General features: G+C 65.3%; 55 protein-coding genes, 1 tRNA gene and 1 pseudogene (2 of these 57 only partly in view). 28 read left to right on the top strand and 29 right to left on the bottom strand.

The features are described from left to right. Nucleotides 1–619: the 3' portion of a response regulator gene (locus tag PRtIB026_RS10730; RefSeq protein WP_203647568.1), read on the top strand. 1,736 nt of this gene lie to the left of the window's left edge; 619 of the gene's 2,355 nt are visible here — the last part of the coding sequence; its start codon lies off the left edge, out of view; the stop codon is at nucleotides 617–619. Here PRtIB026_RS10730 and PRtIB026_RS10725 read toward each other — a convergent pair. Beyond that, on the bottom strand, nucleotides 609–1,097 hold the full coding sequence (locus tag PRtIB026_RS10725; RefSeq protein WP_203647569.1) for a glutathione peroxidase: 489 nt from the start codon (nucleotides 1,095–1,097) through the stop codon (nucleotides 609–611). The two genes, PRtIB026_RS10730 and PRtIB026_RS10725, sit on opposite strands and share 11 nt — an antisense overlap. Before the next feature lie 12 nt (nucleotides 1,098–1,109). Continuing rightward, on the bottom strand, nucleotides 1,110–1,505 hold the full coding sequence (msrB, locus tag PRtIB026_RS10720; RefSeq protein ID WP_203647570.1) for a peptide-methionine (R)-S-oxide reductase MsrB: 396 nt from the start codon (nucleotides 1,503–1,505) through the stop codon (nucleotides 1,110–1,112). Nucleotides 1,506–1,672: 167 nt separating this feature from the next. Between msrB and PRtIB026_RS10715 the strand changes: the two genes are divergently transcribed. From PRtIB026_RS10715 to PRtIB026_RS10700, 4 genes are all read left to right on the top strand, one after another. Next, the gene (locus PRtIB026_RS10715) at nucleotides 1,673–2,884 is read left to right on the top strand and encodes a pyridoxal phosphate-dependent aminotransferase (protein WP_050704677.1); all 1,212 of its coding nucleotides are present in this window, start codon (nucleotides 1,673–1,675) and stop codon (nucleotides 2,882–2,884) included. 254 nt (nucleotides 2,885–3,138) lie between these two features. Continuing rightward, nucleotides 3,139–4,026, top strand: coding sequence for a protease HtpX (gene htpX / locus PRtIB026_RS10710; protein WP_038705666.1), 888 nt, complete (start codon nucleotides 3,139–3,141; stop codon nucleotides 4,024–4,026). Between the two features lie 89 nt (nucleotides 4,027–4,115). Then, on the top strand, nucleotides 4,116–4,475 hold the full coding sequence (locus tag PRtIB026_RS10705; RefSeq protein ID WP_075043813.1) for a transposase: 360 nt from the start codon (nucleotides 4,116–4,118) through the stop codon (nucleotides 4,473–4,475). Beyond that, nucleotides 4,472–5,317 (top strand): IS3 family transposase, encoded by an 846-nt coding sequence (locus PRtIB026_RS10700; RefSeq protein WP_324256565.1) that lies wholly within the window; start codon nucleotides 4,472–4,474, stop codon nucleotides 5,315–5,317. Before PRtIB026_RS10705 ends, PRtIB026_RS10700 begins: the two co-directional genes overlap by 4 nt. Before the next feature lie 154 nt (nucleotides 5,318–5,471). On the opposite strand, the gene PRtIB026_RS10695 is transcribed toward PRtIB026_RS10700, so the two are convergent. After that, nucleotides 5,472–6,122, bottom strand: coding sequence for a thiopurine S-methyltransferase (locus PRtIB026_RS10695; RefSeq protein WP_203647571.1), 651 nt, complete (start codon nucleotides 6,120–6,122; stop codon nucleotides 5,472–5,474). Between the two features lie 101 nt (nucleotides 6,123–6,223). On the opposite strand from PRtIB026_RS10695, the gene PRtIB026_RS10690 reads away from it, so the two are divergent. Next, nucleotides 6,224–6,976 carry a DODA-type extradiol aromatic ring-opening family dioxygenase gene (locus PRtIB026_RS10690; protein WP_203647572.1) on the top strand — a complete coding sequence of 251 codons (753 nt, stop codon included), beginning with the start codon at nucleotides 6,224–6,226 and terminating at the stop codon, nucleotides 6,974–6,976. A 138-nt stretch (nucleotides 6,977–7,114) separates the two neighbouring features. Here the strand turns inward: PRtIB026_RS10690 and PRtIB026_RS10685 are convergent. Together PRtIB026_RS10685 and PRtIB026_RS10680 are read right to left on the bottom strand one after the other, a co-directional pair. Beyond that, nucleotides 7,115–8,825, bottom strand: a pseudogene (locus PRtIB026_RS10685) (DEAD/DEAH box helicase). Nucleotides 8,826–9,222: 397 nt separating this feature from the next. Next, nucleotides 9,223–9,978 (bottom strand): spermidine synthase, encoded by a 756-nt coding sequence (locus tag PRtIB026_RS10680; RefSeq protein ID WP_203647574.1) that lies wholly within the window; start codon nucleotides 9,976–9,978, stop codon nucleotides 9,223–9,225. A 116-nt stretch (nucleotides 9,979–10,094) separates the two neighbouring features. Between PRtIB026_RS10680 and PRtIB026_RS10675 the strand changes: the two genes are divergently transcribed. After that, nucleotides 10,095–11,441 carry a class II 3-deoxy-7-phosphoheptulonate synthase gene (locus PRtIB026_RS10675; RefSeq protein ID WP_028691729.1) on the top strand — a complete coding sequence of 449 codons (1,347 nt, stop codon included), beginning with the start codon at nucleotides 10,095–10,097 and terminating at the stop codon, nucleotides 11,439–11,441. Here PRtIB026_RS10675 and PRtIB026_RS10670 read toward each other — a convergent pair. Both PRtIB026_RS10670 and PRtIB026_RS10665 read right to left on the bottom strand, forming a co-directional pair. Then, nucleotides 11,422–12,690 (bottom strand): winged helix-turn-helix domain-containing protein, encoded by a 1,269-nt coding sequence (locus PRtIB026_RS10670; protein WP_203647575.1) that lies wholly within the window; start codon nucleotides 12,688–12,690, stop codon nucleotides 11,422–11,424. The genes PRtIB026_RS10675 and PRtIB026_RS10670 overlap by 20 nt on opposite strands. Nucleotides 12,691–12,798: 108 nt before the next feature. Next, the gene (locus PRtIB026_RS10665) at nucleotides 12,799–13,017 is read right to left on the bottom strand and encodes a DUF1127 domain-containing protein (protein ID WP_028691731.1); all 219 of its coding nucleotides are present in this window, start codon (nucleotides 13,015–13,017) and stop codon (nucleotides 12,799–12,801) included. A 96-nt stretch (nucleotides 13,018–13,113) separates the two neighbouring features. Between PRtIB026_RS10665 and PRtIB026_RS10660 the strand changes: the two genes are divergently transcribed. After that, complete coding sequence (locus PRtIB026_RS10660) at nucleotides 13,114–13,965, top strand: LysR substrate-binding domain-containing protein (protein WP_203647576.1); 852 nt, start codon at nucleotides 13,114–13,116, stop codon at nucleotides 13,963–13,965. A gap of 66 nt (nucleotides 13,966–14,031) precedes the next feature. Here PRtIB026_RS10660 and PRtIB026_RS10655 read toward each other — a convergent pair whose 3' ends face one another. Then, nucleotides 14,032–14,781, bottom strand: a complete 750-nt coding sequence (locus PRtIB026_RS10655; protein ID WP_203647577.1) for a sulfite exporter TauE/SafE family protein — start codon at nucleotides 14,779–14,781, stop codon at nucleotides 14,032–14,034. A 117-nt stretch (nucleotides 14,782–14,898) separates the two neighbouring features. Here PRtIB026_RS10655 and PRtIB026_RS10650 point away from each other — a divergent pair, with 117 nt between their 5' ends. From PRtIB026_RS10650 to PRtIB026_RS10640, 3 genes are all read left to right on the top strand, one after another. Further along, nucleotides 14,899–15,855 carry a LysR family transcriptional regulator gene (locus tag PRtIB026_RS10650; RefSeq protein ID WP_203647578.1) on the top strand — a complete coding sequence of 319 codons (957 nt, stop codon included), beginning with the start codon at nucleotides 14,899–14,901 and terminating at the stop codon, nucleotides 15,853–15,855. Between the two features lie 55 nt (nucleotides 15,856–15,910). Further along, a complete protein-coding gene (locus PRtIB026_RS10645) occupies nucleotides 15,911–16,366 on the top strand; it encodes a MarR family winged helix-turn-helix transcriptional regulator (RefSeq protein ID WP_203647579.1) in 456 nt (151 codons plus the stop codon). Between the two features lie 130 nt (nucleotides 16,367–16,496). Beyond that, on the top strand, nucleotides 16,497–16,925 hold the full coding sequence (locus PRtIB026_RS10640) for an organic hydroperoxide resistance protein (RefSeq protein WP_023632623.1): 429 nt from the start codon (nucleotides 16,497–16,499) through the stop codon (nucleotides 16,923–16,925). A gap of 213 nt (nucleotides 16,926–17,138) precedes the next feature. On the opposite strand, the gene efp is transcribed toward PRtIB026_RS10640, so the two are convergent. Then, nucleotides 17,139–17,708 carry an elongation factor P gene (gene efp, locus PRtIB026_RS10635; RefSeq protein WP_060483780.1) on the bottom strand — a complete coding sequence of 190 codons (570 nt, stop codon included), beginning with the start codon at nucleotides 17,706–17,708 and terminating at the stop codon, nucleotides 17,139–17,141. Between the two features lie 48 nt (nucleotides 17,709–17,756). After that, a complete protein-coding gene (earP, locus tag PRtIB026_RS10630) occupies nucleotides 17,757–18,890 on the bottom strand; it encodes an elongation factor P maturation arginine rhamnosyltransferase EarP (protein WP_203647580.1) in 1,134 nt (377 codons plus the stop codon). Between the two features lie 133 nt (nucleotides 18,891–19,023). On the opposite strand from earP, the gene PRtIB026_RS10625 reads away from it, so the two are divergent. Beyond that, entirely contained in the window at nucleotides 19,024–19,422 is a 399-nt protein-coding gene (locus PRtIB026_RS10625) for a hypothetical protein (RefSeq protein WP_110736656.1), read from the top strand. A 2-nt stretch (nucleotides 19,423–19,424) separates the two neighbouring features. Continuing rightward, nucleotides 19,425–19,907, top strand: a complete 483-nt coding sequence (locus PRtIB026_RS10620) for a GreA/GreB family elongation factor (RefSeq protein ID WP_203647581.1) — start codon at nucleotides 19,425–19,427, stop codon at nucleotides 19,905–19,907. Between the two features lie 194 nt (nucleotides 19,908–20,101). Here the strand turns inward: PRtIB026_RS10620 and PRtIB026_RS10615 are convergent, their stop codons facing one another. After that, nucleotides 20,102–21,034: a LysR family transcriptional regulator gene (locus PRtIB026_RS10615; protein ID WP_203652691.1), complete on the bottom strand. Its 933-nt coding sequence runs from the start codon at nucleotides 21,032–21,034 to the stop codon at nucleotides 20,102–20,104. 125 nt (nucleotides 21,035–21,159) lie between these two features. Here PRtIB026_RS10615 and PRtIB026_RS10610 point away from each other — a divergent pair, with 125 nt between their 5' ends. Then, nucleotides 21,160–21,909, top strand: coding sequence for a 3-oxoacyl-ACP reductase family protein (locus PRtIB026_RS10610; RefSeq protein ID WP_110736651.1), 750 nt, complete (start codon nucleotides 21,160–21,162; stop codon nucleotides 21,907–21,909). Nucleotides 21,910–22,047: 138 nt separating this feature from the next. Here PRtIB026_RS10610 and PRtIB026_RS10605 read toward each other — a convergent pair whose 3' ends face one another. After that, nucleotides 22,048–22,926, bottom strand: coding sequence for a LysR family transcriptional regulator (locus PRtIB026_RS10605; RefSeq protein ID WP_203647582.1), 879 nt, complete (start codon nucleotides 22,924–22,926; stop codon nucleotides 22,048–22,050). Between the two features lie 108 nt (nucleotides 22,927–23,034). On the opposite strand from PRtIB026_RS10605, the gene PRtIB026_RS10600 reads away from it, so the two are divergent. Beyond that, nucleotides 23,035–24,234 carry an MFS transporter gene (locus tag PRtIB026_RS10600; RefSeq protein WP_267813800.1) on the top strand — a complete coding sequence of 400 codons (1,200 nt, stop codon included), beginning with the start codon at nucleotides 23,035–23,037 and terminating at the stop codon, nucleotides 24,232–24,234. A gap of 131 nt (nucleotides 24,235–24,365) precedes the next feature. On the opposite strand, the gene PRtIB026_RS10595 is transcribed toward PRtIB026_RS10600, so the two are convergent. The 5 genes from PRtIB026_RS10595 to PRtIB026_RS10575 are packed head-to-tail and all read right to left on the bottom strand — an operon-like array spanning nucleotide 24,366 to nucleotide 30,672. Then, entirely contained in the window at nucleotides 24,366–25,718 is a 1,353-nt protein-coding gene (locus PRtIB026_RS10595; protein ID WP_203647583.1) for a TolC family outer membrane protein, read from the bottom strand. A gap of 10 nt (nucleotides 25,719–25,728) precedes the next feature. Then, entirely contained in the window at nucleotides 25,729–27,021 is a 1,293-nt protein-coding gene (locus PRtIB026_RS10590) for an HlyD family type I secretion periplasmic adaptor subunit (RefSeq protein WP_203647584.1), read from the bottom strand. Beyond that, entirely contained in the window at nucleotides 27,018–28,739 is a 1,722-nt protein-coding gene (locus PRtIB026_RS10585; protein WP_203647585.1) for a type I secretion system permease/ATPase, read from the bottom strand. The genes PRtIB026_RS10590 and PRtIB026_RS10585 overlap by 4 nt, the downstream gene beginning before the upstream one ends. A 44-nt stretch (nucleotides 28,740–28,783) precedes the next feature. Beyond that, on the bottom strand, nucleotides 28,784–29,161 hold the full coding sequence (locus PRtIB026_RS10580) for an AprI/Inh family metalloprotease inhibitor (RefSeq protein ID WP_203647586.1): 378 nt from the start codon (nucleotides 29,159–29,161) through the stop codon (nucleotides 28,784–28,786). Between the two features lie 53 nt (nucleotides 29,162–29,214). Next, nucleotides 29,215–30,672, bottom strand: coding sequence for a serralysin family metalloprotease (locus tag PRtIB026_RS10575; protein WP_203647587.1), 1,458 nt, complete (start codon nucleotides 30,670–30,672; stop codon nucleotides 29,215–29,217). A 441-nt stretch (nucleotides 30,673–31,113) separates the two neighbouring features. Here PRtIB026_RS10575 and PRtIB026_RS10570 point away from each other — a divergent pair, with 441 nt between their 5' ends. Continuing rightward, nucleotides 31,114–31,491, top strand: coding sequence for a hypothetical protein (locus tag PRtIB026_RS10570; protein ID WP_186712839.1), 378 nt, complete (start codon nucleotides 31,114–31,116; stop codon nucleotides 31,489–31,491). A gap of 407 nt (nucleotides 31,492–31,898) precedes the next feature. Then, entirely contained in the window at nucleotides 31,899–34,031 is a 2,133-nt protein-coding gene (locus PRtIB026_RS10565; RefSeq protein WP_203647588.1) for a TonB-dependent siderophore receptor, read from the top strand. A gap of 373 nt (nucleotides 34,032–34,404) precedes the next feature. Here the strand turns inward: PRtIB026_RS10565 and PRtIB026_RS10560 are convergent. Continuing rightward, nucleotides 34,405–34,494 (bottom strand) — tRNA-Ser (locus PRtIB026_RS10560). A 290-nt stretch (nucleotides 34,495–34,784) separates the two neighbouring features. Between PRtIB026_RS10560 and PRtIB026_RS10555 the strand changes: the two genes are divergently transcribed. The 3 genes from PRtIB026_RS10555 to PRtIB026_RS10545 all read left to right on the top strand — a co-directional run bounded on the left by PRtIB026_RS10555 (nucleotide 34,785) and on the right by PRtIB026_RS10545 (nucleotide 37,433). Next, nucleotides 34,785–35,474 carry a crotonase/enoyl-CoA hydratase family protein gene (locus tag PRtIB026_RS10555; protein ID WP_203647589.1) on the top strand — a complete coding sequence of 230 codons (690 nt, stop codon included), beginning with the start codon at nucleotides 34,785–34,787 and terminating at the stop codon, nucleotides 35,472–35,474. A gap of 192 nt (nucleotides 35,475–35,666) precedes the next feature. Continuing rightward, nucleotides 35,667–36,386 (top strand): lysophospholipid acyltransferase family protein, encoded by a 720-nt coding sequence (locus tag PRtIB026_RS10550; protein WP_203647590.1) that lies wholly within the window; start codon nucleotides 35,667–35,669, stop codon nucleotides 36,384–36,386. 75 nt (nucleotides 36,387–36,461) lie between these two features. Continuing rightward, nucleotides 36,462–37,433: a magnesium and cobalt transport protein CorA gene (locus PRtIB026_RS10545; protein WP_050704649.1), complete on the top strand. Its 972-nt coding sequence runs from the start codon at nucleotides 36,462–36,464 to the stop codon at nucleotides 37,431–37,433. Nucleotides 37,434–37,650: 217 nt separating this feature from the next. Here PRtIB026_RS10545 and PRtIB026_RS10540 read toward each other — a convergent pair whose 3' ends face one another. After that, nucleotides 37,651–38,376, bottom strand: coding sequence for an amidotransferase (locus tag PRtIB026_RS10540; protein WP_186733708.1), 726 nt, complete (start codon nucleotides 38,374–38,376; stop codon nucleotides 37,651–37,653). A 528-nt stretch (nucleotides 38,377–38,904) separates the two neighbouring features. Here PRtIB026_RS10540 and PRtIB026_RS10535 point away from each other — a divergent pair. Continuing rightward, the gene (locus tag PRtIB026_RS10535) at nucleotides 38,905–39,708 is read left to right on the top strand and encodes a c-type cytochrome (RefSeq protein ID WP_203647591.1); all 804 of its coding nucleotides are present in this window, start codon (nucleotides 38,905–38,907) and stop codon (nucleotides 39,706–39,708) included. Nucleotides 39,709–39,721: 13 nt separating this feature from the next. Here PRtIB026_RS10535 and PRtIB026_RS10530 read toward each other — a convergent pair whose 3' ends face one another. The 4 genes from PRtIB026_RS10530 to PRtIB026_RS10515 all read right to left on the bottom strand — a co-directional run bounded on the left by PRtIB026_RS10530 (nucleotide 39,722) and on the right by PRtIB026_RS10515 (nucleotide 43,186). Then, on the bottom strand, nucleotides 39,722–40,054 hold the full coding sequence (locus PRtIB026_RS10530; protein ID WP_186712832.1) for a ribonuclease E inhibitor RraB: 333 nt from the start codon (nucleotides 40,052–40,054) through the stop codon (nucleotides 39,722–39,724). A 185-nt stretch (nucleotides 40,055–40,239) separates the two neighbouring features. Continuing rightward, nucleotides 40,240–40,476, bottom strand: a complete 237-nt coding sequence (locus PRtIB026_RS10525; RefSeq protein ID WP_110736624.1) for a hypothetical protein — start codon at nucleotides 40,474–40,476, stop codon at nucleotides 40,240–40,242. A gap of 144 nt (nucleotides 40,477–40,620) precedes the next feature. Further along, nucleotides 40,621–42,696: an LTA synthase family protein gene (locus PRtIB026_RS10520; RefSeq protein WP_203647592.1), complete on the bottom strand. Its 2,076-nt coding sequence runs from the start codon at nucleotides 42,694–42,696 to the stop codon at nucleotides 40,621–40,623. Nucleotides 42,697–42,994: 298 nt separating this feature from the next. After that, nucleotides 42,995–43,186: a PLDc N-terminal domain-containing protein gene (locus PRtIB026_RS10515; RefSeq protein WP_203647593.1), complete on the bottom strand. Its 192-nt coding sequence runs from the start codon at nucleotides 43,184–43,186 to the stop codon at nucleotides 42,995–42,997. A gap of 126 nt (nucleotides 43,187–43,312) precedes the next feature. Between PRtIB026_RS10515 and PRtIB026_RS10510 the strand changes: the two genes are divergently transcribed. Beyond that, complete coding sequence (locus PRtIB026_RS10510; RefSeq protein WP_203647594.1) at nucleotides 43,313–44,251, top strand: ZIP family metal transporter; 939 nt, start codon at nucleotides 43,313–43,315, stop codon at nucleotides 44,249–44,251. 149 nt (nucleotides 44,252–44,400) lie between these two features. Here the strand turns inward: PRtIB026_RS10510 and PRtIB026_RS10505 are convergent, their stop codons facing one another. Together PRtIB026_RS10505 and PRtIB026_RS10500 are read right to left on the bottom strand one after the other, a co-directional pair. Continuing rightward, nucleotides 44,401–44,931 carry a hypothetical protein gene (locus tag PRtIB026_RS10505; protein ID WP_203647595.1) on the bottom strand — a complete coding sequence of 177 codons (531 nt, stop codon included), beginning with the start codon at nucleotides 44,929–44,931 and terminating at the stop codon, nucleotides 44,401–44,403. A 60-nt stretch (nucleotides 44,932–44,991) separates the two neighbouring features. After that, the gene (locus PRtIB026_RS10500; protein WP_203647596.1) at nucleotides 44,992–45,513 is read right to left on the bottom strand and encodes an ankyrin repeat domain-containing protein; all 522 of its coding nucleotides are present in this window, start codon (nucleotides 45,511–45,513) and stop codon (nucleotides 44,992–44,994) included. A 268-nt stretch (nucleotides 45,514–45,781) separates the two neighbouring features. Here PRtIB026_RS10500 and PRtIB026_RS10495 point away from each other — a divergent pair, with 268 nt between their 5' ends. Then, nucleotides 45,782–46,054, top strand: a complete 273-nt coding sequence (locus tag PRtIB026_RS10495; RefSeq protein ID WP_203647597.1) for a DUF3509 domain-containing protein — start codon at nucleotides 45,782–45,784, stop codon at nucleotides 46,052–46,054. Between the two features lie 18 nt (nucleotides 46,055–46,072). On the opposite strand, the gene PRtIB026_RS10490 is transcribed toward PRtIB026_RS10495, so the two are convergent. From PRtIB026_RS10490 to aroC, 3 genes are all read right to left on the bottom strand, one after another. Further along, a complete protein-coding gene (locus PRtIB026_RS10490; protein ID WP_203647598.1) occupies nucleotides 46,073–46,609 on the bottom strand; it encodes an oxidase in 537 nt (178 codons plus the stop codon). Beyond that, nucleotides 46,609–47,763: an MFS transporter gene (locus tag PRtIB026_RS10485; protein ID WP_203647599.1), complete on the bottom strand. Its 1,155-nt coding sequence runs from the start codon at nucleotides 47,761–47,763 to the stop codon at nucleotides 46,609–46,611. Before PRtIB026_RS10485 ends, PRtIB026_RS10490 begins: the two co-directional genes overlap by 1 nt. Nucleotides 47,764–47,888: 125 nt before the next feature. Beyond that, the gene (gene aroC, locus PRtIB026_RS10480; RefSeq protein WP_203647600.1) at nucleotides 47,889–48,980 is read right to left on the bottom strand and encodes a chorismate synthase; all 1,092 of its coding nucleotides are present in this window, start codon (nucleotides 48,978–48,980) and stop codon (nucleotides 47,889–47,891) included. Nucleotides 48,981–49,256: 276 nt separating this feature from the next. Between aroC and PRtIB026_RS10475 the strand changes: the two genes are divergently transcribed. Beyond that, entirely contained in the window at nucleotides 49,257–50,216 is a 960-nt protein-coding gene (locus tag PRtIB026_RS10475; RefSeq protein WP_203647601.1) for an alpha/beta hydrolase, read from the top strand. A gap of 151 nt (nucleotides 50,217–50,367) precedes the next feature. Continuing rightward, nucleotides 50,368–51,150 (top strand): hypothetical protein, encoded by a 783-nt coding sequence (locus PRtIB026_RS10470; RefSeq protein WP_203647602.1) that lies wholly within the window; start codon nucleotides 50,368–50,370, stop codon nucleotides 51,148–51,150. 170 nt (nucleotides 51,151–51,320) lie between these two features. Here the strand turns inward: PRtIB026_RS10470 and prmB are convergent, their stop codons facing one another. Further along, entirely contained in the window at nucleotides 51,321–52,229 is a 909-nt protein-coding gene (prmB, locus tag PRtIB026_RS10465) for a 50S ribosomal protein L3 N(5)-glutamine methyltransferase (protein WP_198742723.1), read from the bottom strand. Nucleotides 52,230–52,408: 179 nt separating this feature from the next. Between prmB and PRtIB026_RS10460 the strand changes: the two genes are divergently transcribed. The 3 genes from PRtIB026_RS10460 to PRtIB026_RS10450 form a co-directional block, all read left to right on the top strand. Then, nucleotides 52,409–52,999, top strand: a complete 591-nt coding sequence (locus PRtIB026_RS10460) for a cysteine hydrolase family protein (protein ID WP_050704637.1) — start codon at nucleotides 52,409–52,411, stop codon at nucleotides 52,997–52,999. 88 nt (nucleotides 53,000–53,087) lie between these two features. Then, nucleotides 53,088–53,408, top strand: a complete 321-nt coding sequence (locus PRtIB026_RS10455; protein ID WP_203647603.1) for a hypothetical protein — start codon at nucleotides 53,088–53,090, stop codon at nucleotides 53,406–53,408. 222 nt (nucleotides 53,409–53,630) lie between these two features. After that, on the top strand, nucleotides 53,631–53,685 hold the beginning of the coding sequence (locus tag PRtIB026_RS10450; protein ID WP_203647604.1) for a Smr/MutS family protein. 506 nt of this gene lie beyond the right edge of the window; the window shows 55 of its 561 coding nt (coding positions 1–55); it begins with the start codon at nucleotides 53,631–53,633; the stop codon falls past the right edge of the window.

Here is a 53,685-nt window from a genome sequence, read left to right as displayed (position 1 = left end):
TGTCGACCTGCTGATTACCGACGACCTGGACCACGTGCTCGACCTGCGCCCGGCCATCGAGGCACCGATCTTGCTGGTGACCGCCTACGGTAACTTCCTGCCCACCGAGCAGGCCGAGCAACTGGCGCCCTTGCAGCAACTGGCCCGCCCCCTGGCACGCAATGCCTTGTACCAGACCCTGCGCCGCACCTTGCAGGGCGAGCCCAACGCGCCACTGCCCCACGAGGTACCGGCCTCCAGGGAGCTGAGGGCGCGCATCCTGCTGGTGGAGGACAACCCGGTGAACCAGCTGGTGGCCAAGGGCATGCTGGGCAAGCTCGGCTGCCAGGTGCAGGTGGCTGCCCACGGCCAGGAGGCCCTGGACTGCCTGGAGCGGGACAGCTTCGACCTGGTGCTGATGGACTGCAACATGCCGGTGATGGATGGCTACGAGGCCAGCCGACGGATCCGCCAGAGCAGCCGCTGGCCGGAGCTGCCGATCGTCGCGCTGACCGCCAACGCCATGCCCGAGGAGCGCGAGCGCTGCCGCGCCGCAGGCATGAACGACTACCTGGCCAAGCCGTTCCGCCGCGAGGAACTGCTGGCGCTGATCGAGCACTGGGTGCCGGTCAGCGGTTGAGCAGCGGCTCGATCGCCGACTTCAGCGCCTCGGGCTTGGTGGTCGGGGCAAAGCGGCTGACCTTGCCGGTGCGCGGGTCGACCAGGAACTTGGTGAAGTTCCACTTGATCTTCTGCGTGCCCAGCACGCCCGGCGCCCGGCGCTTGAGCTCGGCGAACAGCGGGTGGGCACCGGGGCCGTTGACCTCGACCTTGCGAAACAGCGGGAAACTCACGCCGAAGTTAAGCTCGCAGAACTGCGCGATCTCCCGGGCGTCGCCCGGCTCCTGCTTGCCGAACTGGTTGCAGGGGAAGCCCAGCACCACCAGGCCCTGGTCGCGGTACTCCTGCCACAGGCGTTCGAGGCCCTTGTATTGCGGGGTGAAACCGCACTGGCTGGCGGTGTTGACCACCAGCAGCGCCTTGCCGGCGAAGTCGCCCAGCACTTTCTGTTCGCCACCGAGGGTGACGCAGGGGATGTCCAGCAGCGCATCGGCCATGTTCGCTCTCCGTCAATCGCGTGGCTTGAGGTCCAGGCACACCGAGTTGATGCAGTAGCGTAGCCCGGTCGGCGGCGGGCCGTCGGGAAATACATGGCCCAGGTGGGCATCACACTGCGCGCAGGTGACTTCGGTGCGGATCATGCCGTGGGAGGTGTCGCGGATCTCGATCATCGCGGCTTCTTCGATCGGCTCGTAGAAGCTCGGCCAGCCGCAGCCGGAATCGAACTTGGCCTTGGCGTCGAACAGCGGCAGGTCACAGCAGATGCAGTGGTAGACGCCGTCGCGGCGCTCGCTGTTGTACTTGCCGCTGAACGGCCGCTCGGTGCCCTTGAGCCGGCACACCTGGTACTGGGCCGGATCGAGCATGGCGCGCCATTCGTCCAGGGTTTTGTCGATCTTTTGCATGATGGGACCTCGGCAGGCTGAATTTCACCTCGCACCGGCTTTTCCCTGGCGCGGGTGGCACGTATATTAGTTGGCTTCGTGTGCAAGGCAGCCAGTCTGGCACCCGCTTCCCGCCCTTTCAAACCTTTCGAGCAAGGGCGGCGCGTATTCTCACTCGGGATCTCATCATGCAGTTCAGCAAATCGAACAAGCTCGCCAATGTCTGCTACGACATTCGCGGCCCAGTGCTCAAGCACGCCAAACGCCTGGAAGAGGAAGGCCACCGCATCCTCAAGCTGAACATCGGCAACCCGGCGCCGTTTGGTTTCGAGGCGCCGGACGAGATCCTCCAGGACGTGATCCGCAACCTGCCCACCGCCCAGGGCTACAGCGACTCCAAGGGTCTGTTCAGCGCGCGCAAGGCGGTGATGCAGTACTGCCAGCAGAAGGAAATCGAAGGCGTCACCATCGAGGACATCTACCTGGGCAACGGTGTGTCCGAGCTGATCGTGATGTCGATGCAGGCGCTGCTCAACAACGGCGACGAGGTGCTGATCCCGGCTCCCGACTACCCGCTGTGGACCGCCGCGGTGAGCCTGGCCGGCGGCAAGCCGGTGCACTACCTGTGCGACGAGCAGGCCGACTGGTTCCCCGACCTGGACGACATCAAGGCCAAGATCACACCGAACACCAAGGCCCTGGTGATCATCAACCCGAACAACCCGACCGGCGCTGTGTATTCCAAGGAATTGCTGCTGGGCATGCTGGAGCTGGCGCGCCAGCACAACCTGGTGGTGTTCTCCGACGAGATCTACGACAAGATCCTCTACGACGAGGCCGTGCACATCAGCACCGCGTCGCTGGCCCCGGACCTGCTGTGCCTGACCTTCAACGGCCTGTCCAAGTCGTACCGGGTGGCGGGCTTCCGCTCCGGCTGGCTGATCATCTCCGGGCCCAAGCACCACGCCCAGAGCTACATCGAAGGCATCGACATGCTGGCCAACATGCGCCTGTGCGCCAACGTGCCGGCCCAGCACGCGATCCAGACCGCGCTGGGCGGCTACCAGAGCATCAACGACCTGGTGCTGCCGCCGGGCCGCCTGCTGGAGCAGCGCAACCGCACCTACGAGCTGCTCAATGCCATCCCCGGGGTGAGCTGCGTCAAGCCGATGGGCGCGCTGTACGCGTTTCCGAAGATCGACCCGAAGGTCTGCCCGATCTTCAACGACGAGAAGTTCGTGCTCGACCTGCTGCTGTCGGAGAAGCTGCTGATCGTCCAGGGCACGGCGTTCAACTGGCCATGGCCGGACCACTTCCGCGTGGTGACGCTGCCGCGGGTGGATGACCTGGAACAGGCCATTGGCCGGATCGGTAATTTCCTGCGCACTTATTCGCAATGATTGATGGCCTTTTCGCGGGTAAACCCGCTCCCACAGGTTCGGCGCCGAACCTGTGGGAGCGGGTTTACCCGCGAAGGGGTTGACCCGATCCCTCTTACATCCTGCAACGCTCTATCCCACGGTACGCCCGGCATCCTCTGCCATACTCCTCGCGTACACAGTTTGAAATAGTCGCCCGGTTGAATAGCCGCGCCCTCCCCCTTATATACCCCGCAGTACGCAACGAACTTATCCGTCAGGAGAACGTAACAACCATGATGCGCATTCTGTTGTTTGTAGCCACCAACCTCGCGGTGGTGCTGGTTGCAAGCATTACCCTGAGCCTGTTCGGCTTCAACGGGTTCATGGCGGCCAACGGGGTTGACCTCAACCTCGGCCAGCTGCTGGTCTTCTGCGCCGTGTTCGGTTTCGCTGGCTCGCTCGTCTCGCTGTTCATCTCCAAGTGGATGGCGAAGATGACCACCGGCACCCAGATCATCACCCAGCCCCGCACCCGTCACGAACAGTGGCTGTTGCAGACCGTCGAGGAACTGTCCCGCGAGGCCGGCATCAAGATGCCCGAGGTGGGTATCTTCCCGGCCTACGAGGCCAACGCCTTCGCCACCGGCTGGAACCGCAACGACGCGCTGGTCGCCGTCTCCCAGGGCCTGCTGGAGCGCTTCTCGCCCGATGAGGTGCGTGCGGTGCTGGCCCACGAGATCGGCCACGTGGCCAATGGCGACATGGTCACCATGGCGCTGGTGCAGGGCGTGGTGAACACCTTCGTGATGTTCTTCGCCCGCATCATCGGCAACTTCGTCGACCGGGTGATCTTCAAGAACGAAGAAGGCCACGGCATTGCCTACTTCATCGCGACCATCGTCGCCGAGCTGGTCCTGGGCATCCTCGCCAGCATCATCGTCATGTGGTACTCGCGTCGCCGCGAATTCCGCGCCGACGAAGCCGGCGCCCACCTGGCCGGTACCGGCGCGATGATCGGCGCACTGCAGCGCCTGCGCTCCGAACAAGGCCTGCCGGTGCACATGCCCGACACCATGAAGGCCTTCGGCATCAATGGCGGCCTCAAGCATGGCCTGGCCGGCCTGCTGATGAGCCACCCGCCGCTGGAAGACCGCATCGACGCGCTGCGCCGTCGCGGTTGATCCAGGCAGCAACAAGAAAGGGCGACTTCGGTCGCCCTTTTTCATTGCCATGTCGCCCTCCCCTGTAGGAGCGGCCTTGAACTGGCCTAATGATTTTGGACACCTTCATCGGGCGCTATGATGGCGCCCAATTGGAGGCAAAATCAGTGCGTAAATCTTATTCAAGAGAATACAAAGTCCAAGCTGCCGAAATGGTGCTGGACGGTGGGCAGTCAGTTCCTGAGGTCTGTGCCGCCCTTGGGCTGGGCCCTACCGCGCTTCGCCGCTGGGTTGATCAGGTGCGTGAAGAGAGAGCCGGTAAGGTTCCGGCTGGAGCCAAAGCGATCACACCCGAGCAGCAACGAATTGAAGAACTCGAAGCGCTGGTTCGGCAAAAGGATCGGGATATCGAAATCCTAAAAAAGGCCAGTGCTCTCCTGCTTCGGGACTCCAAAGATCGTTCTCGCTGATCAACGAGCTGAGTGAGCAATACCCTGTTGTCGACTGCTGCCGCGTGCTTGGGGTTAAGCGCAGCAGTTTCTATGCGTGGCGTAAACGGCAAGGACGTGAAAACCCGGCAAGAGATGCGCTACGCCTGCTGGTAATCAAGCACTTCAACGCATCGCGAAGTGCTTCTGGCTCGCGAACCCTGGCGCAGGAATTGCGGCACGAAGGCCATGAAATAGGACGATACAAGGTGCGTGCGCTAATGCGTGAAGCTGGCCTGAAGTGCAAACAGCGCAGGCCGCACCGCTATCGGTCATCAGGGGCAGAAGCGTTGATCGCCGAGAATCAGCTGAAGCGCAATTTCAAGGTTTCGGCGATCAATGAGGTTTGGTGTGGCGATGTGACCTATATCCAGGTTGGCAGGCGCTGGCTGTACCTAGCCGCCGTGATTGACCTCTATGCCCGTCGCGTAGTGGGTTGGGCATTCTCGATGATTGCAGATGCCAACTTAGCTTGTAACGCCCTGCGCATGGCCGCTGAATCGCGGGGTAGGCCGGCGGGCGTAATGTTTCATTCAGACCAGGGCTGTCAGTACACCAGCCATAAATTCAGAGCCGCGCTCGATGAGTACAACTTGAACCAGAGCATGAGCCATCGAGGCCAATGCTGGGATAACGCTGCCATGGAGCGATTCTTCGGAGCATTGAAATCAGAATGGGTGCCGGCAGAGGGTTACGAGACCGAAGCGCAGGCACGAGTGGATATCCAGGCTTATCTGATGCGCTACAACCTCAAGCGCCTCCACAGCTACAACGGCTATGAAACGCCAGTAGCCATGGAGGAAAAGCTCAAGGCAGCGGCATGAACCTTAACCGGTGTCCAAAATTACTTGACCAGTTCACCTTGCGCCGCGAAAGGGCTGCGCAGCAGCCCCAGGATCTTGGCATCATGCAAAATCGCCGGGGCTGCTGCGCAGCCCTTTCGCGGCACAAGGCCGCTCCTACAGGGTTGAAGCCAGCTTAGCGCCGAACGCTGTAGACTCGCTCAAGCAGGCTTTCAACACCGGCCTTCAGAAACTTCGGGCTCTCGTCCAAAATCTCCCGCGCCTCGACCTCATCGACCCACCACCCGGCAAACCCTGCCCGCACTTCGGCGTCCGGCACCGAAAACGGCGGCCCGTCGATCAATCCCTGGTCGTAATCCAGGGTCACCAACAGCCCGCGACAGGCCGCCGGCAACTGCTCACCCAACAACGCCATGTAGCGCTCGCGCATTGCCACCGGCAAGGCGATCAGCGCCGCCCGGTCATATACCCCCGCGCAGTCCGCCAGATCCTCGGCGCACAGGGCAAACACATCCCCGCACCACAGCTCCACCTCGTCGCTGCGCCACACCTCGAAGGCACCGTGCCGGGCAATCTGCGCCACCAGGCCATGTTCGGTGAAGAAGTCCGCCACCGCCCTGCGCGACAGCTCCACCCCCAGCACCCGATAACCCTGGGCGGCCAGCCAGAGCAGGTCCAGGCTCTTGCCACACAGCGGCACCAACACCCGCGCGCCCGGGGCCAGCCCCAAGGTCGGCCAGTGCGCCTGCAGGTACGGGTTCACCTGGGATTGGTGAAAGCCGATCTGGTTGTCCGCCCACCGCTTGTGCCAGAACGCTGGCTCCATGATTCCTCCCGGTTTTTCGATAAAAGCCTGTGAAAACTTATATTGGATCTCGATCGAAGGCTGATCGAAGATGGCAGCATCTTACCTGCCAGGACCCCGCCATGCTGCCCAACCTGTTCATCTCCCACGGATCGCCCATGCTCGCCCTGCAACCCGGTGCCAGTGGCCCGGCCCTGGCCGCGCTGGCCCGTGCCCTGCCCCGGCCGAAGGCGATCGTGGTGGTGTCGGCGCACTGGGAAAGCCGCGAGCTGCTGGTGATGGGCAACGCTCAGCCGCAGACCTGGCATGACTTCCATGGTTTTCCGCCGGCGCTGTATGCCGTGCAATACCCCGCGCCCGGCGCGCCGGAACTGGCCCAGCGGATCGCCGAGCGCCTGGGCGCGCAGCTGGACTCGCAGCGGCCCTTCGACCATGGTGCCTGGGTGCCGCTTTCACTGATGTATCCCGAGGCGGATATTCCGGTGGTTCAGGTGTCGCTGCCCAGCCAGGCCGGCCCTGATCTGCAACTGAAGGTTGGCCGGGCGCTGTCGACACTGCGCGAGGAAGGCATCCTGCTGATCGGCTCGGGCAGCATCACCCACAACCTGGGCGAGCTGGACTGGCATGCCGGGCCGGATGCGGTCGAGCCCTGGGCGCTGGCGTTTCGTGACTGGGTGGTGGAGCGGTTGAACGCTGGGGATGAGGCGGCGCTGGTGGATTATCGGCGGCAGGCGCCGTTTGCGCTGCGTAACCATCCCAGTGATGAGCATCTGTTGCCGTTGTTCTTTGCCATGGGGGCTGGTGGGCGGTTTGGCATTGTGCACCAGGGGTTTACGCTGGGGGCGCTGGGGATGGATATCTATCGGTTCGACTGACGGGCCTCTTCGCGGGTAAACCCGCTCCCACAGGTACAGCGCGATACCTGGGGGAGCGGGTTTACCCGCGAAGAGGCCGGGACAGGCAAAAAAAATCCCCGACCAAAAAGCCGGGGATTTTTTATTGCAGCGCCAGGATCAGTCTTCGCGGTAACGGCGCAGCTTCAGCTGCTTGCCGGCCACGCGGGTGTCCTTGAGCTTGGTCAGCAGGCGCTCGAGACCGTCTTCCGGCAGCTCGACCAGGCTGAAGCTGTCACGCACCTGGATACGACCGATGGCGTCACGCGCCAGGCCACCCTCGTTGAGGATCGCGCCCAGCAGGTTCTTGGCGGCGATGCCGTCACGGGCACCCAGGGCGGTACGGCAACGCACGCGGCCTTCGGCCAGCGGCATCGGCGCGCGGCGCTCGCGGTCACCACGGTCCGGACGCTCGCCACGCTCGGTACGCTCAGTGCGCTCACGCGGGCTGTAGGTCGGTACCAGCGGCTGCTCGCGCTCCACCGAAGCCAGGTCCAGCGCCTGACCGTTGGTGGCCTTGCGCAGCAGGGCCGAGGCCAGGGCACGGGCACTGCAACCCAGGTCGGCGGTCAGGCGGTCGAACAGCTCGCCGTGGCTGGCCTCGGATTCGGCCACCAGCGGCGCCAGGCTCTTGGTCAGCTTCTTGATGCGCGCATCCAGCACGGCTTGCGGGTTAGGCAGGCGGGCTTCGGCGACTTTCTGACCGGTGACACGCTCGATCACCTGCAGCATGCGACGCTCACGCGGGGTGACCAGCAGCAGCGCGCGGCCATCGCGACCGGCACGGCCGGTACGGCCGATACGGTGCACGTAGGACTCCGGATCGTACGGCATGTCGACGTTGAACACGTGGGTGATGCGCGGTACGTCCAGACCACGGGCAGCGACGTCGGTGGCGACGACGATGTCCAGGCGGCCGTCCTTGAGCGAGTCGATCACGCGCTCACGCTGGTTCTGGGCAATGTCGCCGTTCAGCGCGGCAGCCTTGTAGCCTTTGGCTTCCAGGGCGGCGGCCAGGTCCAGGGTGGCTTGCTTGGTGCGCACGAAGGCGATCAGCGCGTCGAACTCTTCCACTTCCAGCAGGCGCAGCACGGCCGGGATCTTCTGGTCGGCGTGGACCATCAGGTGGGCCTGCTCGATCGCGGTCACGGTCTGGGTCTTGCTCTGGATCTTGACGTGCTTCGGCTCGCGCAGGTGGCGCTCGGCGATGGCACGGATCGAGGCCGGCAGGGTGGCGGAGAACAGCACGGTCTGGCGGGTGGCAGGGATGGCGTCGAAGATCACTTCGAGGTCATCCATGAAGCCCAGCTTGAGCATCTCGTCGGCTTCGTCGAGTACCAGGTACTGGACGGTGGACAGGACTTTCTCGTCGCGGCGCAGGTGGTCGCACAGGCGGCCCGGGGTGGCGACGACGATCTGTGCGCCATTGCGAATGGCACGCAGCTGTGGGCCCATCGGGGCACCACCGTACACGGCCACCACGTTAACGCCCGGCATCTGCTTGGCGTAGGTTTCGAAAGCGGTGGCTACTTGCAGCGCCAACTCACGGGTTGGCGCCAGGATCAGGGCTTGCGGTTCGCGCTTGCTCACGTCGATCTTGTTGAGGATCGGCAGGGCGAAGGCAGCGGTCTTGCCGGTGCCAGTCTGCGCCTGGCCGATCATGTCGTGACCGGCGAGGATGATCGGGATCGACTGTTGCTGGATGGCCGACGGCTCTTCATAGCCGGTGGCCAGGACGGCAGCAACGATGTTCGGATTGAGTTCGAGAGCGGCGAATCCGCCGGTTTCCTGGGTCATGGGTCTGCCTCTAGGTGCATCCGCAAAGACCCATGCTCCAAAGCTGCACATGCCTTGAAAGACCAGTCGGTCACCCAGGCAGCTTTGGCGGCGGGGATTTGCGAAAACGATTGAAATAGGAACGTCTTGGGAAGGTCCGCCTAGCGGACGCGCAGCCGAAGCTGGATTCGGAGGATTTGCACCACCTGATTTTGAGGTCCGCTAAAAGACCGGCGCGTACTATACCCGAAATAGCCGTGAATTGTGAGAAATATTTCGAAGATCAAGGGCCATATTGGATCCAGGCTGAATCGTTTCCCTGTAGGAGCGGCCTTGTGCCGCGAATGGGCCGCAATGCGGCCCCAGGATGTGTGCCTACCTCAAGATCGCCGGGGCCGCTGTGCGGCCCTTTCGCGGCACAAGGCCGCTCCTACAGGGGGCGCACACTCGGATCAGGTCGCCGGGCGGATTTCCTTGATCAGGTACTCCAGCGAATAGCCCAGCTGCGGCGCCAAGGCTTCGGCCCGCGCCCGCACGGCATCGATATCCAGCGTCTGCTCCAGGTCCGCCGGCACCAGCACGATCACGTTGCCCTCCTTCACCGGCAGCTCCCAGTAATGGCGGTGGTACAAACCACGCAACAAGGCTGCGCCCAGCGGCTTGCCGTCGTCCCCGGCCCACTGGTTGATCACCAGCCAGCCATCGGGGTTCAGCTGCTTCTGGCAGTTCTCCAGGAAGCCCCAGGCCAGGTGGCCGACACCGGGACCATAGTCGGTATAAAGGTCGACGAACAGCAGGTCGGCCTTCTCCGCGCTGGGCAAAAGCTCGAGGGCGTCGCCCACCCGTACATACAGCCGCGGGTCGTCGTCCAGGCCCATGTACTCCATGGCCAGGCGCGGCACGTCGGGGCGCAGCTCGATGGCCTCGACATCCTCCAGCGGCAGGAACTTCAGGCACGCCTGGGTCAGGGTGCCGGCGCCAAGGCCGAGGAACAGCGCGCTCTCCGGCTGCCCGTGGCACAGCGCGCCGACCAGCATGGCGCGGGTGTAGTCGTACTCCAGCCAGCTCGGGTCGGCGGTGAAGGTGCAGCTCTGCTCGATGGCGTCGCCGAACTCGAGGAAGCGATAGTCATCCACCTCGTACACGCTGATGACGCCAAAGGCGTCCTCGACCCGTGCCAGCAGCCGCTCTTCCCGCTCCGTCGCCATCCTTACCACCTGCCCGCGCAAAACGTGCATTGTCCGCCAATGCCGGTGGTGCAACAAGCACACCCGGGCGTACCATGGCTGGCAGGCCTTAACGACACTTATGGATAGAGCTTGCGATGACCCGACAATGGACCCCTGACAGCTGGCGCGCCCTGCCGATCCAGCAGCAACCGATCTACCCCGACGCCGCGCACCTGCTGAAGGTGGAGCAAACCCTGGCCAGCTACCCGCCACTGGTGTTTGCCGGCGAGGCACGCGAGCTGCGCCGGCAGTTCGCCGAAGTGACCCAGGGCCGGGCGTTCCTGCTGCAGGGCGGCGACTGCGCCGAGAGCTTCGCCGAATTCTCCGCGGCGAAGATCCGCGACACCTTCAAGGTGCTGCTGCAGATGGCCATTGTCATGACCTTCGCCGCCGGCTGCCCGGTGGTCAAGGTCGGGCGCATGGCCGGCCAGTTCGCCAAGCCGCGCTCGGCCAATGACGAGACCATCGGCGACATCACCCTGCCCGCCTACCGTGGCGACATCGTCAACGGCATCGGTTTCGACGAAAAGAGCCGCGTTCCCGACCCCGAGCGCCTGCTGCAGGCCTACCACCAGGCCACCGCCAGCCTCAACCTGCTGCGCGCCTTCGCCCAGGGCGGCTTCGCCGACCTGCACCAGGTGCACAAGTGGAACCTGGACTTCATCGCCAACTCGGCGCTGGCCGACAAGTACCACCAGTTGGCCAACCGCATCGACGAGACCCTGGCCTTCATGCGCGCCTGCGGCCTGGACACCGCGCCGCAACTGCGCGAGACCAGCTTCTTCACCGCCCACGAAGCGTTGCTGCTCAACTACGAGGAAGCCTTCGTGCGCAGCGACAGCCTGACCGGCGACTACTACGACTGCTCGGCGCACATGCTGTGGATCGGCGACCGCACCCGCCAGCTCGACGGCGCCCATGTCGAGTTCCTGCGCGGCGTGCACAACCCGATCGGGGTCAAGGTCGGCCCGAGCATGAACCCCGAGGAGCTGATCCGCCTGATCGATGTGCTCAACCCGGACAACGACCCGGGCCGCCTGAACCTGATCGTGCGCATGGGCGCCGGCAAGGTCGGCGACCACCTGCCGGGGCTGATCCGCACCGTGCAGCGCGAGGGGCGCCAGGTGCTGTGGAGCTCCGACCCGATGCACGGCAACACCATCAAGGCCAGCAGCGGCTACAAGACCCGCGATTTCGCGCAGATCCTCGATGAGGTCAAGCAGTTCTTCCAGGTGCACCAGGCCGAGGGCAGCCACGCTGGCGGCATTCATATCGAGATGACCGGGCAGAACGTCACCGAGTGCATCGGCGGCGCCCGGCCGATCACCGAAGATGCCCTGTCAGACCGCTACCACACCCACTGCGACCCGCGGATGAACGCCGATCAGTCGCTGGAGCTGGCGTTCCTGATCGCCGAAACCCTCAAGCAGGTACGCCGCTGAGCAATGCCTGACGCAGCCGGCTGCCCTCGGCGCGGGGGCAGTTGAGCTGCACCTGCGCCAGGCCCAGCCAGTTGGCCAGCTGCCGCAGGCTGAGCGCCAGCGCCTGGTAGCCCGCCTCGTCCAGCCCCAACGCCTCTTCGTGCACCGCATGCACCGCCAGGCGCCCGTGGGCGCGCTCGGCACGCAGGTCCAGGCGGGCGGCGATGCGCCCGTCGTGCAGGAATGGCAGCACGTAGTAGCCGTACACCCGCTTATGCGCCGGCGTGTAGATCTCCAGGCGGTAGCGGAAATCGAACAGGCGCTCGGTACGCTCGCGCGCCCAGACCAGCGAATCGAACGGCGAGAGCAAGGCGCTGGCTTCGATGCGCCTGGGAATCCGTGGCACCCCCGCGACATAGGCCGGTTGTTTCCAGCCCTGCACGGTGCAGGCCTGCAGGTGCCCGGCCTCGACCAATACGGCCAGGGCGGCCTTGCTCTGCTGCGGCGAGAGGCGAAAGTAGTCGCGCAGGTCCTGTTCGGTGGCCACGCCCAGGGCGCCGGCGGCATGCAGCAGCAAGCCCTGGTGCGCTTCGGCCTCGCTGGGCCGGGCCTGATCGAGGATGGCCGCCGGCAGCACCCGCTCGGGCAGGTCGTACAGGCGCTCGAAACCGCGACGCCCGGCCACGGTGACCTCGCCGGCGGCGAACAGCCATTCCAGCGCGTGCTTCTCTTCGCTCCAGTCCCACCAGGGGCCGGCGCGCTCCTCACGGGTGGACAGGCTGCCCGCGCCCAGCGCGCCCTGGTCGCGCACCGCCGCCAGCACCCGCTCGATCACCTCGCGCCGCTCGCGGCCGAACGCGGCCAGTTGCCGGTAGATGCCCTTGCCGTCGGCGGCGTGGGCCATGCGCCAGCGCATCAGCGGGTACAGCGCCAGCGGCAGCAGCGATGCTTCATGACCCCAATATTCGAACAATCGGCGCTGGCGGCGCTGGCCCCAGGCGAGCTGGTCAAGCAGGTCGTGCGGGTAGTCGCCCAGGCGCGAAAACAGCGGCAGGTAGTGGGAGCGCACCAGGGCATTGACCGAGTCGATCTGCACCACGCCTAGGCGCTGGAACATGCGCGTGAGACTGCCAAGGGTCGGCGGGCTGCCGGGCGACTTGCCGAAGCCCTGAGCGGACAGGGCCAGACGGCGGGCCTGGTGGATAGACAGTTCGAGGGGCAATGGAGGTACCTCACAGTGGCTCTGCAACTCATTCTGTGTCTGCACCATAGCATTCGCGGGTAAACCCGCTCCCACAGGGTTACCGTTGACCAGGGAACAACAGCGAACCTGTGGGAGCGGGTTTACCCGCGAAGAGGCTAGCAAAGCCTTCACGGCCTATTTACGCAACGGATCCTCCCAGAAATGCCGGTCGGCCTCCTGCTGGATATCCGCCCGCGACAACCCCAGGTCGTGCAGCGTGGCATCGCTCAGGCGCGCCAGTTCGTCGCGTTGGCGGTGCAGCTCGTACCAGCGCAGCAGCCGCCCGCCGGCATCGTGCAGCAGGTGGCCGAGGGTAGACCCAGGCTGGTGAGCAACGTTGAAATGACCTTTCATCTTGACGCCCTCCTTGTGGATGGCTCCAGTCTCTGCCCAGGCCTAAGATCAATCCAACGAATGTTTCTGATGTCATGCATCTCGGAGATTGATGCCATGTCCCAGTATCAGAGTCTCGACGCGGACGTGCTGCGCACCTTCGTCGCCATCGCCGAGCAAGGCGGCTTCACCCGCGCCGGCGAGGTGGTCAACCGCACCCAGTCGGCGGTGAGCATGCAGATGAAGCGCCTGGAAGAGGACATCCTGCAGCGCCAGCTGTTCGAGCGCGACGGCCGCCAGGTGCGCCTCACCGCCGAGGGCCAGGTCCTGCTGGGCTATGCCCGGCGCATCCTCAAGCTGCACGGCGAGGTGTTCAACACCCTGCGCATGCCGCACATGGTTGGCGTGGTGCGCATCGGTACCCCGGACGACTACGCCATACGCTACCTGCCGGGCATCCTCACCCGCTTCGCCCAGGCGTACCCGTTGATCCATGTCGAGGTGCACTGCGACTCGTCCAAGCAGCTGATGCTGCGCCAGGACCTGGACCTGACCATCGTCACCCGCGAGCCGGGTAACGAGGTCGGCCAGCTACTGCGCCAGGAGCGCCTGGTGTGGGCCGCGGCCAAGGGCTTCTGCCCCCACGAGCAGCGGCCGATGCCGCTGGCACTGTTCAACACCGACTGTTTCTGCCGCGCCTGGACCTGCAACGCCCTGGAGCGCCAGGGCATCGAATACCGCATCGCCTACACCAGCCCGAGCCTGGCGGCGATCTTCGCCATCGTGCATGCCGGCCTGGCGGTGACCGCGCAGCTACAGAGCCTGATCGGCGGCGACCTGCGCATCCTCGGCGCGGACGACGGCCTGCCGCAGTTGCACATGGCCAATGTGATGCTGCTGCGCAACGACCAGCAGCATTCGCCGATCACCGACTGCATGGCCGAGTACATCGTCGAAGGGTTCAAATAAGCATCCCGCCCGCCCCCTGTAGGAGCGGGCTTGTCCCGCGATGGGCCGCAACGCGGCCCCGGCTATCTAGAGCTCGAACCCAAGCATCACCGCACACACCACCAAAAACCCGCAGAACAGCGTGCGTAACACCCTCTCCGGCAACGCATGGGCCAGCTTCACCCCCCAGCTGATGCTCAGCAACCCACCCACAGCCAGCGGAACCCCGATGCTCCAGTCGACACTCTGGTGCAGCCCATAGGTCAGCAAGGTCACCATGGTGCTAGGCGCCGCCAACGCCAGCGATAACCCCTGGGCCACCACCTGGGTAGTGCCGAACACCGAGGTCAGGATCGGCGTGGCCACCACCGCCCCGCCCACGCCGAACAGCCCGCCCATGGTCCCGGCGAAGCTGCCCAGCACACCCAGCCAGGGCCACGGATAGCGCAGCTGGTTGCTCGGCGGCCTGACCGGCAGAAACATCCGCGCCACGTTCCAGATCGCCAGCGCCACCAGGAATCCGACGAAGTACAGGCGCATCGACTGGGCATCGATGCCCACCGCCCAGATCGACCCCAGCCAGGCGAACACGAAGCTGCACAGCGACAACGGCACGGCGTGGCGTAGCTCGATACGGTTGCGCTGGTGATAGCGCCACAGCGCCAGCAGCACGTTGGGCACCACCATCACCAGCGCGGTGCCCTGGGCCAGCTGCTGGTCAAGGCCGAACAGCACGCCCAGCGCCGGAATGGCGATCAACCCGCCGCCGATGCCGAACAGCCCACCCAGGGTGCCGAGCGCGGCCCCCAGCACGATATACATCACCCACTCGATCATCAGCGCCTCTTCCGCCTGCTTTCAGAGAATGAGGGCATGCTAGCCAGTCGCGGCTGGCGGGGAAACGCACAGCAGCGCACAATGGCTTTGCGTATTTCGCACAAGCATCGAGCCACCATGAGCCCCGACATCCTCACCGAACAACTCTGCCTGTTCCTCGACGTGCTGGAAACCGGCAGTTTCTCCGCCGCCGCCCGGCGCCACCCGTTGACACCCTCCGCCGTGGCGCGGCGCATCGACAGCCTGGAAAGCGCGGTGGGCAGCCGCCTGTTTTCGCGCAGTACCCACGCCGTGCGCCCGACACCGGCCGGCAACGCCTTCGCCGAACGGGCCCGGCGCATCATCGAAGAGCTGCGCCTGGCGCGCGCCGAGGCGGTGTCGTTGAGCAACGCCCCGGAAGGCTTGATCCGCATCGACGCACCGGCCGCCTTCGGCCGTCGTCACCTGGCCCCGGCCATCGCTGACTTCCTGGTGGCCTACCCCGGTCTCGACGTGCAGCTGCGCCTGATCGACAGCTTCGTCGACCTGCACGGCAGCCACCTGGGCGAAGTGGACCTGGTGCTGCGCGCCGGCCCCCTGGCCGATACCCGCCTGGTGGCCACGCCCCTGGCCTACATGGTGCGCATCGCCTGTGCCAGCCCTGCGTACCTGGCCAGCCGCGGGGTGCCGGCCTGCCCCAGCGAACTGCCCGGCCACGACGGCCTCGACTGGGACGGGCTGGCCCCGCCGTTCGCCTGGCGTTTCGCGGTCGACGGCCAGACCCGCCTGTACCGTCCGGCGCGCATGCGCATGGCCGCCAACAACGCCGAGACCCTGCTGTTCGGCGCCCTGGCCGGCCTGGGCATCGCCCACCTGCCGACCTGGCTGATCAGCGACTACCTGCTGCGCGGCGAACTGGTCCCGCTGTTCTGCGACAACGGCCTGCCGCAACCTGAGACCAGCGGCATCTATGCCCTGCGCCTGGAACATGAAACGAACTCTCGCAGCCGCTTGCTGCTCGAATTTCTCAAGAGCCGTTTCAGCCCGGTGCCGCCCTGGGACCTGGCGCTGAGAAGCGAGCTGCGCTGGCAATGAGCGCACCAAGCTTTGGCGTGCTAGATTTTAACCCTTACCGATTCCAAGGACCTGCATGAACGCCGACACCCAAGCCCCCTGCAACGCGCTGCTGCTGGACAACCAGGTCTGCTTCGCCCTGCACTCGACCTCGTTGCTGATGACCAAGGTCTACAAGCCCCTGCTGCAGGCGCTGGGCCTGACCTACCCGCAGTACCTGGCCATGCTGGTCCTGTGGGAACAGGACGGCCTGACCGTGGGCGAGATCAGCCAGCGCCTGCTCACCGACCCCGGTTCGCTGACGCCGCTGCTCAAGCGCCTTGAGAGCGAAGGCCTGCTCAAGCGCAGCCGCAGCCGCGAGGATGAACGGGTGGTGCTGGTGCAACTGACCGACAAAGGCCGCGCCCTGCAGGTCGAGGCCCAGCGCGTGCCACAGTGCATTCTGCAGGCCAGCGGCCATAGCGCCGAGCAACTGCGCAAGCTGCAGGCCGACCTGCTCGCCCTGCGTGCGCAGCTGCAAGAAAACCTCTGACGTCTAAGCTGTGAGATGGCTGTTCGGATGAATGGTCGAATATTTAACTTGCGCACTAAATAATTGCGCGCTAAGTTAAGCCCATACCCACTCAGCGCCGACGGCGCACAGCACCCAAGCGAGGCTCAAGATGCAAAAGGTCACTCCGCTGTACATCGCAGAAGCCACTTCCACCGGTGGTCGTGATGGCAAATCCCGCTCCAGCGACGGCAAGCTGGAAGTCAAGCTGAGCACCCCCAAGGAGCTGGGTGGCGCGGGCGGTGACGGCACCAACCCCGAGCAGATGTTCGCCGCCGGCTACTCGGCCTGCTTCATCGGCGCGCTGAAATTCGTCGCCGGCCAGGAGAAAAAGGCCCTGCCGGCGGATGCGTCGATCACCGCCAAGGTCGGCATCGGCCAGATCCCGGGCGGTTTCGGCCTGGACATCGACCTGCACATCAACCTGCCGGGCCTGGCCCAGGCCGACGCCGAAGGGCTGGTGGAGAAGGCGCACAAGGTCTGCCCTTACTCCAACGCCACCCGCGGCAATGTGGATGTGCGGTTGCATGTGACGGTGTGATACACGATCGATGTGTAGGAGCGGCCTCGTGCCGCGAAAGGACCGCAGAGCGGTCCCGGAATGCACGAGGGCTGCTTCTTAGGTTTGCCTGATCCATGGTCGGGGGCGCTTCGCGCCCCTTTCGCGGCGCAAGGCCGCTCCTACAGGGGCCAGACAACCCGCCATAAAAAAACCCGGCCAAGGCCGGGTTTTTTGTGCTTATCGCAAGAAGGATTACTTCTTGGAACGGCCCTTGAAGCTGTTGTCGCGAGTGTCGATGTCGATCCACTCGTCGATCTGGATGAAGTCGGCAACCGAGATCTCGGTACCGTTCTTCAGCTTGGCAGGCTTCATGACCTTGCCCGAGGTGTCGCCACGTGCGGCGTTCTCGGTGTAGACGACCTGACGGCTGATGGTGGTCGGCAGTTCTACCGAGACCAGGCGGCCTTCGAAGAACACGGCTTCGCAGATGTCTTCCATGCCTTCTTCGATGTACGGCAGAACGGCGTCGATGTCTTCGGCGTTCAGTTCGTACATGGTGTAGTCGGTGGTGTCCATGAAGGTGTACGAGTCACCGCTGATGAACGACAGGGTCGCTTCTTTGCGATCCAGGATCACGTCGTCCAGCTTGTCGTCCGCACCGTATACGGTTTCGGTCTTGTAGCCGGTCAGCAGGTTCTTCAGCTTGGTCTTCATGATCGCGCTGTTACGGCCCGACTTGGTGAACTCAGCTTTCTGAACCAGCCACGGGTCGTTGTCGATCCGCAGTACGGTACCGGGTTTCAGTTCTTTACCAGTTTTCATTACGAAGTATCCGAATCTGGATGGATTTATAAAAATCGAGGCCGCGTATCATAGCGAATTTCGGTAAAACTGTACCAGCCTCGTAGCAAGGTCCGGCCGAGCGGCCTGCACGGCCTGCCACTGGCGGGCATGTTCGCGCACTTCGTCCCAGTGCGGCTGCAGCGCCTGCCAGGCCTGGCCCATCGGGCGATCCATGTTCCAGGCGCGCCACAGTTCGGTCAGCGCCTGCCCGGCGGCGGCCGACAAGCCTTGGCGATAAAGGGCGAGGAATGCCTCGAGCTTTTCCCAGTGGGCGTTCTCTTCCTGGATGTAGATGTGCCAGAGCATCGGCACGCCAGCCCATTGCGCGCGCACGAACGAGTCTTCGCCGCGCACGGCGTTGAAATCGCAGCTCCACAGCAGCCGGTCGTAGTCCTCCTGGCTGACGAAAGGCAGCACCTGCACGGTCAAGGCTCCGCGCCGATGCAGCGCGCCCACGGGCAGGTCAGCCACGCCCAGCCAGCTGCCGAGGTCTCCCAGGATGCGCCCCTGCGGTACCAGCAGATGGGTGGGATGCACATCGGCGGCCAGCACATCGAGCCAGTTGCCCAGCTGCGGGTTCTCGTAGGCGAACAGCGAGATCAGCCGGGCCCCTTCCTGGGGATGCACAGCCAATCCTGCCAGGAACTTCGCCCGCTCGCCGGGCGACTGCCGGAACGCCTGGCAACGCGGTAGCAAGGTGGCTTCACGCAGCAACCCACCGGTGTTCTCGGTGAAGCCCGGGAAGAAGAAGAACTTGCGCAGCCCATTGGCCTGGGGCGAGGGCAAGCCATGGCAGCCCTCCACCCAGTCTTCGGCACTGAGGTAGTCCAGGTTCAGCCACAAAGGCGGCGTGGGCTGACGGGCCATGGCCTCGACGTAGCCGTCCGGCAGTTGGCAAGCAAAGGCGCCTACCACCACCTGGGCTGGCTCCGCCCCTTGCCACGTGACAGGCCAGTGGCGTACCTCGACCCCTTGCCGCCACTGCTGCCCGGCCTGGCTGTCGGCGTCCGGACACAGGCGCGCGAAAGCCTGCAGGTCGTCCACCCACAGGCGCACCGCCAGGTCGTGCTCGGCCGCCAGCTGGCGCGCCAGGCGCCAGGTGACGCCGATGTCGCCATAGTTGTCGACGACCGTGCAGAAGATGTCCCAGGTGGTTTTCATCGCCACGTTCCGTTACCTGCGAAAAAAGACCGCGGATTTTGCGGATATTTGCCCGTCAGCAAAAGCGCGGCGCTGAAAAAACCTCTCGCACCATGCGAGAATGGTCCCTCGAACCGCCTGCCAGGAGGCCGCCATGCCCCGCCCCCGCGAATTGAAGATCACCCTCAGACCCGTGCAACTGGTGCTGTGCGTCGCCCTGGGTCTGTGGCTCGGCGCCGTGGCCATCGCCCTGAGCCTGTGGCTGGCCCTGCGCCTGTGGCCGGCACAGGTGCAGCCACTGGTCGAGGCCGCCGTCCCCGCCGTGGTCCAGCCTGCGCCTGCCGCCGCGCCAGCACAACCGGCCGACGCCCAGGCGCAGATGTTCGAGCACTACAAGGACATCCTGCACAAGCAGGAACTGCAACAGGCCGCCGAGGCCGCCCAGGGCAATCCGCGCAACCTGAACAGCCCCAAGTGCCAGTTCTGGCTGCAGCAGAACCGCACCGCGCCGACCGACAAGAGCCAGGCCAACGTGCTGGAGTTCTGCTACTGACCATGGACAAGGCCTGCCTGCTGCAATGCATCATCGCCACCCTCGAGCTCGACATGGAGGTGCTGCGCCGCGCCGCCCAGACCGCCTACGAGGCCGCCACCGCCGAAGAGAACATCGCCGAGAACAAGTACGACACCCTGGGGCTTGAGGCGTCGTACCTGGCCACCGGGCAGGCGCGGCGCACGGCCGAGATCCGCCAGGCGTTGCACACCTACCAGCAGTGGGTGCTGCGCGATTACGACCCGGCGCGGGGGATCCAGATCGGTTGCCTGGTGACCCTGGAAGATGAGTCGGGCCAACGGCGCCGGCTGTTCCTCGGGCCGGAAGGAGCCGGGCTGAAGGTTGGCGAGGGGGATGGGCTGGTGACGGTGATCACGCCACGCGCGCCGCTGGGACAACAACTGCTCGGCAAGCGGGTGGATGACGAGGTGAGCCTGGTGGTGGCTGGAGTGGCGCAGGTGCAGTTCATCATCGATATCGCCTGAGTGAGCCCATTGATTTAGCAGGCCCCTGTGGGAGCGGGTTTACCCGCGAAGCAGGCAGCGCGGTGACTGGCACCAGCTTCGCTGGTGTTCGCGGGTAAACCCGCTCCCACAGGAATTACGCAAGCTATTAGATTTTGAGCAAGACAGTTGCTCCCACAGGGTTGGCAATTCCCTACAGGGCTGTGCGATGGCCATCAATGACTCTGCAACGCATCGAACCGCCCCGCCAGCCCCTGCTCGGCGAACTGCTCCACCACGAAATCGATGAAGGCCCGGGTCTTACCCGGCAACAGCTTGCGCTCGGCGTAGTACAGGCTGATATGTCCATCGTCCACGTACCAGTCCGGCAACACCCGGCTCAGACGCCCGGCAGTCAGATAGGGCAAGGCGAACGGCAGGCTGACCAGGGCGATGCCCAGGCCTTGCTCGGCCACCGCGCAGGCGGCGTCTGAATCGCTCATGGTCAGGCGCTGGGGCAGTTGCAGCGGCTGTTGCTCCTGCCAGCGACTGGTCAGCGGCCAACTGCGCACCCGGCCGGTCTGCGGCGAGCGGATAAGGATGCCGGCGCACGCCTGCAACTGCTCCGGGCGGCTCAGTGGTCCGTGCTGTTGCAGGTAGCCCGGCGAAGTGACCAGCACTCGGTGTGCCGGGGTCAGCTTGCGCGCCACCACCCCCGGCGGCAGTTCGAAGCCGCCACCGATGGCGGCGTCGAAGCCCTGGCCGATCAGGTCGACCTGGCGATTGTCGAAGTGCCAGTCCGCCGTCACCGCCGGAAAACGGGCCAGGAACTCGCCCAGCAGCGGCAACACGTACAGGCGCCCGAATACCGTGCCCATGCTGACCCGCAACACGCCCGAGGGATGCCCTTCGCAGTTGGCGAGGTTGGCCACCGCGTACTGGATGGTGCGAAAGCTCTCGCTCACTTCGGCCAGAAAGCGCTGACCGGCCTCGGTCAGGGTCAACTTGCGCGTGCTGCGCAGGAACAACCGCACACCGAGCCGCGCCTCCAGCTGGGCGACGTTCTTGCCGACCGCCGCCGGGGTGAGCGACAGGCGCCTGGCCGCCTCGGCAAAGCTGCCGACTTCGGCGCTGCGAATAAAGCATTCCAGGCTGCTGAAGGATTCCATCACGGCCATTATCAACTCCTGGTTTATTCTGAGTAACTCGATTGCCATCTTATCAACAGGTAATCGAGCGCCGATACTGCGTCCATCCCAAGGCATCCGGCCTTGCTTCACTGCAGGAGATCAGCATGTCCCAAGCACTTCCCCTCACCGGTAAGGTGGCCCTGGTCCAGGGCGGTTCCCGCGGTATCGGCGCGGCCATCGTCCGCCGCCTGGCCCGCGACGGCGCCAAGGTCGCCTTCACCTATGTCAGTTCCAGCGCCAGCGCCGAAGCCCTGGCGGGTGAAATCAACAACGCCGGCGGCCAGGCCCTGGCCCTGCGCGCCGACAGCGCCGACATCCAGGCCGTGCAACAGGCCGTGGCCGACACCGCCAAGGCCTTCGGCGGTCTCGATATCCTGGTCAACAACGCCGGCGTGCTGGCGGTGGCGCCAGTGGCCGAATTCGACCTGGCCGACTTCGACCGCCTGCTGGCGATCAACGTGCGCAGCGTGTTCGTGGCCACCCAGGCAGCGGTGAAGCACATGGGCAAGGGTGGACGGATCATCAACATCGGCAGTACCAACGCCGAGCGCATGCCGTTCGCCGGCGGCGCACCCTATGCCATGAGCAAGTCGGCGCTGGTGGGCCTGACCAAGGGCCTGGCCCGGGACCTGGGGCCGCAGGGGATCACCGTCAACAATGTGCAGCCGGGGCCGGTGGACACCGACATGAACCCGGCCAGCGGCGAGTTCGCCGAGAGCCTGATTCCGTTGATGGCCATCGGGCGCTACGGGCAGGCGGATGAAATCGCCAGCTTTGTTGCCTACCTGGCGGGGCCTGAAGCAGGGTACATCACCGGGGCGAGCCTGCTGGCCGATGGTGGGTTTGCGGCCTGAGGTGCCATTCCCCTGTAGGAGCGGCCTTGTGCCGCGAAAGGGCCGCGCAGCGACCCCTGCGATCCATGCGTCGACGCTGAGATCCTGGGGCTGCCTTGCAGCCCTTTCGCGGCGCAAGGCCGCTCCTACAGGGGAGCATCAGGTCGGCGGGAGGCTCTGTTCCATGACGTCGAGGAACGCCCGCGCCGCGGGCGTGGGGCTCGGCGACCAGACCGCATACAAATGCCGCACCGGCGCATCCACCAGCGGCACCATGGCCACCCCCTGAAAACCCCGGGCGACACGCTCGGGCACCAACCCCAGCGCCATCGCGCGCTGGACGAACTTTTCCACCAGGCGAATATGGCCAATCTCGAACTGCACCCGATGCTGCAACCCCGCCGCCTGGAACGCCTCATCGGTCTGCCGGCGCGCCCCGGTGCCCTCGGGAAAGTCCACCAGCACCTCGTCGGCCAGATCGGCCAGGGCCAGCCGCGCCCTGCCCGCCAGCCGATGGCCGGGCGGCAACACCGCCACCAGTTCCTCCCGCGCCAGCAGGCGATGCTGCACGCCATGCAGCGCCTCGCCCTGCCACAGGCCGATGAAACCCACGTCCAGGCGCCGTTCGCAGACGTCTGCCATCAGCAACTCGCTCTTGGCGGTCAACCAGCGCACGTCCACATCCGGATAACGCTCATGGAACACCGCCAGCAGATCGACCAGGTCGAGCGCTGTGAGCGAGCTGATCTCGCCGATCGACAGGCGTCCACGCACCTGTCCGCAGGCGGCGGCGACATCCTCGGCCACCCGCCGCGCCGCCGCCACCGCCGGCCGGGCGCTGAGCACGAAGGCCTCGCCGGCCGGAGTCAGGCGCACGCGCCGCGAACTGCGCTCGAACAGGCTCACCCCCAACTGTGCCTCCAGCCGCGCCACCTGGTGGCTGAGGGCCGACTGCACCACATGGCAGCGCTCGGCGGCGCGGGTGAAACTGCCGGTGTCGGCCACGGCCAGGGCGTATTCGAGCTGCTTGAGGTTCATCAATCTATCTGCTTTCAAGATGGATAAGTTGAAAACTATACATTGGCGTCATGCAAGACACTTCCTGATACTTGTCGCCACACAACCTTGCCTGCAACGAGACAACCCATGAACACCCCGACTCTCGGCCGCGCCCTGATCCTGCTGATGGCCACCGCAACCGGCCTGGCCGTGGCCAGCAACTACTACGCGCAACCGCTGCTGCACAGCATCGCCCAACAGTTCGGCCTGAGCACCGCCAGCGCCGGCACCATTGTCATCGCCGCCCAGCTCAGCTACGGCGCCGGGCTGCTGTTGCTGGCGCCGCTGGGTGACCTGTTCGAGCAGCGCCGGCTGATCGTCACCATGGTGCTGATCGCCACCGCCGGGCTGCTGATCAGCGCCTGCGCGCCAAGCCTGCCGTGGCTGCTGTTCGGCACCGCGCTGACCGGGCTGTTCTCGGTGGTGGCCCAGGTATTGGTGCCCATGGCCGCCGCCCTGAGCGCCCCGGAGCAACGCGGCCGCGCCGTGGGCACGCTGATGAGCGGGCTGTTGCTGGGCATCCTGCTGGCGCGCACCGCCGCCGGCTTCATGGCCGAGCTGGGTGGCTGGCGCAGCATCTACGTGCTGGCGGCGGTGCTGATGGCAATCAGCGCCCTCGCTCTTTACCGCAGCCTGCCGCGGCACCACAGCCACGCAGGGCTCAAGTACCCGGCGCTGATCGGCTCGGTGTTTCGCCTGTTCGCCGAGGAGCCGGTACTGCGTCTGCGCTCGCTGCTGGGGTTGCTGGCGTTCAGCCTGTTCGCGCTGTTCTGGACGCCGCTGGCGTTCCTGCTGAGCAATGCGCCCTATCACTATTCCGACGCGGTGATCGGCCTGTTTGGCCTGGCCGGGGCGGTCGGTGCGCTGGCAGCCAACTGGGCCGGGCGCCTGGCTGATCGAGGCAAGGGGCCGCTGGGCACCACCGTGGGGCTGGTGGCGCTGCTGCTGTCGTGGGTACCGCTGGGATTCGCGCAGAGCTCGCTGGTGGCGTTGCTGGTGGGGGTGCTGCTGCTCGACCTGGCAGTGCAGCTGGTGCACGTGAGCAACCAGAACGCGGTGATCGTGCTGCGGCCGGAGGCGCGTACGCGGCTCAATGCCGGGTATATCACCTGTTACTTCATTGGTGGGGCGCTGGGGTCGTTGCTGGGGACGCAGCTCTTCGAGGTGCATGGCTGGGACGGGATCGTGGTGGCCGGGCTGGTGATCGGCGCGCTGGCGCTGGTGGTGTGGGGGTTGGCTGAGCGCAAGCGGGGGAAACGCCTGAGCGCCGGGATGTCCCCCCTGTAGGAGCGGCCTCGTGCCGCGAAAGGGCCGCGTAGCGACCCCGGCAGTATCAGCTTGATGCTCGAATCCTGGGGGCGCTTCGCACCCCTTTCGCGGCACGAGGCCGCTCCTACAGGGATTTGCGCATGGTCTGGTCAGCCTGACTTGCCCTCGATGAACGCTTCATCCACCCGCGCCAGCTGCGTCTCGCTCAACACCCCGGCCTGGTAATGCAGTTTGATCCAAGCCAGCAGGTAGTCGTAGCGCGCCTGGGCCAGGTCGCGGCGGGTAGTGGCCAACTGCTGCTCGGCGTTGAGCACGTCCAGGTTGACCCGCTCGCCGCCCTGCACGCTCTTGCGCGTGGAGACCACCAGCGCTTCGGCCGCCACCAGCGCCCGTTCGTAGGCGCGCAGGCGGCTGGCGCCGGACTCGCAAGCGTTGTACTGCCTGCGCAGCTCGATCAGCGCGCTGCGGGTGTTGCCATCAAGCTCGTACTCGGCCTGCTCCAGGTGCCGGCTGGCCTGGCGGGTCGAGGCCAGCACGCCGCCCCCGGCGAAGATCGGCACGCTGACTTCGATACCCACGGTGTTGGTGTCGTAGCGCTGGTTGTAGGTGTTACCGCTGTCCGACTCCTGGCGCCGCGAGGTGGCGAACGCGGTGACCTTGGGCAGGTGCCCGGCACGGTTGCGCTCGACTTCGTAACGCGCCACTTCCAGCGCCTGGCGTGACGAGGCCAGTTGTGGGTTGTTGGCCAGGGCCCGCTCCTGCCACGCCTCGTAGCCGCTGGGGTCGACCACCGGCAGGGCGAAGCCCAGGCGCAGCGGCGCCAGGTCCTCGACCCGCACCGCCGGCTCGCCGATCAACGCGCCCAGCTCGCGCAGCGCGGCATCCTGCTCGTTGCGCGCCTTGATCTCCTCGGCGTCGGCCAGCTCGTAGCGGGCCTGGGCTTCGAGGATGTCGGTGCGGGTGCCTTCACCGGCGTCGAACAGACGCTGGTTCTGCTGGAACTGCTGGCGGTAGGCCTGCTTGCTGGCCACGCTGATGGCAATCTGGTCCTGGGCGAACAACGCCTGGGTGTAGTTGGTCATCACCCGCACCAGCAACTGCTGGCTCTGGTCACGGAAGCTTTCGTCGGCGAACAACGCCTGGGCCACACCCTTGCGGTAGCTCGAATACGCCTCGTAGTCGAACAGCGGCTGCTGGAGGATGAAGGTCGAACCCATGCTGTTGTAGTTGCGGTCTTCCTTTTGCCGCCGCGAATCCCCCAGGTAGCGCACCTCGGAATCGTTGCGCCCCTTGTTGTAGCTGTACGAGATGTTCGGCAGCAGGCCAGCGCGGCCGATGGCCCGGTATTCCTGACCAGCCTCGCGGGCCTTGAAGGCGGCGAGGTAGGTCGGGTCGCGGCGCAGGGCCTGCTCGTACACCTGGAACGGCCCCATGCCGGCCAGGGCGATGGTCGGCAGCCAGGCGCAGGCCAGCAGCAGCCCGGTCAGTGGGAACTTCTTCACTGGGCGGTCCTTATTGTTCAGTCAAGGCGGTACCTGCACGGTCGAGCAGGGGTTTGAACAGGTAGTTGAGCAGCGAGCGCTCACCGGTACGCACGAACAGCTCGGCAGGCATGCCCGGACGGATTGCCAACCCCTCGAGACGCGCCAGCGCTTCTTCGCTGACGGTGCTGCGCAGCACGTAGTACGGCTGGCCGCTGCGCTCGTCGATCAGCTGGTCGGCCGACACCAGCGCCACCTCCCCGGTCACCCGTGGCGTGCGGTTCTGGTTGAAGGCGGTGAACAGGATGTCCACCGGCAGTTGCGGCGCCACCTTGTCCACCAGGTTCACCGGCAGGCGCCCTTCCACTTCCAGCGCGGTGCCCTGGGGCACGATTTCCAGCAGGGTGTCGCCAGCTCGCACCACGGCGCCTTCGGTATGTACGCCGAGGTTGACCGCCACGCCGTCGGCCGGCGCCAGGATCTCGCTGTGCTGCAACTCGAAGTGCGCGGAGTTGAGCTGCTGTTCCAGGGTCGCGGCCTTGACCTGAGCGTCGGCCAGTTGCGTGCGCACCTCTTTCTGGTACTCCTCGCGGCGCTGTTGCAGGTTGAGCCGGGACTCGACGATCACCTGCTCCAGGCGCGCGCTCTCGCCGGCGTTCTGCGCCAGGTCGCGCTGCACCTGCGACAACTGGCGCTGGTACTCGAGCACGCGGTTGCGCGGGATGTAGCCGTCGCCGGCCAGCGGGCGCAGGCTGTCGAGCTGCTCGCGCAGCGAATCGGCCTGAGCCTGCAGGTCGCTGCGCGCGCGGCGCATGCCGGTCAGCTGGGCCTGGGAGCCGTCGATGCTGGCGGCCAGGGCGCCCTGCTCGCGAGCCTGGGCCTGGCGGCGGCTGTCGAACAGCTGGCGCTGGCCTTCGACAATCAGTGCCAGGCGGGCGTCGGAATCTTCCAGCAGCTCTGCGGGAAACTGCACCTGCCCCAGGTTGTCGCGCTCGCTCTGCCAGCGCGCCAGGGCGGCGCGGGTCATGCGGTACTGGGCCTGCAGCGCGTCGACATCGGCCTGCACCTGGGTGCGGTCGAGGCGGAACAGCGGCTCGCCCTGGCGTACCTGCTGGCCTTCGCTGACCAGAATGCGGCTGACCACCCCGGCGGCCATCGACTGCACCGCCTTGCGCTTGCCCGATACCACCACGGTGCCCTGCACCGGCACGCCCTGGTCAAGTGGGGCGAGGCTGGCCCAGGCCATGAAACCGCCAAAACCGACCAGGGTCAGCAACCAACCCAGGCGAACATGGAAACGTGCATCACGGGTGTGCTGGCTCATGCGCCACCTCCGGCTTGCAGCGGGCGTTGCGCCGGGGCCTGGCCCATGGCGTGGAGAATGTCGCGGGCCGGGCCGAAGCCCTGCATGCGCCCTTCGTTCATCACCAGCAGCTTGTCGGCCTGGGCCAGCGCCGCGCTGCGGTGGGTCACCAGCACCACGGTGCGGCCCTGGGCCTTGAGCTGGACAATGGCGTTGGCCAGCGCGGCCTCGCCATGGCTGTCGAGGTTGGAGTTGGGCTCGTCGAGCACGATCAGCCGGGCATCGCCGTACAGGGCACGGGCCAGGGCGATGCGCTGCTTCTGGCCGCCGGAGAGGTCGACGCCCTCCTCGCCCAGGCGCGTGTCGTAGCCCTGGGGCAGGCGCAGGATCAAATCATGCACTCCGGCCAGCCGGGCCGCCTCGACCACCTTGATGCCGTCCAGCTCGCCGAAGCGGGCGATGTTCTCGGCGATGCTGCCGCGCAGCAGTTCGATATTCTGCGGCAGGTAGCCGATGTGCGGGCCCAGGGCATCGCGGTCCCACTGACTGAGCTCGGCGCCGTCGAGGCGCACATGGCCGCTCATCGTCGGCCACACGCCGACCAGCACCTTGGCCAAGGTCGACTTGCCCGAGCCCGAAGCGCCCAGCACGCCGAGCAGTTCACCCGGTGCCAGGGCGAAGTTCACCTGCTGCAGGGTGGCCAGGTTGCGCCCGGGCGGGCCGGCGCTGACCTGCTCCACCGCCAGTTGTCCGGTAGGCACCGGCAGCGGCATCGGCGTCGGCGGCTCGGGGTGCTCGCGCAGCAGGACGTCCAGGCGCTGGTAGGCCAGCTGCGCGCCGCTCCACTGCTTCCACACCGCGATCAGCTGGTCGATCGGGGCGAGTACCCGGCCCATCAGGATGGAGCCGGCGATCATCATGCCCGGGGTCATCTGCCCCTCGATCACCAGCAGCGCGCCCAGCCCCAGCACCAGCGATTGCAGGCACAGGCGCAGGCCCTTGCTGGTGGCGGTGATCACCGCCGACGTATCGCTGGCCTTGTTCTGCAGGTCGAGGAAGCGCCCGTGCAAGGTGTACCAGCGCTGGCGCAGGGCGCCGAGCATGCCCATGGCCTGGATGCTCTCGGCGCTTTGCAGCTGGCTGCCGGCCAACTGCGTCGATTGCAACTGGAAGCCACTGGCCTCGGCCAGGGTGGCATGGGTGAGGCGTTCGTTGAGGATCGCCAGGGCGATCAGCAGCAGCGCGCCGACCGTGGCCATCACCCCCAGCCAGACGTTGAAGGCGAAGATCACCGCCAGGTAGATGGGGAACCAGGGCGCATCGAAGAAGGCGAACAGCGCGGGGCCGGTGATGAACTGGCGCAGCTGGGTCAGATCGCCCAGGGCCTGCCCGGCGGCGCCGTCGCGCTGGCGCAAGTTGCGCTCGAAGGCGGCGCGGTAGACCTTCAAGTTGAAACTTTTCTCCAACTGGTTGCCCACGCGGATGACAATGAAACTGCGGACTGCTTCAAGCCCGCCTATATAAACGAAGAAGCCGACCACCATCAGGGTAAGCACCCACAAAGTTGTGGTGCTCTGCGAACTCAGTACACGGTCGTACACTTGAAGCATATAAATCGACGGCACCAGCATGAGCAAGTTGATCAATGCCGTGAAACAGCCCACGCTGATCAAGGTTGACTTATGTTCGCCGAGTGCCGCCCACAAAGGCGCCCCGGGCTTTTGGCTCGGTAGTTTCATGTTTCGCCCTGGCTCGCCTGGAACTTTTTAGTTCCAGGTGGGAATTATTTGTCGAGGCGCTCGAGCACCAGTTGCTTGCCGTCCGGGGTGGTCCAGGCGTAGCGCTGGTCGCCATCGCGGCTGAAGTGCACCACGCTGCTGCCGTCACCGCCCACCAGGGCCAGGGTGTCGGGGGTCACCAGCCAGCTGCCGGGGCGCAGGCCTATCAGCCCCTTGGCGCACTCCAGGTCACCTTCGATTTCGCCTTCCGTGGCGCCAAGACGCAGGTCGCAGGCCTGCGTCTGCTGCTGTTCGGGGTAAAGCTGCCAACGGCCGGCCAGTTGCGCGGCGTTGGGGAGTAACAGGCTGCTCGCCATGACTACCTCGGTCATCGACACCATGGGGATCGCGGCCAGCGCGATCGTTTTCAGGTTTGCTTTCATTGGTTCGCCTCACCGGCAAAAGGGGCGACGCGCAAGCGCCGCCCCCTGTTGCATCAGACCACGATGTCGGTGACAGCGGCCTGGCCAACGGTGGTCACCAGGAAGTCAGCCGAGCTGTTTCCGGTGAAGTCGATGGACAGGCTGCCCAGGTTGGTGGCCTGGTCGTAGGTCAGCAGCGCCTCGCCGGCATGACCGGTAAAGGCGTTGACGAACTGCAGCGGCAGCTTGTTCACGGCGAACGCGGAGATGGCCGACAGGTCGATCTTGTCCACGCCCGAGGTGAAGTCCATGATGCGATCCGGCGCCGCCTTGGTGGAGTCGCTGACAGCCGCGAACACGAAGGTGTCCGAGCCGCTGCCGCCCCACAGTTGGTCGGCACCGCCGCCGCCGTAGATGATGTCGTTGCCGGCACCACCCTTGAGCACGTTGGCCAGCGCGTTGCCGATCAGCAGGTCGTTGCCCGAGCCACCGAAGGCGTTTTCAATGGTCACGCCCTTGGCGATGGAGACGTTGCCGACCATGCCGCCGACGTCGGAGAACGACGCTTCGTTGAGGTTGATCTTCTGGTTCTGGGTGAACCCGGAGAAGTCGAAGGTGTCGTTGCCGCCACCGTCCCACACCGAGAACACCAGCTTCGACGAGGCCGAGGTGGCCGAGTAGAAGTCGCGATCAGCGGTGGAGTTGAAGCCGTAGGTGGTGTCATTGGCACGGGTGGCGTAGTTGGCGCCGTAGAGCTTCTGGATCGCCAGGATGTCGTCCATCAGCGGGGCCGAGGCGTAGTACTGACCGCCACCCTTGATGAAGTTCTGGCCGTTGTTGCTCTCGCTCCAGTAGCTCATGATGCTGTAGCCACGGGTGTCCTGGGCGTAGTCGGCATCACGGTAGGTCGGGTTGCCCTCGCCGGCGTTGTAGTCGCCAGGGTGGGACAGGCCCAGTACGTGACCGATCTCGTGGGTCAGGGTCTGACGACCGTAGTTGCCGGTGCCCGGGTTGATGTTGACCTGGTAGCCGCTGTTGATCAGGTACCAGGATTCACCCTTGTGCGAGCCCGGGCCGTCGAACGGCAGGTAGGCGAATGCCGCGCCGCCGTTGCTGGCGCTGAAGTTGCCGTAGGTCATGTGGCCATCGCCACCCGATGCCGCCTCGGTGAAGGTGACCTTGGCCACGTCCGCCCAGGACTGCATGGACAGCTTGGCTTGTTGCTTCTGCAGGTCGCTGAACTGGCTGAAGGTGCCCAGTCCGCGGCTGTAGAAGTCCGCCGGTGCCTTGGTCAGGAAGGTGTAGGTGAGGCTGATCGTGCCGTCCTTGTTCAGGTCTTTCCAGGAAGCGCCGTCACGCAGGATGTGATCGGCGGCCTGGTCGGCCGTGAAGGACTTCTTGCCATTGATGTTCGCGCCGCCGCGGTCGTACTGGTGGGCAAAGCTGTCGATCAGGCCGAAGGAAGAACTTGGGCCCTTCGGTTGCAGTGCGGAAACGGCGGAAACAATGGCGTTTTCTTTGACTTTCGACATGCAGATTACTTCCTTGTGTACAAAAAAGCAGTTGATGTCCGACAGGGTTCTCCCACCGGGCGAGAACTTCCTGTCACTCGCCTTTATGAGGCGCAAAAAAACTGACACACATTGAAACTTGATGTCCAGCGTTTTTTGACGTCATTTTTTCGTTTTCGAAAATTAAACTGCGCCGTACTAATTTGCGCAAACTGCGATGGATCAACGGCGCCAGCGATAAGCATTAGTTACAGTCATGCCCCATGACAGTTATAGACAACGGTTCGAAGTTTACTTTCGAAAATGCGACTTTCACTTGTTGAGCGCCACCGCTCGCTCGTCTATGCGCTTTACTGCGCGACAACCCGCCACACGACCCTCCGTCGCCTGCTCGTTGACTTGCCGGCGTGGCAAGCGCTCAGTAGGCGTTGGTCAACGACCCCTTCCTGACAGGACGACGCAATGACAAGACTCACGGTGCAATCCGGCGATTTCTTGCAAGGTGAAGGCGAGTATCGCAATGGAGCGCTCACTCTCAAGACCCCGCGCAGCCCCTCGCCCGGCGAGCGCATTTCGCTGGCGCGGATCAAGGATCTGAAGCTGGCCAACCTCGAATCGACCCGCAGCCTCGGTGGCGCCCTGGGCTGGGGCGTGGCCGGTGCCCTGGTGGCCGGCCCGGTCGGCCTGCTGGCTGGCCTGCTGCTGGGCGGCAAGGAGGAGGAAGTCACCTTCCTCGCCACCTTCAAGGATGGCCGCAAGCTGCTGGCCATCACCGACGGCAAGACCTGGTCGAAGATCGACGACAACTGGCGCCGGCACCAGCGGCCGGCGGCGGCCTGAATCAACGGCCGCTTCGTTCGTTCTGACATTACAAGCCCGATTACCGGCAAGCCGGCTCCAACAGGGGCAGATGCATCTGTAGGAGATCACACAGCCTTCCGGGCTGCGCTGTCGCGCAGGGAACAAGGTTCCAGCGTGGGAGCGGCGGTGCGCCGATGCGACTTGCCCCGCGATCACCGGCGAAGCCGGTGCCAAACGCCGCATCGCGGGGCAAGCCCGCTCCCACGCTGCCCCAGTCAAATCAAAGAATTATGTTTTGTTCCATGAGAGCGGGCTTGCATCAGCCATACGAACGTTTCCCCTGAAACCTCGAATCCCTCCCCTGGCAGCCTGCTACCATGGCGCCCTTTTGCCTGCCCGACAGCTGCCGAGCGATAACGGCGCGTCCACTTTTCAAGGAGCCTTGCATGACCCCGCTTCGCCCCCGCCTGCCCCTTGGCCTGCTCGGCCTGGGCCTTGCCCTGCACACTGGCCAGGGCCTGGCCGAGGACAGCGTGACCCTGGCCCCGGTGCGCATCTCCGAAGTTCAGGACAACAGCGGCTACCAGGCACGCGAAGCCCAGGTCGGCGGCCTGCACAGCGCGCCGCTGCTCGACACCCCGGCCTCGGTCAGCGTGTTCAGCCGCCAGCTGCTGGACGACCGCCAGGTGCGCAAGCTGAGCGAAGTGCTGCAAAGCGATGCCTCGGTGGGCGAAAGCTACGCGCCGATCGGCTACTACGAGAACTTCAACGTGCGCGGCTTCGAGCTCAACGCCGCCAGCAGCTACCGGATCAACGGCCAGACCATCGCCGGCGAGCAGAACGTGGCGCTGGAGAACAAGCAGCAGGTGGAGCTGCTCAAGGGGCTGTCGGGGCTGCAGAGCGGCGTGTCGGAGCCCGGCGGGCTGGTCAACTATGTGACCAAGCGTGCCGAGGACGTGCGCTCGGTCACGGTTTCGAGCAACGAGCAGGGCGAACGCTACCTGGCCACCGACCTGGGCGGCTGGTTCGGCGCCGAGCGCCAGTTCGGTCTGCGGGTCAACCTGGCCCACGAGGACATCCGCTCCTATGTCGACCACGCCGACGGCAAGCGGGATTTCGCCTCCCTGGCGCTCGACTGGCAGATCAACCCGAATGCCGTGCTGGAGCTGGACGCTGAATACCAGCACCGTGAGCAATATTCGGTACCGGGTTACCAACTGCTCGGCGGCAAGCAGTTGCCCCACAACGTCGACCCCAAGGATCACCTGGCCTGGCAGTCCTGGGCCAAGCCGGTGCAGAACGACTCGCTGAACCTGGGCGGGCGCTTCAAGTATCAGTTCAACGACAACTGGAACGGCACCTTGAGCGCTTCGCGCAGCAAGGTGGTGATCGACGACTACAGTGCCTTTGCCTGGGGTTCGAGCGAAGGTGCCTTCTTCGGCAGCAACGGCGACTACGACATCTACGATTTCCGCAGTCCCGACGACACCCGGCGGATCGACGAGGCACAGGCCACACTCGATGGACGCTTCGACGCCCTGGGCGTGAGCCATGAGCTGACCGTGGGTACCAGCGCGCAACGCCGCACGCTCGATCAGCGCCCGTACTACAACGAATGGATCGGCAGCGGCAATATCAACACCAATGCGCCAGCCTACGCACCTTCCGGCAAACCGATCGGCGCCAGCGAGCGCCGCCTCGACAGCCGCCAGTACGGCCTGTTCTTCAGCGACCGCATCACCTTCAACGAGCACTGGCAGACGGTGATCGGTGCCCGGGAGGTCCGGCTGGACGAGAAGACCTGGAACGAGAATGGTGTCGCCGGACGGCATACCCAGCAGTACCAGTTGCTGCCCAATGCGGCACTGATCTACAAGCCGCAGTCCGATACCACGCTCTACGCCAGTTACTCGAAAGGCCTTTCCGCAGGCGGCACTGCGCCCTGGTTCGCCAGCAACGCCGCCGAGATCCTCGCTCCGACCCTGTCGCGCCAGCTCGAAGTCGGCATCAAGCGCGATTGGCAGGGTATGAGCTTCAGCGCGGCGCTGTTCCAGATCCGCCAGGCCTATCAATATGCCCGCCCCGACGGAACCCCAGCGCCGACCTACGTGCAGTCGGGCCAGCAGAAAAATACCGGTCTCGAACTCGGCGCCAGCGGCTGGGTGACCTCCAACCTGCAGATCCAGGCCAGCGCCGCAGCGATCCGCGCCCGCGTGCAGAACAGCGACACCGACGCCTACGAAGGTCACCAGGCAATCAACGTCCCGCGCCTGCGCGCGGCGCTGCAGGCCGACTACGCCCTGCCCGTGCCCGGCCTGGCCCTGCTCGGCGGCGCCCGCTACAGCGCCAGCAAGTACGCCAGCCACACGGGCGACGCCGAAGTCGGCGGCTATACCGTGTTCGATGTCGGCAGCCGCTACCGCACGACCATCGGCGGCTACGACACGGTGCTGCGCCTGACCGTGGACAACGTCTTCGACAAGCGCTACTGGCGCGACGTGGGCGACTACCTGGGCGACAACTACCTGTTCCAGGGGGCGCCGCGCACGGCACGCCTGTCGGCTTCCGTCAGTTTCTGACAGCGCCATCGCGGGGCAAGCCCGCTCTCATGGAAAAAACCGTAACTCATTGATTTAGCTAGGCCCTGTAGGAGCGGCTTTAGCCGCGAAGAATCCAACACGGTGCCTGGCACCGGCTCTGCCGGTGTTCGCGGCGGTGCGGCGGTCCGATAAACCCGCTCCCACAGGGAGCGCGGGCTACCCGCGAACTCAGCTCCCTGCGCGACAGCGCAGCCCCAAAGGGCTGGGCAATCTCTCATGGAACAAAACATAATTCTTTGATTTGACTGGGGCAGCGCGGGAGCGGGCTTGCCCCGCGATCAGGGCTTCAACAAAAACGCGAGACAAACAAAAAGCCCCCGAACCTTTCGATTCGGGGGCTTCTCGTAGAATGTGGCGGTGAAGAAGGGATTTGAACCCTTGATACGATTTCTCGTATACACACTTTCCAGGCGTGCTCCTTCGACCACTCGGACACTTCACCGTTTTCTCTTCAAGCTATTCAGCCTGTCGAGGCGCGCTAATTTAGTAGAAGCCTTTTCCTTTGGCAAGCATTTTTTTCAGAATTTTCATGCGCTTAAGCCAATCGACCGAAATACCGGGGCAATCAGGGCAATGCTGCCATTGTGCCCAGCGCTTTTCCCGCCCCTCGCGCCGCTGCCCCGATGGCACAAGGCACAAGCTCCCGCCGCTGACTGACCAGTCAGTCTTGGCGCTTTACCTGGCCGGTGCCGCTGGGTAACGTCACCGCCACGCCCTCCAAAGGACTCTGCCATGAGCGAGCTGATTACCTACCACGCCGAAGACGGCATCGCCACCCTGACCCTGAACAACGGCAAGGTCAACGCCATCTCCCCGGATGTCATCAAAGCCTTTAATGCCGCGCTCGACCGCGCCGTCGAGGAGCGCGCGGTGGTGATCATCACCGGCCAGCCGGGCATTCTCTCTGGCGGCTACGACCTCAAGGTGATGACCGCCGGCCCCAAGGAGGCCGTCGGCCTGGTCACCGCCGGCTCCACCCTGGCCCGTCGCCTGCTGTCGCACCCCTTCCCGGTGATCGTCGCCTGCCCCGGCAATGCCGTGGCCAAGGGCGCCTTCCTGCTGCTGTCGGGTGATTACCGCATCGGGGTCGAAGGCCCCTACAAGATCTGCCTGAACGAAGTGCAGATCGGCATGACCATGCACCATGCCGGTATCGAACTGGCCCGTGACCGCCTGGGCCGTGCGGCCTTCCAGCGCTCGGTGAACAATGCCGAGGTATTCGATCCGCAGGGCGCCCGTGAAGCCGGCTTCCTCGACAAGGTGGTGCCTGCCGAGCAGTTGCTGGAAACCGCCCTGGCCGCGGCCCGCGAAATGAAGAAACTGAACATGCTGGCGCACAAGAACACCAAGCTCAAAGTGCGCAAGGCGCTGCTGGAGGCGCTGGACGAGGCGATCCTGGCGGATCAGAACCACCTGGGCTGATTGCCGAGTCTACTTCTCTGTAGGAGCGGGCTTGTCCCGCGAACACCGGCGAAGCCGGTGGCACGCACCGCGCCGCTTGTGTTCGCGGGACAAGCCCCCTCCTACAAGGGCCTGCCTGACATTTGTCGAGCATTTGCCCCTGACAGTGCACATCCGTACACTGCGCCGCGACTGTCCGGTGTGAGTCGTACCATGCTTTATATGCTTCGCATGCTCCTGTTGGCGCTGCACTTCCTGCTCGTGGGTGTCGTCGGTCTGGTGATCGGCCTGCTGCGTCCGTTCAACCCCGATAACAGCCGCCTGTTCGCCCGCCTGTACAGCGTGCCGGCCGCCTGGCTCATGCGCATCAAGGTCAAGGCCGAGGTCGGCCCGCTGTGGGACCAGCCCCCCGGCTGCGTGATCATCGCCAACCACCAATCCAACTACGACCTGTTCATCATCGGCCAGGTGGTGCCCCGCCGCACCGTGGCCATCGGCAAGAAGAGCCTGGGCTGGGTCCCGCTGTTCGGCCAGCTGTTCTGGCTGGGCGGCAATGTGCTGATCGACCGCAAGAACGCCTACCAGGCGCGCAAGGCCATGCAGACCACCACCCGGACCCTGCGCGACGACACCTCGATCTGGATCTTCCCCGAAGGCACGCGCAACCCCGGCGAGCAGTTGCTGGCGTTCAAGAAGGGCGCTTTCCACATGGCCATCGAGGCCGGCGTGCCGATCGTGCCGGTGTGCGTTAGCCGCTACACCCAGCGCCTGGGCCTGAACAGCTGGCGCCAGCGCACCGTGGTGATTCGCTCGCTGGCCCCCATCGCCACCGCGGGCCTGACCCAGCAGGACCTGCCCGCGCTGATCGAGCAATGCCGCAGCCAGATGCAGCATTGCATCGACCATATGGAAAGCGAGCTCACCGCGCCCTGATCGGCGTGCGGACTTGCCCCGTGCCGCTACACAGCCCAAGCTGTGTAGCGTGTTCAATCGGATAAGCGGACAACCATGGGTCGAGTCGTCGCATCGGCGGTGTACAGCGCCGGCAGGAAGGTCACCAACATCAGCCTCGACGAGGGCGCCGAATGGGCGCGCAAGCCCGGGCACTTTGTCTGGATCGGCCTGGAAGAGCCCAACGCCGAGGAACTGGCCAACCTGCAGCGCCAGTTCGGCCTGCACGAGCTGGCCATCGAGGACGCCCTGGAGAAACACAGCCGGCCCAAGCTTGAGACCTTCGGCGACGCGCTGTTCATCGTCACCTACTCGCCGGTGCGCCACGAGGGAAAGCTCGAGTTCATCGAGACCCATATCTTCGCCGGCAACGGCTACATCATCACCTGCCGCAACGGTCACTCGAAGTCCTATGCCCTGGTGCGCCAGCGCTGCGAGGCGCGTCCGCTGCTGCTCGAGCACGGCGAGGACTTCGTGCTCTACGCCCTGCTGGATTTCGTCACCGAGAACTACCAGCCGGTGAGCGAGGCGATCCACGGCGAGATCGAGGAGCTGGAACAGAGCGTGCTGAGCAATTCGCTCAAGGAAGAGGACATCCAGCGCCTGCACAGCCTGCGCCGCGACATCCTGCGCCTGCGCCGCTACGTGGCGCCGATGGTGGAGATCAGCGAGGAACTGCAGCGCCTGAGCTTCCCGTTCATCGACAAGAACATGCGCCCGTACTTTCGCGACGTGCAAATCCATGTCACGCGGCAGATGGAAGACCTGGCCGGGATCCGCGACATCGCCAGCCAGACCATCGAGATCGGCATGCTGCTGGAGTCGTCACGGCAAAGCATCACCCAGCGCAAGTTCGCCGCCTGGGCGGCGATCCTGGCGTTTCCCACGGCGGTCGCCGGAATCTACGGGATGAACTTCGAGAACATGCCGGAGCTGGCATGGCGCTACGGTTACTTCGGCGTGCTGGGGGTGATCGCCCTGGGCTGTTCGGGGCTGTATTACAGCTTCAAGCGTTCGGGCTGGCTGTAACGCCAATCGCGGGCGAGCCAGTTCTCATGGAGTAACGGTAACGCGCAGATTTAACTGAAACAGCGTGGGAGCGGGCTTGCCCCGCGATGCGATGTATGGCACCGGCTGCGCCGGTGATCCGGGCGGTGCGGCGTTCCGACAAGCCCGCTCCCACGCAGCCTCAGTCAAATCAAAGAATTGCGATTGTTCCATGAGTGCGGGCTTGCCGATGCGGATCTCAGATCGCGCGGCTGCCGGGCTGCTGGACGAAACGCAGCATCCACTCGCCCACCAGATCCCCCTGGTGCTCGGTGGCCAGGCTGGCCACCGCCTTCTCATAGACTTCATTACCCAGCGACGCCTGTCGCGCGTCGAGCAATGCCCGGGAGTAGTCATGGACGAACTCCGGGTGCCCCTGGAAGCACAGCACCTGGTCACGGATGTGGTAGGCGGCGTTCGGGCAGAAGTCACTGGAGGCGATCACCGTGGCCCCTTCGGGCAGCTCGGTGACCTGGTCCTGGTGGCTGATCAACAAGGTCAGCTCGGACACCTGCGGGTCCATCCACGGCGCATGGGCCGCCAGGCTGTAGCGGTGAACGCCCACGCCCCAGCCTTTGTCGGCGCGCTCGGCCTTGCCACCGAGGGTCAGTGCCAGCAGCTGGTGACCGAAACACACGCCCAACAGCTTCTCGCCACGTTCGTAGAGCTTGAGCAGGTAGGCCTTGAGCGTCTGGATCCACGGATCGTCGCCGAACGAGTCGGCCTTGCTGCCGGTCACCAGGTACGCATCGAAGCGTTCGCCGTCCGGGGGATAGTCGCCGTTCATCACGTTGTACACATCGAATTCGGCCGCGATCGGCTGGCGCGAGAACAGCTGCTCGAACATCCTGCCGTAGCCCTGGTACTGCGCGATCAACTCCGGTCGCAGGACATCGGTTTCAAGGATGCAGATGCGTAACGACATAGGGGTAGTCCTGAACGACATGTGGGTGGGATTTGCTGTAGAGACTGACGCGAAAGGGCCGTACAAGCAAGTAGGATGTCCGGACGAACGGTAGGCCCTGTAACCCTTGGTAACCCCTGCCGCGCACTCGTCTAGCCTGAGCGTGCCAGCGGGGTGGCCAGTGGCCTTAATGCCATGAGGAATCGACATGAAAATTGTTAGAACAAAGGGTTCTGAAACAGGGATGACGCGGGCCCTACTGTTGGTTGTATATCCAGATATACGCGGCAAGCAGGAACGGCGTGCCATCACGCCGCTGCGATCGACCCGACGCTAGACAAGGAAGCCAAGGGTTATTCAGGAATAACAACAAGAAGGCGGTCCGCCATGTTCAGACAATCCAAGGTACGCCAAGCCGGCCTCATACTCTTCGCCACGACGCTGTTGCTGATCCTGCCGAACCTCACCCGGCTGTTCGGCTGAACGCGGCGGTGGCCTTTTCCGAGCACGCGTGGGTAATCTGCCGACCTTGATGGTTGGAGATCGTCCATGCGCCTGTGTCTTGCCCTGCTCTGCCTACTGCTCGCCCCGACATTGTCGGCGGCGCAGTTGAACCTCGAACTGGGCGGCGACAGCCGGCGCTGGAGCAGTGAACAGCTACTTGCCCATCCGCAGGCGCGAAACATCACCATCGAACAGGACGTGGCCTACAAGCGCACCTTGCATTACCGCGCCGTGCCCCTGGCGGTGCTGCTGCAGGGCGTGAACCCGAGCGATCACCTGCAGGCCGTGGCCCTCGATGGCTTCGCCGCCGAGATGCCCGCCGGGCCGCTGTTGCAGGCGGGCCCCGCGCAGGCCTGGCTGGCCATCGAAGACCCCAGCCACCCTTGGCCCGCGCTGAGCAAGGGCAAGCCAGGCGCCGGGCCGTTCTACCTGGTATGGACCCAACCCCAGGCCAGCGGTATTCGCCCGGAACAATGGCCGTATCAGATCGCCAGCATCCGCCGCCTGCCCCCGGTCGAGACGCGCTTCCCCGCCCTGCTGCCCGACCCGGCCGTGGCCGAGAACGACCCGGTGCGCCAGGGTTTTGCCCTGTTCCAGCAGAACTGCCTGGCCTGTCATCGCCTCAATGGCGCCGGCGACGCGCACCTGGGCCCGGACCTGAACCTGCCGCACAACCCCACCGAGTATTTCCAGCCGGCCTACCTGCGCCAGTACATTCGCGACCCGCAGAGCCTGCGGCAGTGGCCGCAGGCGAAGATGCCCGGGTTTTCCACCCAGGTGCTGGATGAGCCGGCGCTCGATGCCGTGCTGGCGTACCTGAAGCATATGGCGGGGCGCAAAGCGCACTGATGCCCTTGCGGGCCTAGGCAATCGGCCTTTCCTGCTTGACGCCCCAGCCCTCGACTTCGCCGCCGTAGGGCGAGACGACCTGTTCAAAGGCCTGCTCGAAGGCGCCGATGCCGCCATGGGTGGCGTACATCACCTTGCTCAACTCCAGGTGCCAGGCGCCGTCGTCGCGCTCGCTCACCTGGGCGTTGAGCGATTCGCCACGAAACTGCCCCGCCGCCCGGCGGGCACCTGCCTCGCTGGGAAACACGGCGTAGAACTCGATGGGATGGATGCGGGTGAAATCGAAACCGCCAGCTTTCATCTGGCGCAGGACACTGCTGCTGATGTCGTCGTTCTGGCTGCTCATGAAACGTCCTCCTGCAAAGCAATGGATAGACTTTCCGTGCACAACGCACCTGCCTGGCACACAAGGAATGCCTGACAATACGAGCGGATTGCAAGACGCGATGAAAACGGCGGCGGCCCGCAGAGAAGGCCGGCGCCTGACTTGAGCGTAGCGCCTGAGACAGCGCTACGCCAGAGACACCCGGTTCAGGGCGCTTCGCGAATGGTGGTGATGGTCACGCCGCTCTGTTCCTTGAGCCAGCGCGCCGTGGGGGAAAAGCTGCGGTCCTGGAAGTCGTTGAGGTCCAGTTCGTCCATGAGCGGGAACAGGCGCGAACGGATGGCGCGTGCGGCATCTTCCTCGCTGGGGCGCTGCTCGGCATTGAGCAACAGCGTTTGCGGCTCGCCTTTCTGGTCTGCAAAGCTGACTTCCCATGCTTTCATCGATCAGCCCTCGCTGGCGCAACGGTGAATGGAACGGCGTACTCACTTGACCATGGTGCAGGGATGAATGTTCAGCCGCATACATGAAACCGCATGAAAAAAGCCCGCCGGTTCAGGGCGGGCTTCATGGGGCAGGCGGCGGCCTTACTTCGGCGTGCCGTGGACGACACCGGCGGTGTTGTCCAGCAGGCTCTTGGTCGCGGTCTGGATATAGGCCTCGAGCTTCTTGAGCATTTCCGGCTGGTCGGGGCTTTCGATCAGTTCGGCCTTGAACTCACGGCCCAGCTGGTAACGGTACATCCGCGGGGTCATGTCCTTGGACTCGATGAGGATGCGATCGCCCTGCACCAGGCCGACGATCTGCTCGCTGCCCGACGGTTTGATCATGCCCACGCCCTGGTCGCCCTCAGGCAGGTTGAGCAGGTCGCGGCCCCAGCACTGGTGGCGGGCCTGGCCACCCAGGCGGCCCATGATGGTCGGCACGATGTCCACCTGGGTACCCACGGTGTGGTTGACCGCGCCGAACTTCTCCTGGATGCCCGGGGCAATCAGCAACAGCGGCACGTTGAAGCGGCCCAGGTCCAGCTCGGTGACCTGCTGGTGGTTGCCGAAGCCATGGTCGCCGACGATGACGAACAGGGTGTCCTTGAAGTACGGCTCCTTGCGGGCCTTCTCGAAGAACTGGCCCAGCGCCCAGTCGGAATAGCGCATGGCGGTCAGGTGCTCGTCCAGGCGCCCTTGGCCGGTGACCTTCTCCACCGGCAGGTCCTTGGGCAAGGCATACGGCGTGTGGTTGGAGAGGGTCTGCAGCAGCGCGTAGATCGGCTTCTTGCCGTCGTGCTTGGCCAGCTCTTCGTTGCCGCGATTGAACATGTCCTGGTCGGACACGCCCCAGGTCGGGTCGGAGAACACCGGGTCGACGAAGTCGTTGCGGCCGATGAAGGTGGTCATGCCCTGGTTGCCGAAGAACCCGGACTGGTTGTCCCAGGCGAAGTCGCCGTTGTAGACGTAGACATCGTCATAGTCGCGGGCACTGAGCAGTGCCGGCAGGCCGGACAGTTTGTGGCCGCCTTCCGGGGTCTGCATCAGGTACTCGAAGCCCGGCAGGTTGGGGAAGCAGGCCATGGTGGCGAACATGCCCTGGTGGGTGTGGGTGCCGTTGGAGAAGAAGCGGTCGAACAGCAGACCTTCCTTGGCCAGCTTGTCGAAGTACGGGGTGATGTTGTTCGGACTGCCCAGGGCGCCCACCGAGTGGCCGGCGAAGCTTTCCATGAGGATGACCACCACGTTCTTGACCGGCAGCGTGTTCGCCACGGGCGGCACGAAGTCGCGACGGATCGCGGCCTCGTCGGCATCGACCAGGGTGTCGTTGGCGGTCAGCAGCTGCTCGCGCACGGTCTGGGTGGCCAGCGGCTGCTCGAGTACCGGCTTCCAGATGTTGGCGCGGTCCTCGCCGAAGCGGCTCTTGGCGGCGTCGATCAGGGTCAGCGTGCCGTTCAGGCCCAGCTGGTTGACGAAGTTCGAATCGGTGGTGAAGGCGTCGCCCCAGCGCATCGGCGGGCCCTGGCGCAGGGTGCCACGGGCGGCGACCACGGCCACCAGCAGTACGACCATGAACACTGCCAGGCGGCCATACCACGGCGCGAGCTTGCGGCTGCTGGCGGGCTGGACGTTTTGCTCGCCACGGGTCAGGCGATCGATGCCCTTGAACAGCAGGCTCAGCAGCCAGGTGCCGACCAGCCAGGCCAGCAGGTAGCGGACCACCGGGAAACCGTACCAGAGCATGCTCATGACGGTCTTGGGGTCTTCCTTGATGTACTGGAACACCAGGCCGTTCAGGCGCTGGTGGAACTCGCGGTAGAAGTCCATCTCCATCAGGCCGAGGAACATCACCACGCTCGAGGCAATGGTCAGCCAGAAGCGGAAGAAGCCACGGCGGGCCATCAGCCAGGGGCTGAGCAGCGCCAGCAGCAACGGGATGCTGATGTACACCACCACCCGCAGGTCGAAGCGCAGGCCGTTGAGGAAGCCCTCGGCGACGGTCGAGTTCGGCGTGTCGCCGATCATGTCGCTGTTGTAGACCAGCAGCGCCAGGCGCACCAGGCTGAGCATCAGCATGATCACCAGGCCACTGAGCAACGTGTAGGCCAGGTGGGATTTCAGGGTCGGCGAGAACGAGCCTCGCACGCTCTGTTGCTTCAAGGCGTCCGTGTTAGCCATGAATGGAGAGGTCCTAGGATTGCGGTTTGCGGGAAGGCGAAGTCGCCAACAGCCTGGTGGTCGGGCCCTCGAGGGCGAGGTGAGACCAAGGCCGCATTGTGCGGCGCGGATTTTCAAAAATCGAGTGTGAAAATTTTGTCGAGAGCAACTATCGCTTACATAACCTGTAGGAGCGGGCTTGCCCCGCGATCACCGGCGATGCCGGTGCCATAAACCGCATCGCGGGGCAGCCCGCTCCCACGCCGTTCCGGTTGACTCAACTGAATCAACAGGCAAAGCCGGTGCCATGTCCCCATAGTCAGATCCGCACATTGCCCCGCGGCCCGGCGATTGCCCAGATGATCAGCCCCAGCACCGGCAGCAGCAGGATCAGCAGGATCCACAGCACCTTGCTGCCGACCTCGGCGCCGCTCTTGAGCACATTGAGAATGGCCCAGATATCCAGGGCCAGGATGATCAGACCGACCAGGCTGTTGAAGGTGGACCCCATGGCGCCGCTCCCGCACGGTAAATGTGTTCAAGAGCATAGCTGGCTATGGCCCCGATAGAAGGGAATCCTTGGCCGGGCGTACGGGTCAGTGGATAGACTGCTGTCATTCACTGCCCCGAGGTTCGCATGCCCCCTGCCCACACCCAAAGTGCCGTCCCCGACTCAATGTTCAGCGCCTGGCGGCAACAGGCCCTGGCCACGCCCTGGCTCAGCGCCGGCCTGGCCCTGAGCCTGCTGGCCGTCGCCGCGCTGTTGCTGGCGAGCCTGTGGAACGCGGTCAACGGTGACCACGCCGACAACCTGCACCTGGCCCTGCTCGGTGGGCTGTCGGGCTTCGGCGCCACCGCCCTGGGCGCGGTGCTCGCGGTGATCCTGCGCGACGTCAACGCCCGCACCCAGGATGTGATGCTGGGCTTTGCCGCCGGCATGATGCTCGCCGCCAGTTCGTTCTCGCTGATCCTGCCGGGCCTGGACGCCGCCCGCGAAATCACCGGCAACGGCCCGGCGGCGGCCTTCACCGTGGTCCTGGGCATGGGCCTCGGGGTGCTACTGATGCTCGGCCTGGACCGCTTCACCCCGCACGAGCATGAAAGCACCGGCCCTTGTGGCCCGCAGGCCGAGCGGGTCAGCCGGGTGTGGCTGTTCGTGCTGGCCATCACCCTGCACAACCTGCCCGAGGGCATGGCCATCGGTGTGAGCTTCGCCAACGGCGACATGAACATCGGCCTGCCACTGACCAGCGCCATCGCCATCCAGGACATACCCGAGGGACTGGCCGTGGCCCTGGCCCTGCGCGCCACGGGGCTGTCGAACTTCAAGGCGATGATGGTGGCGATCGGTTCGGGCCTGATGGAGCCGCTGGGCGCGGTGATCGGCCTGGGCATTTCCACCGGCTTCGCCCTGGCCTACCCGATCAGCATGGGCCTGGCGGCGGGAGCGATGATCTTCGTGGTATCCCACGAGGTGATTCCGGAGACCCATCGCAATGGGCACCAGACTGCGGCGACGCTGGGGCTGATGGGCGGGTTCGCGGTGATGATGTTTCTTGATACCGCGTTGGGCTGAAAGGCCAATGCGCAATCCCTGTAGGAGCGGCCTTGTGCCGCGAAAGGGCCGCAAAGCGGCCCCGCGATCATTGTATTGACGCTGAAATCCCGGGGCTGCTTCGCAGCCCTTTCGCGGCACAAGGCCGCTCCTACAGGGGGAATCGTTGCTTAGACGTGCACCGCCACCTTCAGCGCCTCCAGCGCCGGCTCCACCTTGATGCCTACGGCCTCGCCCAACTCCAGCACACGGGCCAGGTCATTCTGCCCCACCATCACCATCTGCAGCTCGTCATCGAGCAGCTGGCTGAAGTTCAGCAGCACGTAGCCCCCGGCTTCCTTGTTCAGCGCGCCCATCTGCACCTGGATGCGGTTGAGCGCGGTCAGCGCCTCGGTGCGCGCCAGCTGCTTGGACTTGAGGGTGAACGGCACGCTCTTGTCGAACGAGTCGCTGATCTGCTTGAACAGGTCCTGGTAGCTGTCGGCCTGGAACAGCACGGTATCGGGCAGGCTGCCGACCACCACCCATTCGCCCAGCGGGAACGGGAAGCTGTCGTCGTAGTTGATGTCCGGGTTGGCGGCGAGGAAGGCGGCGGGGTCGGCGTAGGCCTGGGCGGCCTCGGCGGCGATGCGCTCGATCTCCTCATCGCGCATGCAGCCGGCGCCGATGAGGCGGATGAGTTCGAGCAACTGGTCTTTCATGGGGGGCCCTGCGGGTTGGCGTGAAAGGCGCCAAGGATAGCCGCAAACGCCCCCGAAGGGTTAGCCGGCCTTCGCCTCCAGGCGTGCGGCGGCGTCCGCCGCGCCCATGGTGCGCGCAGCCGTCAGCGCGGTGGCGCCGGCCGCGTCACGCCGTGCCGGATCGGCCCCCTGGGCCAGCAGGTAGTCGATGATCTCCAGGCGGTTGAACATCGCCGCCAGCATCAGCGCGGTGCGGCCGTCCGCGGCGGCGGCATCCACCGGCACGCCGTGCTCGAGCAGCAGGCGGATCATCGCCAGGTCGCCCTTGAAAGCGGCGCCGGCCATGGGCAACTGGCCGTTGTCATTGGCGATCAGTGCGTCGGCGCCATGGGCCAGCAGCACTCGCACGGCGTCGTGGTGGCCGTGGTAACTGGCCAGCATCAGCAAGGTGTCGCCCTTGTGGTTGCGCAGGTCGGCGGGCAGGCCACCGTCGAGCAGGCGACCGAGCATGTTCGCGTCGCCGCGGCGGGCGCGCTCGAAGACCTCCTCGGCGAAGGCCGCGGTTTCTTCGGCGGTCATGGTGGCGGGCTGGTGATCGGACATCGGGAACCTCCTGGCATCTGGCAATGGCCCAAGTGTCCATCAGGCAGCGGCGAGCGGTCCAAGGTTCAGATTCTATCGGCGGCAGAGAGCCAGGCTATGACCGTGCAAAATGCACTGTGCAAAATGCACGGGCATGCAGATTGCAATGCGCAACCTTATAAAAACAAATTTAAGTAATTGATTTTAAAGGCTTTTTACTTGAGCAAAGGCTGGCACGGTCGCTGCAATCATCAACTCAAGTCTGCCAGTACAACAGTCAGGAGTTGATATGGACCTCATCCAGGAAAAATTCGCCTCGGTCTTCGCCGCCTACCAGGTCACCACCCAGCCGCGTCCGGACGGCGGTGTCCTGCTGACGCTGCGCGCCAGCGACGGCATCGTCACCCGCCGCGTGCTGACCTATGCGCAGCTGCACAGCGCCGAGCAACTGTCCTGGGCGATCAGCGCCATCCGCCGCGACCTGGCCGGGCAGCCGAGCGAGCTGCCGGTGATCTCGATGCTGCAGAGCCAGCAACGCTTCGCCCTGCCGACCTACCGCTGATTGCGCGACCCGACCCTTTCAGAGTTCGTCGAGCCCGGCAAATTGCCGGGCTGTTCCATCACCGGTGAAACGCGGCTGCACCGCCTGCTCGCTGGCGAACAGGCGCAGGGCCAGGCAGAACGGGGTGTCGCCCAGGTCCAGCCAGCGCCGTGTACCGGCGGGCACCACCAGCACATCGTCCTTCTCGCACAACACGGCGTACACCGCGTCTCCCAAACGCAGGCTGACCTGCCCGCGCCCGCTGATCAGCGCGAACACTTCCTCGCCGTCATGCACGTGCTCGTCGCGCAGGTCGGCCTGGCCCGGGTCGACGCCATCGCGGCTGAGCACGCCGAACACCCGGCTGCCATGGGCGGTCATGAGTTGGTCGAGCGGCCCACGGCACGCAGCGACCACCTCATCCTGGCTGCTGCCCGGGCGCAGGCGCGCGCCGGACTGCCAGCGGCCGAAGCGCACGCCCTGCTCGGCCAGGGTCGCGGCGATGTCGTCGTGGTGGGTCAGCACCTTGTGCGGCAGTGCCGGGCTGGACGGGTCGAATACGCTGAGTATGCTCATCAGGGGTGGTTCCTGCTGTCTTTGAGTCGGAAGGCAATGATAACGGCTGCCGCGAGCGCCGCGACGCTGGCCATACCAAAGGTGAAGTGCGGCCCCAGCAGTTTCCAGCTGTAACCCGAATACAAGGCGCCCAGGGCACCGCCGGTGCCCGAGAGCGCCGCGTACAACGCCTGGCCCTGACCCTGCTGACGGGCGCCGAAACTGGCCTGGACGAAGGCGATGGCCGCGGCGTGGAAGCAGCCGAACGTGGCCGCGTGCAGCACCTGGGCGAACACCAGCACCGCCGGGATATCGGCCAGGTTGCCCAGCAACAGCCAGCGCACGGCGGCCAGCAGGAAACTCGCCAGCAGCACCTTGCGCACGGAAAAACGGGCGAAAATCCGGCTCATGCCCATGAACACCAGCACCTCGGCCACCACCCCCAGCGCCCACAGCAGACCGATGGCACCACGGCTGTAGCCCAGGTGCTCCAGGTGCAGGGTGAGGAAGGTGTAGTACGGCCCGTGGCTGAGCTGCATGAGGGCCACGCACACATAGAAGGCCAGCACGCCGGGCGCCCGCACCTGCGCGAGAAAGCCCCCTGCCCCGCGCCGCTCGGCCTGTTCCACCGGTTGCGCGTTGGGCACCCAGAGGCTGGCGGCGACGATCCCGGCCATGATCGCCACCAGTGCCACCGGGTAGATGTCCAGGCTCAGCCATTCGAACAGGCGCCCAAGACCGACCACGGCGAGGATGAAGCCGATCGAGCCCCACAGTCGCACCTGGCTGTAGCGCGCGGTCTGGCCATGCAGGTGGGCCAGGGTGATCACCTCGAACTGCGGCAGCACCGCGTGCCAGAAGAACGCGTGCAGGGCCATGACCATCGCCAGCCAGGCATAGCTGTTGCCGAAGAAGATCAGCGAAAAGGTCGCCAGGGTCGACAGCGCGCCCAGACGCACGATCAGCAGGCGCTGGCCACTGCGGTCGCCCAGCCAGCCCCACAGGTTGGGTGCGACGCAGCGCATCAGCATGGGGATGGCCACCAGCTCGCCGATGCGTGCCGGGGAGAAGCCCAGGTGGTCGAAGTACAGGGCCAGGAACGGCGCGGTGGAGCCGAGCAGGGCGAAGTAGAAGAGGTAGAAGCTGGAGAGGCGCCAGTAAGGGATCGGGGGCATGGGATGGGCCTTGTATGAGCCTGCACCGGCCTCTTCGCGGGTAAACCCGCTCCCACAGGGATCTCGCAGCATTGGAGATCCCTGTGGGAGCGGGTTTACCCGCGAAGAGGCCGACCCTGGCTAAGTCAGAGCTGGCCCAGTACCGGGGTGCCCACTTTCACGTCGGCATTCTGCGCCCGGTGGCGCAGCAGGTGGTCCATCAAGGCGATGGCCATCATCGCCTCGGCGATCGGCGTGGCGCGGATGCCGACGCACGGGTCGTGACGGCCCTTGGTGATCACCTCGACCGGGTTGCCGTCGACGTCGATCGAACGGCCCGGGGTGGTGATGCTCGAGGTCGGCTTGAGCGCCAGGTGAGCGACGATCGGCTGGCCCGAAGAGATACCGCCGAGGATGCCGCCGGCATTGTTGCTGAGGAAGCCCTCGGGGGTCAGTTCGTCACGGTGCTCGGTGCCACGCTGGGCGACGCTGGCAAAGCCGGCGCCGATTTCCACGCCCTTGACCGCGTTGATGCTCATCAGCGCATGGGCAAGCTCGGCGTCGAGGCGGTCGAAGATCGGCTCGCCCAGGCCCGGCATCACGCCTTCGGCGACCACGGTGATCTTCGCCCCCACCGAGTCCTGGTCGCGGCGCAGCTGGTCCATGTAAGCCTCGAGCTCCGGCACCTTGTCCGGGTCGGGGCTGAAGAAGGCGTTGTGCTCGACCGAGTCCCAGGTCTTGAACGGGATCTCGATCGGGCCGAGCTGGCTCATGTAGCCGCGCACGCGGATGCCCTGGGTGGCCAGGTACTTCTTGGCGATGGCGCCGGCCGCCACGCGCATGGCGGTCTCGCGCGCCGAGCTGCGGCCACCGCCGCGGTAGTCGCGGATGCCGTACTTGTGGTGGTAGGTGTAGTCGGCGTGGGCCGGGCGGAACAGGTCCTTGATCGCCGAATAGTCCTTGGACTTCTGGTCGGTGTTGCGGATCAAGAGGCCGATCGAGCAGCCGGTGGTACGCCCTTCGAACACGCCGGAGAGGATCTCCACTTCATCCGGCTCCTGGCGCTGGGTGGTGTGCCGGCTGGTGCCGGGCTTGCGCCGATCGAGGTCGTGCTGCAGGTCGGCGAGGGAGATTTCCAGGCCTGGCGGGCAGCCGTCGACAATGGCGACCAACGCCGGGCCATGGCTCTCGCCAGCGGTGGTGACAGTGAACAGCTTGCCGTAGGTATTGCCGGACATGGACGCTCCGCGAATCTGCCTGAGGTGATCGAAAGCGGCAGTATACGGAAAACGCTACAGGATGGGTTGCCCATGCCGGCCTCTTCGCGGGTAAACCCGCTCCCACAGGGATCGCGCCAGATTCTAAAAATTGAGCAAGACAGTTGCTCCCACAGGCCGGCCCATCTCACTGTGGGAGCGGGTTTACCCGCGAAGAGGCCGGCACGGCAAGCGAGCCATGCGAACCTTCATCGCGCTGCAATGTCTCAATGACACCTAGCCATGTAGTACCCCTCCATGAAGTCGCGCCTCGCCGCCCTGCTCCTGCTGTTCTGCGCCAGCCTCGCCCAGGCCGCGCCCACCGTACTGCAACGCCCCATCGACCTGGACACCGGCCAGGGCGTGCTGCACGGCAGCCTGCTGCTGCCCCAGCAAACCACCCCGCCACCGGTGGTGCTGATCATCGCCGGCTCCGGCCCTACCGACCGCGATGGCAACAACCCTGCCTCCGGACGCATCGACAACCTCAAGCGCCTGGCCCTGCTGCTGGCCGGCGAGCACATCGCCAGCGTGCGCTTCGACAAGCGCGGCGTGGCCGCCAGCCAGCCGGCCACCCCCGACGAACGCGACCTCAGCGTCGAACGCTATGTCGCCGACGTGGTGGCCTGGGGGCGCGCGTTGCGCCAGGACCCGCGCTTCGGTCCGCTGATCCTGGTCGGCCACAGCGAAGGCGCGCTGATCGCCAGCCTGGCCGCCGAGCAGGCCGGCGCCAGCGCGGTGATCACCCTGGCCGGCAGCGGCCGGCCGGTGGCCGACGTGCTGCGTGAACAACTGGCCCAGCGCCTGCCTCCGGCGCAACTGGCCGGTGGCGTGGCACTGATCGACCGGTTGCAGGCCGGGCAGACCAGCCTCGACGTGCCCGCCCCGCTGCGCCAGGTATTTCGCCCCAGCGTGCAGCCGTACCTGATCACCCTGCTGCACCAGGACCCGGCGGCCGCATTCGCCCGGCTCACGGTGCCCGCGCTGATCGTCCAGGGCCGCAACGACATCCAGGTGGAGGTGGCCGACGCCGAGCGCCTCAAGGCCGCCAAACCCGACGCCCAGCTGGCGCTGATCGACGGCATGAACCACATGCTGCGCATCAGCCCCCGGGAGATGGGCCAGCAGCGTGAGAGCTACCGCAATCCCGAACTACCGCTGGCCCGTGAGTTGGGGGAGCGCATCGTCCTGTTCATCCACGGGCTGCCGCAGGCCTGAAAGCGCCCTCAGGTATTGGCCCGGCCTGCCGATAACGCGGCTAAGAAGGCAGTGATCCAGGGGCATGCGCGCCCCGATCGCGGGCAAGCCCACATCTGCGATGTCCTTGCAGGTACCGGCACCCGGCCGCCGTGCACCTGAGGATTCCCTGATGACCGATGCCCCCGCCGCCGAGGCGACCGAAGAACAAGCCCCGGAAAGCGCCCCGCTGCCCTGGGCAGACCTTGCCGCCGAGCATTTCCAGTTGCTGCGCCTGGCGCCGCTGCCGACCGACCGCAACAGCGGCGCCCGCCCGCTGCGTTTCGTCCAGTTCGGCTACGCCGAGCGCCACGACAAGGCCCACAGCCTGCTGCGCATGGAAATCCGCCTGCCGGGGCAGAAGGTGCGCAAGGAACAGAACCAGCTGGATATCCGCGTCGACCACGAAGCGCGCACGGTGCGTATCGGCGACCCGGCCGGTCTGCAGCTGGAACCGCTGAACCGTGGCCTTGGCCGCTACCTGCTGGCGCAGGCGGTGCAGTGGCTGCAGCAGCGTTGCTCGCACTACCGGGTCGAGGGCATGAGCCTGCCGAACAAGGACGCCCTGAACGAAGACACCCGCCTGCGCCGCGACCATGTGTTGGGCAGCGTCGGCCTGTCGGTAGAGTACACCGACGGCCAGTTGCTCAAGGGGCGCGTGGTGGAGACGCCGGTGGGCCAGCTCAAGGGCGGCTGGAACACCGAGAAGGTGCAGCGCGTGGACAACCTCGAGGCCGCCGGCATGCTGCAGCAGGCCGAGCAGAACCTGATGGAGAAGGAAGCCCAGCTGCGCGAGCGTGACGAGCGGGTGGCCAAGTACCGTCGCGAGGACAGCGGCCTGCGCTTCACCATCACCTGCCTGGTGGCGTTCGCGGTGTTCCAGGCCGGGTTGCTGATCTGGATCGCCACCCGCTGACCTGCCCTACGCGATCCGTGTAGGAGCGGCCTCGTGCCGCGAAAGGGCCGCAAAGCGGCCCCGGCGATCTTTGCATCAACACTGATATCCTGGGGCCGCTACGCAGCCCTTTCCGGCCGGTCCGACGCCTCGGCAAGGCCGCTCCTACAGCAGGGGGCGGTGTGAATCCTTCAGACCCGCGCCTTGAACAGCTCCTGATGCTGCCGGCACTGCTCGGCGGTCAGCATGAACACCCCGTGGCCACCGCGCTCGAACTCCAGCCAGGCGAAGTCCACCTCGGGATAGAGCGACTCGACATGCACCTGGCTGTTGCCCACCTCGACGATCATCAGGCCCTTGTCGGTCAAGTGGTCGGCCGCCTCGGCCAGCATGCGCCGCACCAGGTCCAGGCCATCGTTGCCGCAGGCCAGGCCCAGCTCGGGCTCGTGATGGTACTCGGCCGGCATGTCGCCGAAATCCTCGGCGTCGACATACGGCGGGTTGGACAGGATCAGGTCGAAGCGCTGCCCCGGCAGGCCAGCGAAACCATCGCCCTGCACGGTGTACACCCGCTCATCGAGGCCATGGCGCTCGATGTTCTGGTTGGCCACCTCCAGCGCGTCGAAGGACAGGTCGGCCAGCACTACCTCGGCATCCTGGAACACCTCGGCGGCGACAATGCCGATGCAGCCTGAGCCGGTGCACAGGTCGAGGATGCGCGCAGGCTCGCCGGCCAGCCACGGCTCGAAGCGTTTCTCGATCAACTCGCCGATGGGCGAGCGCGGCACCAGCACCCGCTCGTCGACGATGAACGACATGCCGCAGAACCAGGCCTCGCCCAGCAGGTAGGCGGTGGGCACGCGTTCTTCGATACGGCGCTTGAGCAGGTGCTGCAGGCGTACCGTTTCGTCATCCTCGAGCGCGCAGTCCAGGTAGCTGTCGGCTACCTCCCAGGGCAGGTGCACCGCGCCGAGCACCAGCAGGCGAGCTTCGTCCCAGGCGTTGTCGGCACCGTGGCCGAAGAACAGTTCATGCTCATGGAAGCGGCTGACCGCCCAGCGGATATGGTCGCGCAGGGTGCGCAGGCGGGATGTGATCACGGGGTACTCCTTTTCAGACAGGACAAAAGTCTAACAGCCCACACCGCACATTTGTTTCCTCTGATAGCCAAACCGATAGCCACAAGCCAGCAACCACGCTGTCTGCGCTGTCAACCATTCACATTGGCGTCAAGGCAAGGGAGAATAGGCGTACAAAAGCCCTACCCAAGGAGCCCTTGATGTCCGTTCCAACCACGATGTTCCGCCTCACTGGCCGCGACTACCCGCCGGCGAAGCTGGGCCAAGCCAGCCTGATCGTCATCGACGCGCAGAAGGAATACCTGAGCGGTCCGCTGGCGCTGTCGGGCATGGACGAGGCCGTGGCGAACATTGCCAGGTTGCTCGATGCCGCCCGCAAGGCCGGTCGCCCGATCATCCACGTGCGCCACCTCGGCACCGTCGGCGGTCGCTTCGACCCCCAGGGGCCGGCCGGCGAGTTCATCCCGGGCCTGGAGCCACTGGCCGGTGAAACCATCATCGACAAGCGCATGCCCAACGCCTTCAAGAACACCAAGCTGCACGAGACGCTGCAAGCCTTCGGCCCGCTGGACCTGATCGTCTGCGGTTTCATGAGCCACTCCAGCGTCAGCACCACCGTGCGCCGCGCCAAGGACTATGGTTATCGCTGCACCCTGGTGGAAGACGCCTCGGCGACCCGCGACCTGGCCCTGAAGGACACCGTGATCCCCGCCGCGCAGATCCACCAGTGCGAGATGGCCGTGATGGCCGACAACTTCGCCTGCGTCGCCCCCACCGCCAGCCTGGTCTGAGCCACGACCGCCCGGCGGACGGGCGGAACCCCGAGGTGACCCGCAGGTCGAAATCCGGATCAGCTCTACCAGATCCTGAGGAATTCGAATGAAGCTCAAAGGCAGTTTCGATGCCAAGCGCCTGCGCCAGCGCGAGCCAAGCAACTGGGGCGCGCGGGTTTCCGCCGCTTTCTCGGTGCTGCTGGCCACCCTGGGCATTTTGCTCGCCATGGCCGGTTTCGCCGGCCTGCTGGGCAATTACGCAGCGCTCGCCGAGCTCAATGCCAACCGCCCGCTGTCGGCGATTCTCGTCGTGGTCGGGTTGTTGCTGTTGTGGATCGGCGTGCGCGTCTGGCGACGCAGCCGCATCCGCCTGCGCCGTGGCCGCGAGCTGAACCTGTCGCCGCACCTGATGAAGAAGCACGACTGACAGATTTATACCGCCCCCCTGTAGGAGCGGCCTTGCCGAGGCGTCGGACCGGCCGGAAAGGGCTGCAAAGCAGCCCCAGGATTTTCGCTTCGATGCATGGATCGCCGGGGCCGCTTTGCGGCCCTTTCGCGGCACGAGGCCGCTCCTACACAAACCGCGCGCAGCTCAGGGCTTCACGCCGACGCGCAGTCGCGTAAACTATGCCGCCCACGTGGAGGCACCATGCAAGACGACGATTTTTCCCTCTTCCGCAGCCAAGTGCAGGGCGTCAAGCCGA

Origin of the sequence: Pseudomonas sp. RtIB026 (genome assembly GCF_016861355.2) — a bacterium.
In the GTDB taxonomy this organism is placed as follows: domain Bacteria; phylum Pseudomonadota; class Gammaproteobacteria; order Pseudomonadales; family Pseudomonadaceae; genus Aquipseudomonas; species Aquipseudomonas peradeniyensis.
The sequence above is the reverse complement of the archived record's forward strand: the minus strand, read 5'-3'. Positions and strand labels throughout refer to the sequence as shown.

Bases quoted from the DNA above. Each gene is read 5' to 3' on its own strand.
- PRtIB026_RS10550 (WP_203647590.1), top strand. From the start codon at position 35,667: ATGCTTTATATGCTTCGCATGCTCCTGTTGGCGCTGCACTTCCTGCTC.
- msrB (WP_203647570.1), bottom strand. From the start codon at position 1,505: ATGCAAAAGATCGACAAAACCCTGGACGAATGGCGCGCCATGCTCGAT.
- PRtIB026_RS10650 (WP_203647578.1), top strand. From the start codon at position 14,899: ATGAGCCCCGACATCCTCACCGAACAACTCTGCCTGTTCCTCGACGTG.
- PRtIB026_RS10535 (WP_203647591.1), top strand. From the start codon at position 38,905: ATGCGCCTGTGTCTTGCCCTGCTCTGCCTACTGCTCGCCCCGACATTG.
- PRtIB026_RS10545 (WP_050704649.1), top strand. From the start codon at position 36,462: ATGGGTCGAGTCGTCGCATCGGCGGTGTACAGCGCCGGCAGGAAGGTC.
- PRtIB026_RS10580 (WP_203647586.1), bottom strand. From the start codon at position 29,161: ATGAAAGCAAACCTGAAAACGATCGCGCTGGCCGCGATCCCCATGGTG.
- PRtIB026_RS10520 (WP_203647592.1), bottom strand. From the start codon at position 42,696: ATGGCTAACACGGACGCCTTGAAGCAACAGAGCGTGCGAGGCTCGTTC.
- PRtIB026_RS10655 (WP_203647577.1), bottom strand. From the start codon at position 14,781: ATGATCGAGTGGGTGATGTATATCGTGCTGGGGGCCGCGCTCGGCACC.
- PRtIB026_RS10490 (WP_203647598.1), bottom strand. From the start codon at position 46,609: ATGAGCATACTCAGCGTATTCGACCCGTCCAGCCCGGCACTGCCGCAC.
- PRtIB026_RS10555 (WP_203647589.1), top strand. From the start codon at position 34,785: ATGAGCGAGCTGATTACCTACCACGCCGAAGACGGCATCGCCACCCTG.
- PRtIB026_RS10625 (WP_110736656.1), top strand. From the start codon at position 19,024: ATGCCCCGCCCCCGCGAATTGAAGATCACCCTCAGACCCGTGCAACTG.
- PRtIB026_RS10675 (WP_028691729.1), top strand. From the start codon at position 10,095: ATGACCCGACAATGGACCCCTGACAGCTGGCGCGCCCTGCCGATCCAG.
- PRtIB026_RS10590 (WP_203647584.1), bottom strand. From the start codon at position 27,021: ATGAGCCAGCACACCCGTGATGCACGTTTCCATGTTCGCCTGGGTTGG.
- PRtIB026_RS10670 (WP_203647575.1), bottom strand. From the start codon at position 12,690: ATGGTGCAGACACAGAATGAGTTGCAGAGCCACTGTGAGGTACCTCCA.
- PRtIB026_RS10725 (WP_203647569.1), bottom strand. From the start codon at position 1,097: ATGGCCGATGCGCTGCTGGACATCCCCTGCGTCACCCTCGGTGGCGAA.
- PRtIB026_RS10510 (WP_203647594.1), top strand. From the start codon at position 43,313: ATGCCCCCTGCCCACACCCAAAGTGCCGTCCCCGACTCAATGTTCAGC.
- aroC (WP_203647600.1), bottom strand. From the start codon at position 48,980: ATGTCCGGCAATACCTACGGCAAGCTGTTCACTGTCACCACCGCTGGC.
- PRtIB026_RS10495 (WP_203647597.1), top strand. From the start codon at position 45,782: ATGGACCTCATCCAGGAAAAATTCGCCTCGGTCTTCGCCGCCTACCAG.
- PRtIB026_RS10690 (WP_203647572.1), top strand. From the start codon at position 6,224: ATGCTGCCCAACCTGTTCATCTCCCACGGATCGCCCATGCTCGCCCTG.
- PRtIB026_RS10610 (WP_110736651.1), top strand. From the start codon at position 21,160: ATGTCCCAAGCACTTCCCCTCACCGGTAAGGTGGCCCTGGTCCAGGGC.
- PRtIB026_RS10640 (WP_023632623.1), top strand. From the start codon at position 16,497: ATGCAAAAGGTCACTCCGCTGTACATCGCAGAAGCCACTTCCACCGGT.
- PRtIB026_RS10695 (WP_203647571.1), bottom strand. From the start codon at position 6,122: ATGGAGCCAGCGTTCTGGCACAAGCGGTGGGCGGACAACCAGATCGGC.
- PRtIB026_RS10665 (WP_028691731.1), bottom strand. From the start codon at position 13,017: ATGAAAGGTCATTTCAACGTTGCTCACCAGCCTGGGTCTACCCTCGGC.
- PRtIB026_RS10660 (WP_203647576.1), top strand. From the start codon at position 13,114: ATGTCCCAGTATCAGAGTCTCGACGCGGACGTGCTGCGCACCTTCGTC.
- PRtIB026_RS10515 (WP_203647593.1), bottom strand. From the start codon at position 43,186: ATGGGGTCCACCTTCAACAGCCTGGTCGGTCTGATCATCCTGGCCCTG.
- PRtIB026_RS10525 (WP_110736624.1), bottom strand. From the start codon at position 40,476: ATGAAAGCATGGGAAGTCAGCTTTGCAGACCAGAAAGGCGAGCCGCAA.
- PRtIB026_RS10585 (WP_203647585.1), bottom strand. From the start codon at position 28,739: ATGAAACTACCGAGCCAAAAGCCCGGGGCGCCTTTGTGGGCGGCACTC.
- PRtIB026_RS10715 (WP_050704677.1), top strand. From the start codon at position 1,673: ATGCAGTTCAGCAAATCGAACAAGCTCGCCAATGTCTGCTACGACATT.
- PRtIB026_RS10605 (WP_203647582.1), bottom strand. From the start codon at position 22,926: ATGAACCTCAAGCAGCTCGAATACGCCCTGGCCGTGGCCGACACCGGC.
- PRtIB026_RS10460 (WP_050704637.1), top strand. From the start codon at position 52,409: ATGTCCGTTCCAACCACGATGTTCCGCCTCACTGGCCGCGACTACCCG.
- PRtIB026_RS10530 (WP_186712832.1), bottom strand. From the start codon at position 40,054: ATGAGCAGCCAGAACGACGACATCAGCAGCAGTGTCCTGCGCCAGATG.
- PRtIB026_RS10455 (WP_203647603.1), top strand. From the start codon at position 53,088: ATGAAGCTCAAAGGCAGTTTCGATGCCAAGCGCCTGCGCCAGCGCGAG.
- PRtIB026_RS10620 (WP_203647581.1), top strand. From the start codon at position 19,425: ATGGACAAGGCCTGCCTGCTGCAATGCATCATCGCCACCCTCGAGCTC.
- PRtIB026_RS10540 (WP_186733708.1), bottom strand. From the start codon at position 38,376: ATGTCGTTACGCATCTGCATCCTTGAAACCGATGTCCTGCGACCGGAG.
- PRtIB026_RS10680 (WP_203647574.1), bottom strand. From the start codon at position 9,978: ATGGCGACGGAGCGGGAAGAGCGGCTGCTGGCACGGGTCGAGGACGCC.
- earP (WP_203647580.1), bottom strand. From the start codon at position 18,890: ATGAAAACCACCTGGGACATCTTCTGCACGGTCGTCGACAACTATGGC.
- PRtIB026_RS10615 (WP_203652691.1), bottom strand. From the start codon at position 21,034: ATGGAATCCTTCAGCAGCCTGGAATGCTTTATTCGCAGCGCCGAAGTC.
- PRtIB026_RS10645 (WP_203647579.1), top strand. From the start codon at position 15,911: ATGAACGCCGACACCCAAGCCCCCTGCAACGCGCTGCTGCTGGACAAC.
- PRtIB026_RS10575 (WP_203647587.1), bottom strand. From the start codon at position 30,672: ATGTCGAAAGTCAAAGAAAACGCCATTGTTTCCGCCGTTTCCGCACTG.
- PRtIB026_RS10600 (WP_267813800.1), top strand. From the start codon at position 23,035: ATGAACACCCCGACTCTCGGCCGCGCCCTGATCCTGCTGATGGCCACC.
- PRtIB026_RS10705 (WP_075043813.1), top strand. From the start codon at position 4,116: ATGATTTTGGACACCTTCATCGGGCGCTATGATGGCGCCCAATTGGAG.
- PRtIB026_RS10565 (WP_203647588.1), top strand. From the start codon at position 31,899: ATGACCCCGCTTCGCCCCCGCCTGCCCCTTGGCCTGCTCGGCCTGGGC.
- PRtIB026_RS10570 (WP_186712839.1), top strand. From the start codon at position 31,114: ATGACAAGACTCACGGTGCAATCCGGCGATTTCTTGCAAGGTGAAGGC.
- efp (WP_060483780.1), bottom strand. From the start codon at position 17,708: ATGAAAACTGGTAAAGAACTGAAACCCGGTACCGTACTGCGGATCGAC.
- htpX (WP_038705666.1), top strand. From the start codon at position 3,139: ATGATGCGCATTCTGTTGTTTGTAGCCACCAACCTCGCGGTGGTGCTG.
- PRtIB026_RS10500 (WP_203647596.1), bottom strand. From the start codon at position 45,513: ATGTCCGATCACCAGCCCGCCACCATGACCGCCGAAGAAACCGCGGCC.
- PRtIB026_RS10505 (WP_203647595.1), bottom strand. From the start codon at position 44,931: ATGAAAGACCAGTTGCTCGAACTCATCCGCCTCATCGGCGCCGGCTGC.
- PRtIB026_RS10470 (WP_203647602.1), top strand. From the start codon at position 50,368: ATGACCGATGCCCCCGCCGCCGAGGCGACCGAAGAACAAGCCCCGGAA.
- PRtIB026_RS10485 (WP_203647599.1), bottom strand. From the start codon at position 47,763: ATGCCCCCGATCCCTTACTGGCGCCTCTCCAGCTTCTACCTCTTCTAC.
- PRtIB026_RS10475 (WP_203647601.1), top strand. From the start codon at position 49,257: ATGAAGTCGCGCCTCGCCGCCCTGCTCCTGCTGTTCTGCGCCAGCCTC.